This is a genomic window from Stappia sp. ABD4_338 (assembly GCF_056312175.1).
The window spans coordinates 2492611-2548834 of the sequence record NZ_CM149982.1 but is presented as its reverse complement, the minus strand read 5'-3'; the positions used below and the strand labels follow the sequence as shown (position 1 = coordinate 2548834).

The following is a 56224-nucleotide window of genomic DNA, read 5'->3' as shown; positions in this document are numbered from 1 at the left end:
GCGCCAAGTTCATCCAGGCCTTCTCGAAGATCGGTCTCGTTCCCGACAGCGGGGGAACCTGGACGTTGCCGCAGCTCGTGGGGCTTGCCCGCGCCAAGGCGCTTGCAATGCTCGCCACGCCCGTGCCGGCGAAACAGGCCGTCGAGTGGGGAATGATCTGGCAGGCTGTGCCGGATGCGGAGCTTATGGACAACGCGCTCGATCTTGCGCGCGGCCTTGCCGAGGCGCCGACCTACGGGCTCGGCCTCGTCAAGCAGGCGATGGAAGCGGCGACCGTCAACGATCTCGACACGCAGCTTGATCTGGAACGCGACCTGCAGGGCCGTGCCGGGCGCTCGCCTGACTATCGCGAGGGTGTCGCGGCATTTCTGGCCAAGCGGCCGGCGCAGTTTACCGGCCGTGTGCCGGACGGGGAGGGACGGGAATGAGCGAGGTCACCAAGGCCGCAGGACTGGACGCCGACGCGCTGGCGCGGGCCTGTGCCGACGTCATGTGGGCCAGCGACAAGGCGAGCCAGGGGCTCGGCATGGAGATCGTGGAGGTTGGCCAGGGCAGGGCGGTGGTGGCCATGTCCGTCAGCGAGGCCATGGTCAACGGTCACGGGATCTGTCACGGCGGTTTCGTTTTCACGTTGGCGGATTCCGCCTTCGCCTTCGCCTGCAACAGCCACAACCAGAATACGGTCGCAAGTCATTGCTCGGTGAGCTTCCTGCGTCCGGGCAAGCTGGGCGAGCGACTGGTCGCGACGGCGGTGGAGCGCTGGCGTGAAGGGCGCTCGGGCATCACCGATGTGACCGTAACCAACGCGGACGGCGAGACGGTCGCCGAGTTTCGCGGAAATTCCCGCACGATTCGCGGAACCCTGCTGCCGGAAGCCGAGGCTCCGGCGGGGGCGTGACAAGGCCGCCGGTAGGGAGAAACCGGCCGCCACCAGACGAGAATTCAGGACAATTCCGGGAGGAAAACCATGCTTGACCTGTCGCCCAGGCCTGGCGATCTCGAGCCTATCGAGACTGCCTCGCGTGACGAGATTTCCGCGCTCCAGCTCGACCGCCTCAAGTGGTCCCTGCGCCACGCCTACGAGAATGTCGCGCACTATCGCAAGAGCTTCGACGAGGCGGGTGTCCACCCGGACGACCTGAAGAGCCTTGCCGATCTGGCGAAGTTTCCCTTCACCCACAAGCAGACACTGCGCGACAACTACCCCTTCGGGCTGTTTGCCGTCCCGCGCGACCAGATTTCGCGCGTTCACGCCTCGTCCGGCACGACCGGAAAGCCGACGGTGGTCGGCTACACGCGCAATGACATCAGGACCTGGTCCCAGGTGGTGGCGCGCTCGCTGAGAGCGGCCGGTGCGCGGCCCGGCATGATCTGTCACGTGGCCTATGGCTACGGCCTTTTCACCGGAGGTCTCGGCATTCACTACGGTGCCGAGGAGCTTGGCATGACCGTGGTGCCGATCTCCGGCGGCATGACAGAACGCCAGGTGACCCTCATCGAGGACTTCAAGCCCGAAGTCATCATGGTGACACCGTCCTACATGCTTGCCATTCTTGACGAATATCGCTCCCGTGGTCTCGATCCGCGCAAGTCCTCGCTCAAGATCGGCGTCTTTGGCGCCGAGCCCTGGACGAATGCCATGCGCGAGGAGATCGAGGAGGCGTTCGACATGAACGCGGTCGATATCTACGGCTTGTCGGAGGTGATGGGGCCGGGCGTGGCCAACGAGTGCGTGGAGACCAAGGACGGGCTGCACATCTGGGAGGACCACTTCTATCCGGAGGTGATCAACCCGGAGACCGGCGAGGTCCTGCCCGACGGCGAGGTGGGCGAGCTTGTCTTCACCTCGCTGACCAAGGAGGCGATGCCGGTCATCCGCTACCGCACCCGAGACCTGACCCGTCTCATGCCGGGCACGGCGCGGTCCATGCGGCGCATGGAGAAGATCACGGGTCGTTCCGACGACATGATGATCGTGCGAGGTGTCAACGTCTTCCCGACCCAGATCGAGGAGCAGCTTTTCCGCGTGGAAGGTCTTGCTCCCCACTACCAGGTGGAATTGACTCGCACCGGTCGCATGGACGAAATGACCATCCATGTCGAAGCGCTGGCCTCCCACGCCGATGATGCGCATCGCGCCTCCGCCGCAGCGGAACTCAGGGCGCATCTGAAGAATGTGATTGGCGTCAGCGCGCGCATCCACGTGGCCGATCCGGACACGATGGAACGCTCCCAGGGCAAGGCACGACGGGTTATCGACAATCGTCCGAAAGAGGGCTGAGCCCCTTTTTTCGGATGCATGGAACATGCGCGGCGGTCTTCGGCCGCCGCGCGAGACGACGGAGAGCGGCATGGCGCGCCCGCGCGCGGACGATTACGACGAGAAGCGCAAGGTGATCCTGAAGGCGTCGGCGGAGCTTTTCGCCGAGCACGGCTTCGATCGGGCGTCGATGAACCAGATCGCGCTCGCGTGCGGTGTCTCGAAGGCGCTCGTCTATCACTATTACGCCAACAAGGACGCTCTGCTGTTCGACATCATCCGCGATCACCTCGATGACCTTATCGCGTCGGTCGAGGAGGCGGGAGAGACGCATGCGGATGGCGAGGAGCGGCTTCTGGCGTTTGTGAACGCGCTGCTGGACGCCTATCGCGACGCCAATGCCGAACACAAGATCCAGATCAACGAGATGAAGCGCCTGCCCGAGCCCCAGCAGGAAGAGCTGAAGGCGCGCGAGCGTGTGCTCGTGAAGCATTTCGCCGCAGCGCTTTGCCAGGCGGTTCCGGCGCTTTCGGGCGGATCACCGCTGCTGATGCCGGTGACCATGAGCCTCTTCGGCATGGTCAACTGGCATTATCTCTGGTTTCGCGAGGGGGGAGCGGTCTCGCGTGAGGACTATGCGAGAATCGCCACCAGGCTGATTCTGGATGGGGCCCGCAGCCTTGCCGGGTAAGGTGTGGCGGGAGATGGTTCCGATCACGCCTTGAGATCGTCGCTCCGGACCGCCATGATCGTGCTTCTCATGCCCACCGCTTTTCCGCGAAAGGACTCCCATGCTGCAACTCGATGAAGCCGCGACGCGCCAGGCACTTGACTGGTCGGCGCTGATCGAGGCGCTGCGCGCGATGTTTCGCGACGGTTGCGAGATGCCCGTGCGCCATCACCACGATTTCGCCATTCCGGGGGAGGACGACGGCACGCTCCTGCTGATGCCGGCCTGGGTGCCGGGACGCTACATCGGGGTCAAGCTTGCCACGGTCGTTCCCGGCAACGGCAGGCGTGGCCTGCCGGCCATCATGGCGTCCTACCTGCTGTCGGATGCCGTTACCGGCAAGATGGTTGCGATGATCGACGGAGGCGAACTGACCGCGCGGCGCACGGCGGCCGCCTCGGCACTTGCCGCCGACTATCTTGCCCGCCCCTCGGCGCGCCACCTTGTGATCGTCGGCACCGGACGTCTGGCGGCGAACCTCGCCGCCGCCCACGCCGCCGTCCGGCCGCTTTCGCGCATTTCCGTTTGGGGGCGTGACCCGGAAAAGGCGGCGGCGGTCGCCGAGGACGTCTCTGAGCACCTGGACATTCTGGCCCGCCCGGTCGACGACCTGGAAAAGGCCGTCGGCGAGGCTGACATCGTCAGTTGCGCGACCCTGTCCCAGACACCGATCATCCAGGGAGAATGGCTGCGCGAGGGCTGTCACGTCGATCTGGTCGGGGCTTTCAAGCCCTCCATGCGCGAGACAGATGACGAGGTCATGCGGCGGGGCCGGGTGTTCGTCGACACGCGCGCCGGTGCCACGAAGGAGGGCGGCGACATCGTCCAGGCACTTTCGTCCGGTGCCCTGAGCGAGGACCGCATCGAGGCCGATCTTTTCGAGCTTGCCGGTGGCAGGTTCGCCGCCATGCGCGACGACAAGGACATCACCGTGTTCAAGTCCGTGGGGGCCGCGCTGGAGGATCTGGCCGGAGCCATCCTCGCCTATGAAAGCGCTTCCGGGGCAGGTGGCGGCGAAGGCGAAACCGCGTCCCGGCTTCCGCCGATTTTCTGATCCTGGCCGGCGCGGAGCCGATACGCGCTGTCAGTATTCGATATCGGGAGTTCGGCCGGAGATGACGTCCGCGAGGTAGCGCGAGGTGCCGCAGGCCTGGGTCCAGCCATTGGAGCCATGGCCTGCGTTGAGGTACAGATTGTCGATCCTCGACCGCCCGACAATGGCGGGACCGTTCGCTGTCATGGGACGGAAGCCGCACCACGCGCTGGCGGTCGTGTAGTCCGCCGCCTCGGGAAAGAGGCTGCGCACTCTGTCGGTCAGTCCCGTCAGCGCACTTGGCCGGAGCGTTGGGTCGAAACCTGCGAGCTCTGCGACACCTGCGGCCCGCAGTCTTGATCCAAGCCGCGTGATCATCACTTTCGAGTGCTCGTCCATCACGGAGGAGACCGGTGCTCCGTCGCCGGAAGCGATGTCGCAGGTGATCGAGTAACCCTTCACCGGATAGACCGGCAGGGACAGGCCGGCGGTCTTGAGCAACTGCACGGCGAATGGGCCGCAGGCAACCACATAAGCGTCACCGGTAACGGGGCCGGCCTTCGTGACAACACCTTCGATCCGCCCGCCGGAAACGTCGAGGCCCGTTGCCGTCGTGTCGAACAGAAAACGGCAGCCGAGCGGTTGCAGAAGCTCCAGCAGGCGTTCGCAGAAAAGCTTGCTGTCGCCCGTCTCATCGCCGGGAAGATGCAGTCCGCCGGCAAGGGAGGCAGAGGTTCGCGCCAGCGCGGGCTCGATCGTTTCCACTCCGGCACGGTCAACGAGGCGGTGGTATATGCCAAGGTCCGCCAGAATGGCGGCCGATCGTTCTCCCCCCTTCAGCTCCTCTTCCGTTGCGAAGATCTGAAGCACGCCGCGCGCCATGTCGTCATAGGCAATGCCGGTCTGTTTGCGAAGGTCGACAAGGCTTTGCTTGCTGTAGTGGGCCATTGTCTGCATCCGCGCCTTGTTCGCGGCAAAACGGCTGGCGGTGCAATTGGAGAGGAAGCGGGCGAGCCAGCGCCACTGGGCGACGTCAAGGCTCGGCCTGATCTTGAGTGGCGCGGCATCGGCGAACATCCACTTCAGCGCCTTGAACGGCATTCCGGGGGCGGCCCACGGCCCTGCAAAGCCCGGACATACGCCGCCGGCATTTCCGAAACTCGTCTCAAGCGCCGGACCGGAGTTGCGCTCGACAACGACCACCTCGTGGCCGAGTGCCGTCAGGTACCAGGCGCTGGTCATGCCGACGACGCCGGCGCCGATCACGATCACCTTCATTAAGCGGAGTCCCTTCCTGCGCATCTTCGGGCATGAGTGCATCCCGCCCGAATTGCTTTTGTCGGGACAATGCCACGCGCGAGGGGGCTTGTCCGGCCCGATCCGGCAATCTCCCACAGAAGGCTTGCGGGACACGAAAAGGGCGGCGTGCGGCAACGCCCGCACACCGCCCCGAGTTCACGCCCGGCGTTTCCCGGGCAGGCAGGCTGTTTTACCAGGAACCCGTGTTGGCCATGGAGGCCCAGGGCTCGGCCGGCTCGAGGCGTTCGCCCGCCTGCAGGAGCTCGATGGAGATGCCGTCCGGCGTCTTGATAAAGGCCATGTGACCGTCGCGTGGCGGGCGATTGATGGTCACCCCTGCGTCCATCATGCGCTGGCATGTCTCGTAAATGTTGTCCACGTGATAGGCGAGATGGCCGAAGTTGCGCCCGCCCGTGTAGGTCTCGGGCGCGCTGCCGTCTTCCGGCGGCCAGTTGTAGGTGAGTTCGATCTCCGCGCGGGCACGCTGTCCCGGCTCGGAAATGTCCTCGGGGGTCGCAAGGAAGATGAGCGTGAAGCGTCCCGCCTCGCTGTCCATGCGACGGGTTTCCTTGAGGCCCAGAAGCTCGAAGAACTTGACGGTCGCGTCCGGGTCGGTGACGCGGATCATGGTGTGAAGGTAGCGGATCATCAGGCTGTTCCCTCTGTCATGTCAGTCTGAACGAATTTAGCCGCGGGCGCGGCGAAGGCGGGTCGTCTGGCGTTCGACGGGGGTACCATCGTACAGGCCGGCGGCTTGAAGCCCGGCGCGCCGGAGAGCCTGCTCCGGCATACGCCACAGGCGGCCGCCGGATCATCCGGCGGCCGCCTGTGCTACCATATGGAAAACAACCGCTTTTCGGCTAGCCCGTGTAGTCGGTGTCGGAAACCTTCTCCATCCACGTGACCGCGGAACCGTCGATGCTTTCCTGAATGGCGATGTGGCTCATGGCGGTATCGGGCGCCGCTCCGTGCCAGTGTTTCTCTCCGGCGGGGAACCACACGACGTCACCGGCGGAAATTTCCTCGACAGGACCGCCTTCGCGCTGAACGCGACCGCGCCCGAAGGTCACGATCAGGGTCTGGCCGGCGGGATGCGTGTGCCAGGCGGTGCGGGCACCGGGCTCGAAGGTCACATGGGCGCCACTCGTGCGACCGGGCTCCTCGGCCGCAAACAGCGGGTCGATGCGAACGGTGCCGGTGAACCAGTCCTGCGGACCGGGAGCGGAAGGGTTTGAACCGGAGCGAATGATCTTCATGACAGTCCTTTCCCTGCGCGGTCAGCGCAGTTTTTCGAAGCGGTAGGTAAGGGCGGGGCCGCCCGGCTGGTCGTAGGCAAGTTCCGCCGTGACCATTGCAAACGGCTCGATGAAGCGCGCCGTGCGCAGCGGGCCGGCCGCGAGAGGTTCGAAGCCGAGATCCGTGATGAGGCTTTCGGCAACGTCTTGGGCTTCTTTGTCATCCGAGCAGACGAGAACCTGCGGGCGTGGTGTCGTTTCGCGCCGGGCAAAGACCGGAGCAAAGGACTCGGAAGGGGTGGTGTTGAAGCAGGACACCCAGCGTGCGCCCGGGCGCATCCGCGCCAGGTTCTCCGCGCCTGACGTCGTCGGCCCCAGAACGAGGTTGGTGTCGGTCGGGTCGAGGGGGACGCAGCAGTTGAGCACCACTTTGCCCTCCAGGTCTCCTGCCTGCCTCAACACGTCCTCGACGCGGGGCCAATGCACGGCGAGAAGCAGGACGTCGGCCTCGACGACCGCATCGGCCACGGTGCCGCTCGCGCCGCCGCATTCGTGCGCCAGCCGCTCGAGCTTTTGCGGATCACGTGAATACGAAAACGTCACATCATGCCCGCAGCGGGCCCAGTGTCGCCCGATCGCACTTCCCATCAGGCCCGAGCCCAGGATTCCGATTTTCAATTTGCGGCTCTCCCTGTCTGTGCCGGCATGTGCCGACCGTGCCTACTTCTTGCGGCTTTCGAACACGTCTTTTGCCACCGGAAGCGCAGAGAAGACCTTGGGCCAGCCCGTATAGAAGGCAAGGTGTGAAAGCATCGCTCCGGCTTCTTCCTGCGTCAGGCCGTTGTCCATGGCCCTGCCGAGGTGGAAGGTCATCTGTTCCGGCTGACCGGCGGCGATGAGGGCGGCCACTGTAACCAGGCTGCGATCGCGGGGCGCGAGATCCGGGCGCAGCCAGAGGTCGCGGAACAGCAACTCACGAGTGTTGTCCACGACGCCCTTGCTGACATCGCCATAGGTGCTGCTTACGAATTCCTCGCGAGCGGCCTCGGCTGCCTCGTCCAGGGGAAGCAGCTCCGGCTCGGCGCCCGGCAGGTCCTGCACGGTGACGCCGCGGGCCTCGAAAACCGGAGCCACGGCTTCGCTCGCGGCCATCGCGTTGCCCCAACCGGTGTAGAAGGCAAGATGTGTGATCGTTTCGGAAATCTCGGCAGGCGTCACTCCTGCATCAAGCGCCAGGGCGGCATGTTCACCAAGGGCATCGCTTTCATGGCGCGTCATGAGCGCGGCGAAAGTCACGAGCGCACGGTCACGAACCGAAAGGGCTTCGTCGTCCCAGACCGACCCGAACAGGGCGTTCTTCGAATAGGCCTCGAGTGCCGGCGCGACCTTCCCGACGCTTTCGGGGAGTGTGCGCGTCACATCCTGTGCCCCGGCGGCGGTGCTGACGAGAAACAGGGCGGTTGCGGCGATGCGGGTCTTCATGGGGAGATGCCTCCTCGAACGTTATTGCTGCCCGTTCAATGTGGTACGTCTCCGCCTGCGCTTAATATCTTCTCTCCTCACGCCATTCATGATCTCGTTTCATGAGTTCAGGCCTTCTCGCGAAGGGCGTCCAGCACCACCTGGAACGCGGAGGACGGGCGCTGGCGGCTCGGGTAGAACAGATGAAAGCCCGGAAAGTAGGGAGAGTATTCCTCAAGGCAGGTTGTGAGGGTTCCAGTCTCGAGTGCCGGAATCGCGAGGCGTTCCGGAACAAGCGCCAGCCCGTGCCCGTCGATCGCGGCCCGGAGCACCGGGTTGATCGTGTTGAAACAGGTCTGCCCGCGTACCTTCACCCTGATTTCGTTGCCGTCGCTGTCTTCGAATTCCCACGCATAGAGCGCACCATGCGTGGACAGGCGCAGATTGATGCACTGGTGATCCGAGAGCTCCTGCGGGGTGAGCGGCACGCCGGCTTCGGCGAAATAATCCGGTGCGCCGATACAGACCATTCGCTCGTCCGGTCCGATGCGCATGGAGATCATCCCGTCGCTCACCTGCTCGCCGTATCGAACGCCCGCGTCGCATTGTGCGTCGGCAAGGTCGGTGAAGCCGTAGTCCATCAGAAACTCGACGTTGACCGACGGATGCTCCTTCAGGGCGGGGGAAAGCTTGGGCCAGAGAAGGCTTTCGATCGCATATTCGGTTGCCACGATGCGTACGGTGCCAGTCGGGTGATCGCGCGCGTCGTTGAGCGCCTGAAGCCTGGCCTCGATCTGCTCGAAGCAGGGGGTGAGCGTTGCCAGGAGATCCTCGCCCTCGATCGTGGGGGCGACCGATCGTGTCGTTCGGGTGAGGAGACGAAGGCCAAGCCGGGTCTCAAGCGCCTTGATGGTGTGGCTGAGGGCGGACTGGGAAATGTTCAGTCGCGCGGCGGCGCGCGTGAAGCTGCGCTCCTCGGCAATCGCGGCAAGCGCGATGAGATCGCTGATGTTTTCGCGAAGCATGGACGCTCCCGGGTCGCAGCTGCCATCCTGTCGACAGACAGGGGCGAGCATGATGCCAGTGGTTCACTCATGAGTATCCTTCATGAGTGCCAGTGTGCAACCGCAAGAAGCCGTTCTGCCGGCGGGATGTTCGCCGTCGTGGAGGCGTGTCGAGGTCCGCCGCCGCTACCTGGCCTCATTGAACCGGAACTGAGCCGCTGTCCGGGTCTCGGGGGCATCGACGCGCGGCCGGCCGTTGCATCGTCACCAGAGACAGGACGAGGGCGAGCGAGGCCACAAGGAACCAGACCTCGGCCGCACCCGTCTGCAGGGCCGGGATCGTGCAGGTGCGTGAGGTCAATGCCGAATGTATTCACGAGGCACGGATGTCTCCGGATGTTCCTTTTCATCCTGCCGGTTGGAAAAAGGTCCCAAGGTTATGACCCGAGGCCCCCTCCATCGGTTTCTTGGGAAGTGCCGACCGCGTCAGAAATAGCCTTGGGTGGCCGGACGCTAAAATTTCACATTTCTGATATTGGAGTAAAATCATATATATATTTATTATTTCAATGAATTGAATATAATTATTTTGTCGTTACGTTTGAAAATGATCAAAAAATAGGCGACGCTGACGCAGATGAGAAAATCGGATCATCGCTTCTATGTCCAGCTCGCAGCCAGACAAGCTTCGCCCGACCAGGCGCTCTGAACTCATTGCTTTCCTCGTTCTCGCTTTCGGGGTCTGGCCGTTTATTGCGGTCGGTGTGGTTGGCGGCTTCGGTTTTCTTGTCTGGATGAGCCAGATTTTTCTCGGGCCGCCGGGTCCGCCGGCCGGGCTGCATTGAGGCCGCCATGGAAAAGGCCACAGATCTCTCCAGACGCAGCTTTCTGACTGGTCGCAGGCGTCAGACTGCCGCACCGATTGCCCCGTTCCGGCCGCCCTGGCTCCGTGAAGATGTGGCAAGCGCCTGTACCGGCTGCGGGTCCTGTGCCGATGCTTGCCCCACCGGGGTTATCCGTATCGTCGGTGAAACAGCGACGCTGGATTTCACGCAAGGCGAGTGTACCTTCTGCGGTGCTTGCGCCGAGATCTGCCCGGAAGACCTGTTCGACCTGGCCGTGAAGCCGTTCGATCACGTGGTGGAAATCGCAGGCACGTGCCTGACCTATGCTGGCGTGACCTGTCGGTCCTGTGGCGATGCCTGTCCGGAACTGGCAATCCGCTTTGCCCCTCGCATCGGCGGTCCCTTTCTTCCAGAGGTCGATTCCTCCGCCTGTACGGGCTGTGGAGCCTGCATAGCGCCCTGTCCGGTCGGTGCGACCGGCCTTTCCCCCATGCGTGAGGCCGCCAATGCCTGACAGCCCGACATTCGTGATCTCCAGTGCGGTCGTGACCGCGATGCCGGATCGCGTGGAAGCCGTGCGGGACCGGCTCTCCGAGATGCCCGATATCGAGGTCACCGCAGCCGAGGGAATCAAGCTCGTGATCGTTCTGGAGGGGCGAACGCGGAACACGGTTGGAGGGCGGCTGTCGGAGATCGCGACCCTGGACGGCGTTATCTCCGCAAACATGGTTTTCGAACACGTCGAGGAGGGCACCTCATGAACCTCGAATTGACAAGACGCGACATGATCAGAGCCCAGGCGGCGGGTATCGCTGCTGTCGCGGCCGGCATAAGCCTGCCTGCCGAGGGGCAGCCCGTTCCCGGAGGCGTTGCGGCTCTCGATATCAAGTGGTCGAAGGCGCCTTGCCGGTTCTGCGGAACCGGGTGTGGCGTGATGGTCGGCGTGAAGGAAGGGCAGGTGGTGGCTACGCACGGGGACACCCAGGCCGAGGTCAACCGGGGCCTTAACTGCATCAAGGGCTACTTCCTGTCGAAAATCATGTACGGCGCGGACCGGCTGACGACACCGCTTCTGCGCAAGAAGAACGGTGCTTATGCCAAGGACGGCGAGTTCGAGCCGGTGTCGTGGGATGAAGCCTTCGACGTGATGGCCGAGAAGGCGAAAGCGGTCCTGAAGGAAAAGGGCCCGGAGGCCGTTGGCATGTTCGGGTCCGGCCAGTGGACGATTTTCGAAGGCTACGCCGCGCAGAAATTCATGAAGGCTGGCCTGCGTTCGAACAACCTGGATCCCAACGCGCGCCACTGCATGGCATCAGCGGCCGTCGCCTTCATGCGTACCTTCGGAATTGACGAACCGATGGGCTGCTATGACGACTTCGAGCACGCCGACGCCTTCGTGCTGTGGGGCTCGAACATGGCCGAAATGCATCCGATCCTGTGGACGCGACTGGCCGACCGAAGGCTTGGCCACGAACATGTCCGCTGTGCGGTCCTGTCAACCTTCACCAACCGCTCGATGGATCTGGCCGACATTCCGATCGTGTTCAAGCCCGGAACGGATCTCGCGATCCTGAATTTCATCGCCAACCACATCATCCAGACGGGGCGGGTCAACGAGGAGTTCGTCGGCAGGCATACAACCTTCATGAAGGGACAGACCGATATCGGCTATGGCCTTCGTCCCGAGCATGAGTTGCAGCAGCGGGCGACCGGCGCCGCATCGGCGGGAAAGATGGAGCCCATCGACTTCGAGGCATTCAAGGCGCATGTCGCCGAGTACACGCTGGAGCGTGTGTCGGAGCTCTCCGGTGTCGAGCCTGACTTCCTGCTTGAACTGGCCGAACTCTACGCCGATCCCGACACGAAGGTGATGTCCCTGTGGACCATGGGCTTCAACCAGCATGTTCGCGGCGTCTGGGCGAACCAGATGGCCTACAATCTCCATCTGCTGACCGGAAAGATTTCGGAACCGGGCAACAGCCCGTTTTCGCTGACAGGGCAACCGTCCGCCTGCGGCACGGCGCGTGAGGTCGGCACCTTTGCGCACAGGCTGCCCGCGGACATGGTGGTCACGAACCCTGAGCACCGGAAGCTTGCAGAGAAAACCTGGAAACTGCCGGACGGTGTGATCCCCGAGAAACCCGGTTTCCACGCGGTTCTCCAGGACCGGATGCTCCATGACGGAAAGCTCAACTGGTACTGGATACAGGTCAACAACAACCTCCAGGCCGCACCGAACAGCTCCGGCGAGACTTACCCGGGATACCGCAATCCGGACAATTTCATCATTGTTTCCGACGCCTATCCGACGGTGACGGCGATGGCGGCCGATCTCATCCTGCCTGCGGCCATGTGGGTCGAGAAGGAAGGCGCCTACGGCAATGCCGAACGGCGCACGCATGTATGGCATCAGCTTGTCAATCCGCCGGGAGAGGCGAGGTCCGACGTCTGGCAGGTGATGGAGTTCTCGAAACGTCTGACGACCGACGATGCCTGGCCGACGGAGATCCTGGACGCGAATCCCTCCTACAAGGGCAAGACGCTCTACGAGGTCCTGTTCGAGAACGGCAACGTAGATGCGTTCCCGCTGTCCGAGACCAGTCCCGACTACGAGAACCAGGAGTCCCGGCATTTCGGGTTCTACGTGCAGAAGGGCCTGTTCGAGGAATATGCCTCCTTTGGGCGGGGGCATGGACACGATCTCGCACCCTACGACCGTTATCATCAGGAACGCGGCCTGCGCTGGCCGGTGGTTGACGGCAATGAGACGCGCTGGCGGTTCCGCGAGGGATACGATCCCTATGTCGGCAAGGGGCGAGAGGTTGAGTTCTATGGCAAGCCCGACGGGCGGGCGGTCATTCTTGCGGTTCCCTACGAACCACCAGCCGAAAGCCCGGACAAGGAGTTCGATCTCTGGCTTGTGACGGGACGCGTGCTCGAGCACTGGCATTCAGGCTCGATGACGATGCGTGTCCCCGAACTTTACAAGGCGTTCCCCGGAGCGCGGGTCTTCATGCATCCGCAGGATGCGCGGGAACGTGGCGTGAACCAGGGGGCGGAAGTGGTGGTTCGCTCGCGGCGTGGCGAGATTCGCACCCGGGTCGAGACCCGGGGGCGGAACCGCATGCCCCGTGGCGTCGTGTTCGTTCCCTGGTTCGATGCGAGCGAACTCATCAACAAGGTCACGCTCGACGCGACCGACCCCATCTCCAAACAGACGGACTTCAAGAAATGCGCTGTTCAGATAGCCGCCGTCTGAAGTCAGAGACGGCTGGAAAGGCGTGGCCCTTCGCCGCGCTGATCCTCACATGCCTCGTGGTGTTTGCCATCCCGGCACTGTCCCAGGACGCTCCGCGACTGACGGGCGAAACGCCGCCGATGGAAAACGTTGCGGCCCCGCCGGTTCCCAAGCAGGTGACGGACGACGTCCGCAAGACGCGGGCATATCCCGAGCAGCCACCGGTCATCCCGCATTCCATTGAGGGCTATCAACTCACGGTCAATGCCAATCGTTGCCTGTCCTGTCATCGGCGTGAGTTTGCGGAGGCCGCCGGAGCCCCGATGGTGAGCATCACCCATTTCATGAACCGGGAAGGGCAGATGCTCGCCGATGTGTCGCCGCGTCGGTACTTCTGCACCATGTGTCACGTGCCGCAGCGGGATGTGCCGCCACTGGTCGAAAACACGTTTGTCGACATGAACGATCTGGGGCCGAAACCGGCCGGGGGGCGGTAAGCCATGTGGAGGCGGATCAAGGCTGCCTGTCACTGGGCCTGGCGGATTTTCGCTCGTCCCAGCGTTCACTTCGGGCTGGGCTTCCTCACGCTGGGCGGATTTGTGGGGGGCGTTGTCTTCTGGGGTGCGTTCAATACCGCGCTGGAAGTCACCAATACGGAAGCGTTTTGCATCAGCTGTCACGAGATGGAGGCCAATCCCTATGAGGAACTGACCCGTACGGTGCATTTCTCGAATCGCTCGGGCGTGCGTGCCTCCTGCCCGGACTGTCATGTTCCCCACAATTGGACGGACAAGATCGCCCGCAAGATGCAGGCGTCCAAGGAGGTGTGGGGGCACATTTTCGGTACCATCGATACGCGCAGGAAGTTCCTCGACCATCGTCTTGAGCTCGCCAAGCACGAATGGGCCCGGCTCAAGGCAAACGACAGTCTCGAATGCCGCAATTGCCATTCCGAGGCGGCCATGGATTTCGGCAAGCAGACCGACCGGGCGGCGGACATCCACCGACGCTTCCTGATCTCGGGCGAGGCGACCTGTATCGACTGCCACAAGGGAATCGCTCACCAGCTTCCCAACATGGAAAACGTCGAACCTGGCTGGATTGCTCCTGCCGAAATGCGGAGTTCCAAAGCTCATGGAAGCGACTCGGACGCGGAAAGCGTTCTCCGCTACCTGGCCTCATTGAACCGGAACTGAGCCTCCGTCCGGGCGGATGTCGTCCGCTTCGTTGCGGGCCCGGGCGTCGGCGCGGTGCATGAGTTTTGCCAGATGGAGGGCGAAGGCCCACGTCGCAGGCAAGCCGAGCAGAAGTCCGCCGCCGACAGCCTGGTACGGGCTGAGAACCGGCCAGCCGACCCAGCTTGCGATAAGCGACGCGAAGAAGAGGTTCACCGCCGCAGCGCCCGCGCCAAAGGGATAGAGCGCGGCGACAAGCCGCCAGCCGGGTCTCGGGGTCATCGACGCGCGACCAGCCATTGCACCGCCACCAGAGACAGGACGAGGGCGAGCGAGGCCACAAGGAACCAGACCTCGGCCTGGTCGGTCTGCGGCGCCGGGATCGGTCGCTCGAAGCTCTTGGCGACGGCTGGCGAAAGTCCCCCCACCAGGCTTGCAACAAGCGCGGCGGGAGTACGAAGACGGAAAAGTGCTCGCATGTCAGGTCTCCTCGATCAGGGAACGGTAGATTGCGGGAAGGGCGCGCGTCAGCCGCGCGGGGTCTGGCAGGAGTGTGAAGCCTGACCGGTTGAAGATGCGGGCGAACCAGTCCTGCCCATCCGCGTCCACTACGATCGAGTGGACCGCCTGGCCCGCGTTCCTGGCCTCGCGCACCGCCATGCGGCTGTCCTCGATGCCGTGAATGCCTTCGTAGTGGTCAAGGTCGTTCGGCTTTCCGTCGGTCAGAACGAGCAGCAGTTTCCGGGTCGCACGCTCCTCGCCGAGCCTTGCCGAGACATGGCGGATGGCAGCGCCCAGCCGTGTGTAGTGACCTGGTCGCAGGCCTGCGATGCGGGCCTGAACCTGCTCCGACAGGGGGGCGGCGAAGTCCTTGCAGCGGGTCAGGAACACGCGATCCCTCCGCAATGACGAAAAGCCCCAGACGGCGACCCTGTCGCCCGCCGCGTCGATGCCGGCCGTGAGCGCGGCAAGGGCCTCGCGGGCCGTGTCGATGATGGCCCGTTCGCCGATCACCGCTTCCGTGGAGCGCGAGCAGTCCATCAAGACCGCGACGGCGAGGTCGCGTTCGGTTACCCGCAGGTCGCGGTAGAACCGGTCGCTGCTTTCGCCTGTCGCACGAAGCGCGACACGGTTGGCCACGACCGCCTCAAGGTCGAGTTCCGTCCCGTCTGTCTGGCGGGCCCGCATGATGCGGCGTGGATGCAGTCCCTCGAACTGTCGGCGTACACCTTCGACAAGACGAGGATCTGGAAGGGCTTCTTGATGAGAGGAGGTTGGCGCGTCGCTCTCCAGAACCCGGCAATGGCCGGGAAGATAGGCGCGTGCCCGATGGTTCCACTCGGGGTAGACGTGCGTGTCGGCCAGCGCCTCGTGATCCGCGTCCTGCGGGGCGAGGTCGAGATGAAGCCGCAGGCGTGTCGCCGCGCGCCGGTCGTGCCTGGACAGGGTGATGTGTTCCTGGTCCTCGGCGGCCTTCTGTGCGTTCTCGTCGTCGTCGTCATCGACCGAGCGATTGAGGTTGAGGCTTTCGACCCAGCTCATGATCGCTTCGAAACGATGGATGATGAAGCTGTCGCGGCGGTTTGCCTCGTCCCGGTTCTCGCGTTTGCCGACCTTGCGCGTGGTCGTGGCCAGGCCGGGGGGCGCAATGCCGGGCGTTTCCTCCGCTGCCGCGTTGCCCGGCCTGCGCGCAACGAGTTTCGGCCAGATCGCGACCGGGCGCGGCGGGCGATACCCGCGTGGCGCGGTGATGTCGTTGCAGGAGCGTGCCGCAAGCTCCCTTGCGCGCCATGACAGGGCGCGCGTGGAGCCGAGGCTCGCACGGATGAGCTCCTCGACACTCTGCTCCGCGTCCCCGTGCGGTTGCGCGACCCGGGTCGCGAGCACCTGGCGACGCAGGATGCGGTGGCTCAGGGCGAGCCCCGGGCAGTTGCGGAGTGTCCTGGACGTTGCCTCCCGCAGGCGGGCAATGCGAACGAGATCCGCGGCCAACGGATCCTCCGGCAGGGTTTCGACATTCGCTGTGTGCGCGCAAAGCGCGGCGAGCCAGAGGTAGGCGGCCTTGTTCAAACGTGGATCGGGAAACTGATCCATGATCCCCGGAAGCCGAAGGTGCTCTCCGTCGAAGGTGGCAGAGCTTTCCATCGGGCGTGCGTCGGCAAGTGTCTCGGCGGCGCTACGCCGGTGCAAGGCACTTGTGGCCGGCGCTTCGGCGATCTCGACGCCGCTTGCACCGCCGAGCGCGCGAAAGAGCACGGCGATGCTGGGGCGTGTTTCCTCCAGCGTCACCGCACTGCCTTCATGATGCTCCCGCGCGCCCAGGCGGCTCGCCCAGTCGTGCCAGAGATTTCCGACGGCTTCTTCCGGCTCCAGCAACTCGAGGGGATTGAACATGGCCGCGCCGCTCCTATCCGTAGACCGTCGCGACGAGGTCACGCAGCGCCCGCTGCACGTCCGGTTCGTCGCTCATGGGCTCGATCACCGCCGCATCGAGCGCCCGTTCGAGCGTCATGCCGCCGGCAATCAGCGTTGCGGCATAGATCAGGAGCCGGGTCGAGACGCCTTCCTCCAGATCCATGCCCGAAAGCGCCCGGATATGTCCGGCGAGGCGCACGAGCGATGCGGCGCGTTCCTCCGGAAGTCCGCTCTCGCGCGCGACGACGGCTGTCTCCGTCGCCGCGTCCGGGAAGGTGAAGCTGATCGACAGGAACCGCTGGCGCGTCGACGGCTTCAGGCGCTTTAGGATGTTCTGGTAGCCGGGATTGTAGCTTGCCACGAGCATGAACTCCCGTGGCGCCTTGAGCTCCTCGCCGGTCCGGTCGATGGGCAGCGTTCTGCGGTTGTCGGTGAGGGGGTGCAGCACCACCGTCACGTCCTTGCGTGCCTCGACCACCTCGTCGAGATAGCAGATCGCTCCTTCCCGTACCGCCCGGGTGAGAGGGCCGTCGACCCACTCGGTCTCGCCGCCCCGCAGGAGATAGCGACCGATCAGATCGGCCGCCGAGAGGTCGTCGTGGCAGGCGACCGTGTAGAGCGGCCGGTTGAGACAGGCGGCCATATGCTCCACGAAGCGGGTCTTGCCGCAGCCGGTCGGCCCCTTCAGAAGAAGGGGCAAACCGTTTTCGTAGGCGGTTTCGAAGAGCGTGCACTCGTTGCCGACCGCCTGGTAGAAGGGCACCTCGCGCAGGGGGCGGGCGTCTTGCCGGGGGCTCATGCCAGACCTCCTTCAGGTGCGGGCACCTTGGTTCCCGGCGTGACGACCTCGCGGCGCGGGAACAACATGGCATAGATGAACAGCAGGGCTCCGAGCACGACCGCAATGCCTGCGCCGAAGCGCATCATGTAGAACAGGTCGAGCTGGTCCTGGACGTCCATGTAGTAGTCGCCCACGACCCGCTGCATGTGGGTCTGGATCGTGCCGGCAAAGGTCAGCACGAAGGTCATGAAGGCCATTCCGCCGGTCATCAGCCAGAAGCTTGCCATGTTGAGCACCTGGTTGTAGGGCGCGCGGCCCCGCAGGATCGGCATGGCATAGGTGAAGACCGCCAGGTTCAGCGCGACATACGCCCCGTAGAAGGACAGGTGACCGTGTGCCGCCGTCACCTGGGTGCCGTGGGTGTAGTAGTTCACCCCGTGCAGCGTGTGCAGGAAGCCCCACACGCCGGCGCCGAAGAAGGCGACGGTCGCGGACCCGAGCGACCACAGAAGCGCGGCCTTGTTCGGATGGTTGCGGCGCCCCTTCCAGACCATCAGGAAGGCGAAGCTCATCATGGCGAAGAATGGCACGACCTCGAAGGTCGAGAACACCGATCCGACCCATTGCCAGTAGGCGGGAAGCCCGATCCAGTAGAAGTGGTGGCCGGTGCCCAGGACGCCGGAGATCAGCGCGGTGGCGACGATCACATACAGCCATTTCTCGATGACCTCGCGGTCGACACCGGTGAGCTTCAGCAGCAGGAAGGCGAGGATAGAGGCCATCACCAGTTCCCAGGTGGCTTCCACCCAAAGGTGCACGACGAACCACCAGTACATCTTGTCGAGGCTGAGGTTGTCCGGGTTGATGAAGGCGAAGATCCACAGAAGTGACAGCAGCCAGAGCCCCATCAGAAGCACATTCGTGATCGCCGTCTTGCGTCCCGCCAGGGCGGTCAGCGAGATGTTGACCAGGAAGATCACCGCCGCAACGAGAATGCCGAACTTGACCCAGAGCGGCTGCTCCAGGAACTCGCGCCCGCCGTGGATGCCGACAAGATAGCTGCCGACCGCGCCAAGGGTGCCGACGACGAGAATGATGAGCTGCAGCCACGCGAGCTTGACGGAAAACAGCTCACGCTCGCTTTCCTCCGGCACCAGATAATAGGCCGCGCCGAAAAAGCCGAGCAGGAGCCAAACGATCAGCGCGTTGGTGTGGATCATGCGGATGATGTTGAAGGGCAGGATCTCGGACAGCGTGTTCGGCGACACGTAGATCCAGCCGGCAAGCAGCCCGCCGAGAACCTGGATGGCAAACAGGCCCATGGCCGCCAGGAAGTAGGCGAGGGCAACTTTCTGCGATGCGTATCTCATGAGTGGTCTCCCTCAGCCAGCGTCGTTCGGCGGCCAGTTCTGCGTGTCGGTCTGGTCGGCCCAGCGAAGGAACTCGGCCAGCCCGCGCATCTCCTCCTCGGTGATCTCGAAGTGCGGCATCTGCCTGCGCCCCTCGATCCCGGAGGGCTGCGCCTTCATCCAGGCGTCGAGCATTTCGTAGGCGGCCTGTTTGTCGTCGAGCACGCCCCAGCGGGTCATCACGTTGCCGACCTCGGGGGCGAAATAGGCGCCCTCGCCATGCAGCGTGTGGCAGTTGATGCAGCTGTTGCGTTCCCAGACGTGCTTGCCGAGACGCACCTCGTCTGAGAGCGGCATTCCGGCGGTGGACGTGGAAACCACGTAGCGGTGGCTCTGGATCGTGAGGGCGATGAAGACCGCTATGAAGAAGAGTGACCCTCCATAGAAGATGTTCCGCGCCCGCGATTTTGTAAGGATTTCAGACATCGTGACCGACCTGTTCCCTGTTGCGGATCGCTAGAGGCCTATCGCGATCCGCGTCCGGGAATGTTGTCGGAGCGCAAAGAACGAAGCGGTTTGTCGTGGCTAGGGTGGGGAAGAGAGGATCAACCTGTGGCGGCCGTTCCGGCCGTGACGCGACCTGAAGAGGACGGTGCCATGCGTGCACCCCGCATCGACGATCCGGACCTGTCCCTTGCCCGCCTGTTCGAACTCTGGCCCGGGACGCCTGCCGTTTTCCTGCGGCACGCCATGCTGTGTTACGGCTGTCCGATCGCGCCGTTCCACACTGTTATTGACGCCTGTGCGGAGTATGGGCTCGACGAGCGCGCCTTCCGACTGGAATTGCGTGAGGCAGCGGGCGTGCGGGGCGGGCGCCGTGCCTGAGATGGTCTTCGCAAAACCCTACTGGGCAGAACTCGTGCTGAGCAGCATGAGGTCGTGAGGGCGCGTGACGACGATGTGCCGGCGCGTGCTTTCAACGATGCCCTGTTTTTGCCAAGCGCTGAGCAGGCGGCTTACCGTATGCAGCGTGGTTCCCGTCATGTCGGAGATGTTCTGCCGCGTGACGGGAAAGGCGATCTCTATTCCGTTCTCCACCTTTCTTCCCGACTGGTTTGCCATGCGCAGCAACGCTGAGGCCAGCCGCTGTTCCACGGCCTGGGTCGCGAGCTCCAACACCTGCTCATGCAGGTTCTGCATCCTCTGGCCGACGATCTTGTAGGTCTCGGAGGCGAAGCCCTCATAGTTGGCGACGAAATCGTGCCAGAGCCGAACCGGCCATGAGAGCGCGATGGTTTCCATGGCGGCCGTTGCCGTCGCGGGATAGGTGTCCCGCCCGATGGCGGGGGCAATTCCGAAAAGCTGGCCTGCCGCAATATGCATCGCGATGATGTGCTCGCCACTCGGGCTTGTCCGGATGACGCGGATATAGCCGTCGAGCAGCAGATAGAATCGGTCCGCCTCCATCCCTTCGGTAAAGACCGCGGTGCCCTCGTCGTAGCGGCGCACGGACGAGAGATCGAGGATCTCCCTGATCTGCGCACGCTCAAGGTGACGGAACGGCGGCAGGTTCGTCAGAAGGCTTTCGTCGATCTTGCTCATCATCCATTCCAGAGTTTGTGCTGGCGCAACATGCGACTCCCGTCACTGGAGCATAACGGTTCCCGAGGAGAAACAACGCGAAACAGGAAAGGGAACTCAGATGTTCGCGCGTGTTATTGTTGCCGCCGCCGCCCTTGGACTTCTGGCCGGAACCGCCATGGCCGATACCATCGAGGTCAAGATGCTCAACAAGGGCGAGGCCGGTTCGATGGTCTTCGAGCCCGACTATGTCGAGGCCAAGCCGGGCGACACGATTCACTTCCTCGCCACCGACAAGGGGCACAATGTCGAGGATATCGACGGGATGCTCCCCGAGGGAGCGGCCGAGTTCAAGAGCAAGATGAGCAAGGACTTCGAACTCACCGTCGATGTCCCCGGATTCTATGGCGTGAAGTGCACGCCGCACTACGGAATGGGCATGGTTGCGCTCATCAAGGTGGGAGAGGCCGACAATCTGGATGCGGTCAAGGCGGTCAAGCAGCGTGGCAAGGCGAAACAGCGGTTTGCCGACATCTTCGCCAAGGTCGACTGAACGCACACAACAGGGATGCGACAGGAAAGGGCGGCGCCGGCTTCGGTGCCGCCCTTGGCTTTTGTGGTGCCGTTTCCACCCGAAGGGCCCGGCAGGCTTGATATCACCCGCAAGGCAGCGGTGCCGTGCGACATGGTCATTCCTTCATCTGGACCAGTTGTATGAGGTTGCCGCAGGTGTCGTTCAGGACCGCCATCCGCACGGGACCTGCATCCGTCGGTTCCTGCACGAAAACGACCTCCAGTGCCTTCAGCCGCTGATATTGCGCGTCGATGTCATCGACCTGGAACGACATTGCCGGAATGCCGTCCTCGACCAGGGCGTTCCTGAACGGCGGAACGGCCGGGTGTTCCGATGGCTCGAGCAGCAATTCGGTGCCGTCGAGCGCGTTCGGCGAAACGACCGTCAGCCAGCGGAATGCGCCCACCGGAACATCATTCTTGAGCCTGAAGCCAAGAACCCGCGTGTAGAATTCGAGCGCCTTTGCCTGGTCGTCGACGAAGACGCTGGCGATATGGATCCTCATGACTTTCCTCCTTCCTCCCGCAGTTGCCTGAGCAGCCAGTTCTCGGCCGCCTCGCGCAGTGGCGCCAGCTCCAGCGCATGGAGCTTCGTGCGCCCGGACCAGGACACGCGAAGCAGCCCGGCTCTGCCCAGCATCTCCAGATGCTGGCTGATCGCCTGGCGAGAGATCGGTGGTGTCTGGTTGGCGGAAACCGTTGCGCATATCTGAAACAGGGACTGGGCAGGCCCTTCGCGCAACTGCTCCACGATCCGGCGGCGCGTCGGATCGGCAAGTGCCTTGAAAATCCTGTCGAGCTGCTCACTGTCCATGCCGATAAAATGCAATGATTTTATTGCATGTCAATGGCGATGGACTCGAAACGTTCCGGCGCTGTCGTCAAGTGGGAGACGAAGCGTCTCAGCGTTCACGCACGAGACGGAACCCGACGTAGTCGGGAGGGATGCCCACGGCGCAGCCCCCGACCTTGGGATTGCGCACCAGGTCGACCACGACGGCGCGATGCCTTCCTTCCGCGACATGAGCGCCGCAATAGGTATCCTGATCGGCTGCAACGGTGCTCCCCGGATCGAGGGTCACGTTGGAAACACAGGTCGCGGTCCACTCCCAGACATTGCCTGAAAGGTCCGAGACGCCGTGCGAGTTTCTGCCGTAGGTGCCGCGTGGCTGCGGCTCGGCATGAACGCTCCCGCGTGTCGCGACGTTTCGCTCGTAGGCGGCAAGCCAGCGCTGGGCGGGATCGTCGTCCGACTGCTCGACCTCGACAGCGTCGTCCACGAAGCGCTCGGCCGCCGCACGCTGCCACTCCACGTCGTCGGGAAGGCGCCAGGTCTGTCGGGTCTTGGCCGAGTACCATTTCGCGAAAGTCGTCGCATCGTACCAGTTGACACCGGTCTGGGGCAGCTGGGAAGGGGGGGTATCCTTTGCGCCGGCGGGCAGGGGAGCCAGCAGGGGCGCATCGCAGACACCGTCGGCGACACAGGCCGCGTAGTCGGCACGGCTGACCTGAAACCGCATGATCTCGAGAGGTTTCGTCGCGGATCCGGTTTCAAGGGGGGGATCGACAAGCTTGCCGTAGACGCGATAGCGCCCGGCGGGGCGATATGTGAAATCGCCGGGAGGGATCGTTACGGTCTCCGCGACAACGGTGATTTCGGGCCTGGTGAAATGCGTGTAGATCGGCAGGGAAGCGATCGCTGCGGCGACGGCTACGGTCCCGAGCAGAAGAGCTTTCATCGGATATCCCCTCCTTCAATCGGCAGGGATCGACACCGCCGGATGGGCGGTTCGTAAGGCCGTCCGGACATGGTCCGGTCATGGAGTGGAGGCGGCCGCACGGGCAGCCGCCTCCGGTCGTGTCGATGGGGTGCTGATCGGCTCCGGTCAGGGCAGCGCGGTCTTGCCTTCGTGGGCCGCGTTGTAGGCCGTGGGAGCCTGGACCTGTTCCATCAGGTCGTTGTTCCACTTCCCTTCGACCAGCACGTGGGCCGTGGCGCCGAGGTTCACCGCCTCAATCAGATTGTGGTTCACATAGGCATAGACGCCCGGCTGCAGGAACTCGTAGAGGGCTGCTCCCGCGGAACCGCCGCGGATGAACCAGGTCTCCATGTCGCGAACCGGCGGGTTGTGGAACTTGCCGTGCTCCCAGACCAGGTCGCCATGGCCGCCGATCAGATGCGGGCGGGAGTCGCGGTTCGCCTGGCTGTGGACGAAGAGGATATGCTCGCCCTGGTTCGCCTTGAGGGCGTTGTCGCCGGTCAGCGCGCCGACCTTGCCGTTGAACACCACATGGCTCGGGATCAGGCCGTTCATCACGTCCAGCGTGTCGGCATAGCTGTCGCCCACATCCTCGAAACGCTTGTACTCGCCGTTTTCGTCCTTCGGCACATAGAAGTCGTTCTCACCGATGTAGTACACGCGGTCGTATTTGACGGGCTTGCCCTTTTGGTCCGTGAGGCCTTCACGCGGCAGGACCATGATGCAGCCCGACATGCCGGACACGACGTGCCACGGGATCATCGGGCCACCGGGTGCGCAGTGGTAGACGAAGACGCCGGCACGGGTCGCCTTGAAGCGCAGCACCGTCTTCTCGCCGGGATTGATCAACGTCAGCGAGCCACCGCCCAGAGCGCCGGTCGAGGCGTGGAAGTCGATGTTGTGCTGCATCATGTTCTCGGGGCTGTTGTAGAGCGTCAGCTCCACATAGTCGCCCTCGTGAACGACCATCATCGGACCGGGGATCGAGCCGTTGAAGGTCATGGCCTGGAGATAGGCATCATCGGCGATCTGGACTTCCTTCTCGACGATTCGCATCTCGAACTCGACGATCCGCGGTCCGGTCGACGCAACCTGTTCGTGCTCATGCACGAAGGGCGGCTTGACCAGCTTGTGCTTGATGCGCTGCAGCGTGGAAAGATCCGCCGGAGGTGCCATGGAGGTGTCCATGATCTCCTCGCCACTGGCAGCCTTCACAATCAGGGGGGAAGCGGCGATTCCGGCGGCTCCCATCAAGGCGGCTCTGCGGGTCAACATCTCTTTGCTCCTTTCGGGTGTGAGCACTTCGAAAACTGTCGAGGCAAGAAGTAGCAAGCGTGTCCGCGTCGAACTTTGCGCTGGAGCAATATTGAGACGCGTCGTTTGACCGGTCGCGGTCCGCCTGGCGCGCTTCGATATCCCGACCGCTTCGGGTATCCGCGGGCCGGAAGCGTCAGAACGGCGGAATTCGGCGCTTCCTGAAAAAGGGAGGCCCCGGTCTTCGTCCTCGTGGCCCGTCGTTTCCCCCGGAAAAATGATGATCGGGTCATTCCCCTTGGTGCGAACACGATCCGTGACCGCACCAAGGAGATTTTCAGGTCCGGCGCTCCTTGTGTGCACGCATGAAGTGCCTGCGGGCGGGAAAGCCCGTGGACCTTGTTCCCGAACAAACTCGGTCCCGAAGCCGGGGGCTAGTGTGGCTCTGACCACCGGATGAAACCGTCGTCACCATTCCCCGCAATCAGGCAGGAGCGGGCATCTTTCCGGGTGACGGCGCTGGAGACCTGAATGACCCTGCACCCGAATGACTTCCTGAAGAGCGAGGCAGTGGCGGCCGCCGCGCCGGCGGTTGCGCGCAGGCGCAAGATGCGCCCGGCTGCACAGACCGGTGAACCGGTCGTACCTCAGTCCGTGCGCGGGCGGTATCGCCGTCTGAAGTGGGCGATGGTCGCGCTGTGCCTGGGTGTGTACTACGTCGTGCCGTTTCTTCGCTGGTCGCGCGGCGCGGGACAGCCGGACCAGGCGATTCTGTTCGATCTTGCCGGCTTGCGCTTCTATATCTTCGGCCTCGAGTTTCAGCCGCAGGAACTCTACTACCTTACGGCACTCATGATCGCGGCGACCATCGCCCTGGTGCTGACCAATACGCTGTCAGGCCGGATCTGGTGTGGCTACTTCTGCCCGCAGACGGTGTGGAGTGACCTGTTTCAGCTCGTCGAGCGCCGGCTCGAAGGCGACCGCAACGAACGGATGCGCCAGCGCCACATGCCGATGACCCTTGCGCGGCGCGCGCGCAAGCTTCTCAAGCATGTGATCTGGCTTGCCATCGCGTTTGGAACGGGCGGCGCGTTCGTGCTGTATTTTGCCGATGCTCCGACGCTTCTAGGCGATGTCTTCACCGGACAGGCGTCAGTTGCGGCCTATGGCGCCATCCTGACACTGACCACGACGACCTGGCTGCTTGCCGGCTTCGCACGCGAGAAGATGTGCACCTACATGTGCCCCTGGCCAAGGCTTCAGGGCGCGGTATGGGATCCGGAAGCTCTCGTCGTCACCTATCGCGACTACCGGGGCGAGGAGCGCATGTCGGCCAAAAAGGCGGCGGCGGCACGTGCTGCCGGCCGTCCGGCGGGTGACTGCGTCGACTGCATGGCCTGCGTTCACGTATGCCCGATGGGCATCGACATCCGCAACGGACCCAGCATCGCCTGCATCAACTGCGGCCTGTGCGTGGATGCCTGCGACACGACAATGAGCAAGCTTGGCCGCGAGCGTGGCCTCATCGACTACGAGAGCTGGACCAACATCGAGCGAGGCCGCGCGGGCCAGTCGCGCAAGCCGGTGCGTCTGCTTCGTCCCAAGGTGGTGGCGCTTTCCGTGGCCCTTCTCGCCATTGTCGCGGGTGTTGCCCTTTCCGTCTCCGCGCGTGGGACGCTGCACCTGGGTGTTTCCCACGACCGCAACCCGATCGCCGTCATGTTGTCCGACGGGAGTGTCCGCAACGCCTATGAAGTACGTGTGGAGACACTTGCCGGCGCGGGGGACGATCTCACCCTGGAGGTAGCGGGCAACGCGCCGCTGCATGTTGCCGTGATCGGAGGCGAGGCCTCTGACAGCGGGAGCGTTCCGATTTCGCTGGGGACCGGCCTGTCGCGCCAGTTTCGTGTCACGGTCGCGGGTGAAGCCGCGCTGGAAGGCGATCTCGTCTTCACGCTCACCCAGACGGCGAGCGGCGAGAGCGTCTCGGTCACCAATTTCTTCAAGCTGCCCTGATCACGTCGCCCTCCGGCCTCGCCGGAGGGCCTCTGTCGTCCATGGAGGACATGATGAACCACCCGCACCAGCCCCCTTACTGGCTTTCGATCGGACTGCGTCCCTTCTTTTTCCTGGGTGCGCTTGCCATGGCGGCCTCGGTTCTCGTGTGGATTCCGATCCTCATGGGGGCGGTCGAGCTTCCGACCTCATTTACCCCGCGTGACTGGCATGTCCACACGCTTTTCTTTGGAGGGGTCGCGGCCATCATCGCGGGGTTCGCCCTGACCGCCGTAAGCAACTGGACGGGCCGCCCACCGGTGGCGGGCAGGCTTCTGCTGGCTCTGGTGCTGTTGTGGGGGGCGGGCCGCATGGCTGTGTCCACCTCCGCGATCATCGGCCCGCTCACGGCGGCGATCATCGACATGACCTTTCCGGTGATGCTTGTGACCGTATTTGCCCGGGAGGTGATCGTCAGCCGTAACTACCGCAACCTGCGCATCGTCGCTCTCGTGGGAGCCTTCGGACTTGCCAATCTGTGCTTTCACCTCGAGAGCTTCCTGACCGGAACGGCCGATCATGCCATGCGGGCGGCTGTTTCCATCGTCCTCCTGATGATCATGCTTGTCGGAGGCCGCATCATTCCGGCCTTCACGCGCAACTGGCTGAAAATGCGCGGCGCCGTGAAACTGCCGGCGGAATTCTCGCGGCTCGATGGCGCGACCATGCTGATCGCGGCGGTTTCGCTGGCGTGCTGGATCGTCGTTCCGGCGGCCACAGCAACGGGATGGCTGTTCGCCCTGACTGGCCTTGCCGCCGCCCTTCGACTCTCGCGCTGGTGCGGGCTGCAGACAAGGCGGGAGCCGTTGCTGTTCGTGCTGCATGTCGCCTATGCGACCATTCCTGCAGGCTTCGCGTTGATGTCGCTCGCCGTGTTCGACAGCGCGCTGGTCGATCCCGTGTCGGCCGTGCATGTCTGGACCGCCGGGACGGTGGGGCTGATGACACTCGCCGTGATGACGCGTGCCAGCCGCGGGCACTCAGGCCGCACGCTCGTTGCGGGTCCGCTTGAGGTGACGATCTACGCCCTTGCAATTGTCGGCGCGGGATGCCGTCTGGCGGCCGGCTTTGCCTCGGGGCACTACATGGCGATCCTCGAGATGGCCGCCCTTGCATGGGCACTGGCGTTCCTGGTGTTCGCGCTGGGCTACTTCCCGAAACTCTTCCGCCCGGCCGGTGTGCCGTGACACGCGGTGCGACCGCCGGAACCTCTGGCTATGTGGGTCTTCTTCTGGTCGCGTATCTTGTTTCCGGAAGCTTGCGTGCGACGGTCTTCGATCAGCTGATTGGTGCTCCGTCCGCCGCAGCGCTGGAAGGGCTCTGGCTGGTATCCGCCGGACTTTCCGGCGCTGCATTGATCCCTCTGTCAGCCCCGGGAGCGGGTCTGCGACGGGCCGTGCTTGCCGGCGCCGTTGCCGCGAGTGCGTTCCTTTGCATGGACGCGCTCGTTGCGGTGATGCTTTGCGGAATTTCCCTGGAACGGCACCTGTCCCGCTTTACTGAGCCGGCGGGATGGATTCAGGCGCTCTCGCTGGCGGTTGCCTGCATGGCACCGCTTCTCATGCTTATCCTGCCGGAAGAGGCCCGCCCAATCGATGACAACGCCAGATGAAGGCTGTCGGGCTCGTCTGCGAAAGCCGCGATCCGTTGGTTCGGAGAGGTGTCGAAGAATTGGAAGGTTGGCTGGGGAACCTGGATTCGAACCAGGACTAACGGAGTCAGAGTCCGCGGGTCTACCGTTAACCTATTCCCCAAGACCGTGACGCGGCTTTTCAGGAGTTTCAACCAAGGAAATCCCGAGATGGTCACCGTCCACAACGGCTCGCCACGTCCATGAGCGGGGTTTTAGGAATCTCGTTGCGTCGTGTCAAGGGCCTCGATGCCGATCGGTCATCCTGCGCAGGCGGGCCTGTGGATGGACGCTATGCCGCGGCAATTCGCGCAACCTGCCTCGGGCCGGGGCGCACGGGACGCGTTGCGGGATGCGCATATGATGCTAGACTGTTGTTAACGTAAAGACAGGCTGGTCGGAGTGCGCGGTTTCGCAGCCATCCGCCCCTGTCGAGGAGGAGAGCGACGTCGCGCCGTGGACCGGCCCTGCTGGGGCCATCGTGGAAAATCGGCGCTCCGCTCCCCATATCGACAGGAAATGGATCCGGACAATCCGGATTCGGGATGGCTGCGACCGGTTCCCAGGGGGGCAGGGAACCTGGACGCCGGTCCGTGCAGCCAGGCGCGCGCCTTTCGAGGGTGAGCGCGTCGGCGAGGGCAAGACTGTGAGTGAAACGGGACCTACGGGGCCGGGCGAAACCTGGCCGGGTGCCGGAGCGGGAGCGGGTGGCGGCGAGCGCGGCAAGGCGTCGCGTCGACGGTCTCGCAGACGGCGCAAGAACCGGACGAGTCAGCAGGCCCAGGCGGCAGGCTCCGAAACCCTTCCTTCCGATGCCGGGTCGCCCCGCGCCGGGGAAGCGAGTGGGACGAGCGAAGCGGTTGGGGCTCGCCGGCCGGATGCGGCCGCGCGGAACCGGTCGGGCGACAAGAGCCACAAGTCGGGATCTTCGGGGCAGCCGGTCGTTGGTGGCGTGGTGCTTTCCGACGGTACCGCTTCCGGCCGGGGCGTCGACGTGCGCGCTGAAGAGCGTGCGGGGGCGGGCGGCAAGCGCAAGCGCCGCAAGCGGCAGCGGCCGAACCGGGCTGAACGAAGGGCGGGAACGTCACCGCATGTCCCGTCGTCCGGCGAGATGGCTGGCGATGTCCGCACGACCGTTCCGCGGGTCGAATCATCGCTCCCCGCTCCTGACCCGGGTGAGGTGCGCAACCGCGAACGTCATGGCGGGCGCGAGCGTCGTCGTCACGATTGCGGTCCGGCGCAGGCTTCTCCGGCTCCTACCGCTGGCGAGCGGCGGTCTGGCAGGCCTGACGGGGTCTGCACGCGTGAGGGGCGGGCAGCCGACCACGGCTCGCGCAGGCTCTATGGAGCACTGGACCTTGGCACCAACAATTGCCGCCTGCTCGTGGCGCGACCGGAATCCCGCGGGTTCCGGGTTGTGGATGCTTTCTCGAGGATCGTGCGGCTCGGCGAAGGGCTCGGACACACCAACCGGCTCTGCGATGCGGCCATGGACAGGGCGCTCGAGGCGCTCGGTTGCTGTCGCGACAAGCTTGAAGACCGGGGCGTCGAACGCTTCCGCCTGATTGCGACGGAGGCCTGTCGCGCGGCGGAAAACGGTCCGCTTTTCATCGAGCGGGTCCGTGAGGAGACGGGCCTGTCGCTCGAGATCGCGACGCGCGAGACGGAAGCGCGGCTTGCGGTCGCCGGCTGCGCCTCCCTCGTGGATCCGGATGCCAACGGAGTGGTTCTCTTCGACATCGGCGGCGGGTCGTCGGAGATCGTCTGGCTGGACCTGCGCAACCGCTGCGGAGCGCGGGGCGTCGCGCTGACGCGCTTCATTCGCGCCTGGATTTCGCTGCCCGTGGGGGTGGTGAACCTTGCCGAACGTCACGGCGGGCGCCATGTGTGCTCGAACATTTTCGAGGCGATGGTCGCGGATGCGCTGACGCATCTCGACGATTTCGCGCTTGGGGAGGAACTGTCCGCCGCGATCTGCGATGGCAAGGTTCACATGCTCGGCACTTCGGGCACGGTGACGACGCTCGCGGGCGTGCATTTCGGCCTGAAGCGCTACGACCGGCGGCGGGTCGATGGAGCGTGGATGGAATCCGACGACGTCACCGCCATGATTGAGCGGCTGCGCGCGATGCCCTATGAGGAGCGCGTGGACAATCCCTGCATCGGCGCCGACCGGGCGGATCTCGTGCTTGCCGGTTGCGCGATTCTCGAGGCGATCCGTCGACGCTGGCCGTGCCAGCGCCTGCGCGTTGCCGATCGCGGCCTGCGCGAGGGGATGCTGATGGAACTCATGGCGGCCGACAATGTGTGGCGCAGGGGCGGAGGCTCCCGCCCCAACCGGTCGCGCGGAAGGAACGAGAGATGAGCAGCTCAGGCCGCGGCCGCGGTGATCGCGGCATGTTCGAGCGGGTGAAGACGGCCCGCCGGCGCACGACCTCGTCCACCCGCTGGCTTCAGCGTCAGTTGAACGATCCCTATGTGCGTCGCTCGAAGATCGACGGCTATCGCTCGCGCGCGGCCTACAAGCTTCTGGAGATCGACGAGAAGCACAAGCTCCTGAAGCCTGGTCAGCGCGTGGTGGACCTCGGCGCGGCGCCTGGTGGCTGGTGTCAGGTGGCGGCCAACGTCACGGGATCGACCGACGACGCGCCGCTGGTCGTCGGTATCGACTATCTGGAGGTCGAGCCGCTCCCCGGCGTGGTGCTTCTGCTCAAGGACTTCCTCGATGACGATGCGCCGGATGCGCTCCTCGCTGCTCTTGGCGGGCACGCCCCCGATTTCGTGATGTCTGACATGGCGGCCCCCACGACAGGCCACCGCCAGACCGACCATTTGCGCACGACTCACCTCTTCGAGGTCGCGGCCGAGTTCGCCCGTGACACGCTCGCTCCCGGTGGAGCCTTCCTGTCGAAGGTGTTTCGCGGCGGCACCGAGAACGAACTCCTCTCGCAGCTCAAGCGGGAATACCAGTCCGTTCACCACATCAAGCCGCCGGCCAGCCGCAAGGAAAGCCCGGAGCTTTACGTGCTTGCGAAGGGGTTTCGCGGACGCTCCGGCTGAGGCGGACGGAGGGGCGGCGGGAACGTTCCCTCGAAAAAGCCGTCTCGCACCTGCGAAGCGGCTTTCCTTCCTGCCATACGCGTGTTAATGACCCGCGCCAACTTCTCTCATCCGAGACTGTCCTGCGGGAGCCTAAAGGCGATCCCGTTGGCCCCTCGTTCCTGAAAGGGGATTGGCAATGCCCGCATTTTACGAGTCCATTCACGGCACTGAAGCACTCACCTTCGACGATGTGCTGCTGATGCCCGGTCATTCCGAGGTCTTGCCCTCGGAAACAGATCTGCGCACGCGGGTGACGCGCAATCTGGAACTCAACTTCCCCATCCTGTCGAGTGCCATGGACACGGTCACGGAAGGCCGTCTCGCCATCGCGATGGCGCAGGCCGGCGGCATTGGCGTGGTGCACCGCAATCTCACCGTCGAGCAGCAGGCCGAGCAGGTCCACCAGGTGAAGAAGTTCGAGTCCGGCATGGTGGTCAATCCGCTGGTGATCGGGCCGGATGCGACCCTGCAGAACGCGCTCGACCTCATGCAGCGGTTCGGCATTTCCGGCGTGCCGGTGGTCGAGAACGGCGGAGCCGGCGGCCAGCATGTGGGGCGCCTCGTCGGCATCCTGACCAACCGCGACGTACGCTTCGCCTCCGATCCGGACCAGAAGGTCAGCGAGTTGATGACGCACGAGCGGCTCATCACCGTGCGTGAGACCGTGTCCCAGGCCGAGGCGAAGAAGCTCCTGCATTCGCACCGCATCGAGAAGCTTCTCGTGGTGGACGCGGATCAGAACTGCATCGGCCTCGTCACCGTGAAGGACATCGAAAAGGCCCAGCTCAACCCGAACGCCTCCAAGGATGATCAGGGACGTCTGCGGGTCGCGGCCGCCACCAGCGTCGGGCCGGAGGGGTTCGAGCGTGCCGAGCGCCTGATCGACGCGGGCGTCGATCTTCTCGTCGTGGACACTGCGCACGGGCATTCGGAGCGCGTGCTGGAGATGGTGCGCCGGGTGAAGGCGCTCTCGAGCGGCGTCCAGGTGCTTGCCGGCAACGTCGCGACCGGTGACGGGACCCGTGCCCTGATCGATGCGGGCGCCGATGCGGTGAAGGTCGGCATCGGTCCCGGATCCATCTGCACGACGCGCATCGTCGCCGGCGTCGGCGTTCCTCAGCTTACCGCGATCATGGAAGCGTGCTCGGTTGCCGAGAAGGATGGTGTTCCGATCGTCGCCGACGGCGGCATCAAGTTCTCCGGCGATCTGGCCAAGGCGCTTGCCGGCGGAGCGTCCGCCGCCATGATCGGATCGCTGCTCGCCGGCACCGATGAAAGCCCGGGCGAGGTCTATCTGCACCAGGGACGGTCCTACAAGGCCTATCGCGGCATGGGGTCGGTGGGTGCGATGGCGCGGGGCTCCGCCGACCGCTACTTCCAGGCGGAAGTGCGCGATGCGCTCAAGCTTGTTCCCGAGGGTATCGAGGGGCAGGTGCCCTACAAGGGGCCGCTGGCGAGCGTGCTGCACCAGCTTGGCGGCGGTCTTCGGGCGGCCATGGGCTATGTGGGCGCCAAGACGATTGTCGAGTTGCAGGACAAGGCGCGCTTCATTCGCATTTCCGGGGCGGCGCTGCGCGAAAGCCATGCTCACGATGTGACGATCACCCGTGAGAGCCCCAACTATCCGTCCGGCGTCTGATCCGGAGCGCGCCGTCCGGTTTGCGTGCGGCGCGCGAAACGGGGCCGGAACCGCTCTCACGGCGGTCGGTGAAGGATCCCGGTCCGGCAGGCGGACCGGGGTGCCGGCTGGACAGGAGCGAGGTCAGTCTTCCGGGGAAGGGGCGGTGCGGCGTCGTCCGCGACCCGACTTCTTTTCTTCCTGCGCCATTTCCAGAAGCCGATGGGCGCAAGCAACGAGAAGCTCGGAAGATTCCGTTTCAAGGTCCTGCGCGGCGTAGGCGAAATACGCCTTCCATGCCTGCAGTTCCTTGGCCGGGTCGATCGTGTTTTCGCTGTCGTCAGTCATTGTCCGCACCTCCGCTTTCCATTGAGGAAACGGGAAGTAACGTTATGTAGACGTTATAAATTTTGACGAAAAATACACGTGATGGTTGATTGAAAGTTGTGTCTTGTAACTAATGACGAGGCCATCTTACGCGAAACTGTTCTGTCTGTCTGCGGGCCATGTGTCGCATCGGTTGCCGGAGGTTGATCGGGCAGGGCACCGGGCGCGCAAAGATTGGCAAGCAGGGTTCGATCGGATAAAGCAGCGGTCACCCGGCCCCGGAGCCCGCATGAGGTTGCCTTGACAGGGAGCGGTGTGTGTTCGACGACACGACGATCCGGCGTGCGTTCGGGATCGGCACACGGATCGCGCAAGTGACGTGCGAGAGCCGCAGGCGGGATGCCATGAGCGAGAAAGCTGAGGGAACGGAATGAAGGACGGGGGCCGTCTGGCCGCGGCAATCGAGATTCTGGGTGCCGTGGAGACCATGCGCCGACCGGTGCAGGATGCCCTGCGCGAGTGGGGGCACGGCCATCGCTTCGCGGGCTCCGGTGACCGGCTGGTTATCGCCAATCTCGTGTTCGACGCCTTGCGTCATCGCTTGTCTCTTGCGGCCCGAATGGGCACGTCCGATCCGCGTGCGCTCGTCTTTGCCACCTATGCTGTGACCTGGGACATCGGGCTTGAAGGTCTGGAGCAGGTGCTCGATGGAGACCGCTTCGCGCCATCGCCCCTGGACGAGGCGGAGCGCGCGGCGCTGGCGGCGGACAGAGATGTTTCGGCGAACGAACAGGTTCTTGCCGATGTTCCTGAGTGGTTGTGGCCCGATTTCGAGCAGGCATTCGGCGATGATGCGGTTGCCGAGGGCATCGCCCTTGCGGCGCGCGCGCCCATAGACCTGCGGGTCAACCGCCTCAAGAGCGACCGGGAACGGTTGCTGAAAAAGCTCTCGCACACGAATGCGGTGGCGACCGCGACATCACCCGTGGGCCTGCGCATCGCGCCCCCGCGTGGCAAGGAGCGCGCGCCCCACGTCCAGGCCGAGGAGGGTTTCCAGAAGGGGTGGTTCGAGCTTCAGGACGAGGCAAGCCAGATAGCGGCCCTTGTGGCTGCGTCCGTCGCTCCCTCGCAGGTGCTCGACTATTGCGCGGGCGGTGGCGGGAAAACTCTCGCGCTTGCCGGCGAGATGGAGAACCGCGGCCAGATCTACGCGCATGATGCGAGCAAGATCCGGCTGGCGCCGATCTACGACCGCCTTCGCCGCTCCGGCGCGAGAAACGTGCAGGTTTGTGCTCCCGATCCCGGCGGCATCGACGGTCTCGTGGGGCGCATGGATCTCGTTTTCGTGGATGCGCCTTGTTCCGGCTCGGGCGTGTGGCGACGTCGTCCTGATTCCAAGTGGCGGATCACGCCGAACGCGCTGTCCGCCCGTCGCGCCGAGCAGGACCAGGTACTGGGCGCCGCCCGTGATTTCGTGCGCGACGGCGGGCACATGCTTTACGCAACGTGCTCGGTGTTCCCTTGCGAGAATGAGGAGCGCGTGCGGGCTTTCCTTTCGGAAAATCCGGACTTCGCGCCGGTCGACCTTTCCTTGCGCTGGGAGGGGATCTTCGGTGCGGCTGCCGCGAGGCCGCGCTTTACCGAAGAGGGATTTGCGACCCTCAGCCCGGCCCGCACGGATACCGACGGGTTCTTCATTGCGCTCCTGAGCCGGAACGCATGACGGCGCGCGCACGGTACATTACCAATTCTTAATTCCACCGACAGGCTGCTGTAAGGCGACACGCTCCATAAGGAACGGGACATCCGGCGCCATCGCTTCCCCGCGAGGTTCGCCGGAAGGAGTTCCGATCCGACACGTGGAGATGCTAAATGTCGATCAAGCGCTTTCCCGCTCCCTTCAGCCACCTGCCGCGCGGCAGCCGCCGGGGTCTCGTCGCCGGTGCGCTGGCGCTTGGCATTGCCGGCGCACTGACGGCCCAGACGGTCGTCCCCGGCCAGTTCGCCCTTGCCGATCCGGTGCGCGTGGACGCCGCCGCACCGCATGACTTTTCCCCCGTGGTTGCTGCCGTGAAGCCCGCCGTCGTCAGCGTGCGTGTGAAGACGGAAGAGCAGCCGAAGATGATGTCCTCGCGTGGGTCCGAGGGCATGCAGGGCTTCGACAGCCTGCCGGACGACCATCCGCTCAAGCGTTTCTTCCGCCGCTTCGGTGGTGACTCCTTCGGCGGTGCGCCGAACGGGGCCCGGCCGCACCGGCAGCCGCATCGCTATGGCATGTCCCAGGGCTCCGGCTTCTTCATCACCGGTGACGGCTACCTTGTCACCAACGAGCACGTGGTCAACGGCGGCACCGAGTTCACGGTCGTCACCGATGATGGCGAGGAGTACGAGGCCAAGCTCATCGGCGCCGACGAGCGCACGGACCTTGCGCTCCTGAAGGTCGAGGCCAAGACCGACTTCCCGTATGTGGAGTTCGCGGACGGTCCCCCGATGGTCGGCGAGTGGGTCGTCGCGGTGGGCAATCCCTTCGGCCTTGGCGGTTCGGTGACGGCCGGTATCGTCTCCGCACGTGGTCGTGACATCGGAGCGGGGCCGTACGACGACTTCATCCAGATCGACGCGCCGGTCAATCGCGGCAACTCGGGCGGTCCCGCCTTCAACGTCAAGGGGCAGGTCATCGGCGTCAACGCCGCGATCTACTCGCCGTCCGGCGGGAACGTGGGCATCGCCTTCGCCATTCCGGCCTCGACCGCAAGCACCGTCATCGCTGACCTGAAGGACGACGGAACCGTCGTGCGCGGCTGGCTCGGCGTGCAGATCCAGCCTGTGTCCAAGGATATCGCCGAGAGCGTCGGCCTCGATCAGGCGAAGGGCGCCATCGTTGCCGAGGCACAGAGCGACAGTCCGGCGCTTGCCGCCGGAATTCGCTCCGGTGACACGATCCTCAGCGTCGATGGCGAGGCGGTCGATGGTCCGCGTGACCTGGCCCGCATGATCGCCGGCTATCCGCCGGAGACAAAGGTCACGCTTGGCGTGTGGCGCAACGGCGAGAAGCAGGACATCGAGGTCAAGCTCGGCCAGCTGCAGGACAAGAAGACGGTGGCCTCGCTCGAGCAGACGGGCAAGGACACGGCCTTCGTCGACAGCCTCGGTGTGGAGCTTGCCAGCGCGGCAAAGGTCGGCGCGGCCGAGAGTGGTGTCGTGGTCACGGATTTGGCCGACGACAGCCCGGCGATCGCCAAGGGCCTGAAGCGTGGCGATGTGATCCTTGAGGTCGCGGGCAAGGCCGTCTCCGAGCCAGGTGATGTGGCCGGTGCGGTGATGTCCGCCAGCGAAAGCGGCCGCAAGGCGGTGCTGATGCGCGTGGAAAGCAACGGCACCACCCGCTTCGTCGCGGTGCCCGTCGCCAAGGGCTGACGGCGCCGGAAAACGGCCCGGCACCGGCTCCCGTGCCATCCGCGCCCCCCGTGCGGTGGCCGGACCGGGCCGGATCCGGCAGGCAGGCAGGGCCTTGCAAGGTTGCAACCTGCCGGACCCAAGGGGGTCCCGGAGCGCCGCCGCCTCCGGGACCCCGTTGCATTTGCGGCGGAATTGCCCCCGGTTTCCCCAAGATGCTATGAGAACGCGCGCGCCGGGTGGGTGCGCGCAGATGGGACGAAGCGATGCGAATCCTGATTGTCGAGGACGATGTCGAGGCGGCCGGCTATCTGGCCAAGGCCCTGCGCGAGGCGGGACATGTGGTGGACCATGCCGCCGATGGCGAGGCGGGCTACGATCTCGCCGCCTCCGCGCCCTATGACATTCTGGTGGTGGACCGGATGCTGCCGAAGCGCGACGGGCTCTCGATGATCTCGACGCTGCGTGCGGAAAGCAATCACACGCCGGTTCTGGTGCTCTCCGCGCTTGGCCAGGTGGATGATCGCGTGACGGGCCTGCGCGCCGGCGGCGACGACTATCTGCCCAAGCCCTATGCCTTTTCCGAGCTTCTGGCGCGTGTCGAGGCGCTTGGCCGCCGCCCGCGTCAGCAGGACGTCGAGACCACCTACAGCGTCGCCGACCTCACCCTGGACCGGCTGCGCCACACGGTGACCCGGGCAGGTCGGGAGATCCCCTTGCAGCCGCGCGAGTTCAAGCTGCTCGAGTATCTGATGCAGAACGCGGGACAGGTGGTCACCCGCACCATGCTTCTCGAGCACGTCTGGGAGTATCACTTCGACCCCCAGACGAACGTGATCGACGTGCATATCTCCCGCCTGAGAGCGAAGATCGACAAGGATTTCGACCGTCCGTTGCTGCATACGATCCGGGGGGCGGGCTACTCGATCCGCGACACCGGCCCGCAGACAGCCTGAGCCGATGGCGGGGCCACGGCCATGAGAACCCATTCGGCGACCGGGCGCATGTTCCGCACCACGGCGGTGAAGCTTGCGCTGCTCTATCTTGCGGCGCTGACGCTCGCCTCCGGCGGCGTGCTCGTCTATCTGTCCCAAAACACGGCCACCGTGCTGCGCCAGCAGACGGTCGAGACCATCGACGCCGAGATTTCCAGTCTTGCCGACCGCTATCGCATCGCCGGCATTCGCGGACTTGTCGCGACGGTCGATGCACGTTCGCGCAGGCCTGGGGCCAGCCTCTATCTGGTGGTGGACTTCTCCGCCAATCAGCTTGCCGGCAATGTCGAGGGCCTCGACGATCGGGTTCTGGCAAGCGGCACCGGGCAGCTTCAGCGCGTGAGCTACGTTCCCATCGGCGGGGGCGCGCGGCGCGAGGCGATGGTGCGGGTGTTCGAGTTGCCGGGCGGCTTTCGCCTGCTTGTCGGGCGTGATCTGCAGGAACAGCTTCACTTCCGGTCACTGCTTTCGGAGGCGATGCGCTTCTGGCTCGTCGTTGTGGCGATCCTCGGCGTGGTGACGCTGGTCTTCGTGCGCCGGCGGGTGCTGAAGCGTATCGACGCGATGTCGGCGACGGGGAGGCGGATCATGTCCGGCGACCTGTCCGAACGTCTTCCTGTCGACGGGTCCGGGGACGAGTTCGATCGTCTTGCGGTGGGCTTCAACCTGATGCTCGATCGCATCGAGGCATTGCTTCACGGGTTGAAGGATGTCTCTGACAATATTGCCCATGATCTCAAGACCCCGCTCACGCGAATGCGCAATCGTGTCGAGGAGGCACTGCGTGCAGCTCCCGACGATCCGGTGGCGACGGAGGCTCTTTCGCGAACCCTGGAGGATTGCGACGGGCTCATCCGCACGTTCGATGCGCTGTTGCGCATTGCCCGGCTGGAGGCCGGAGCCTCGGACGCGAGTCTGGAGGAGGTCGACCTGACGATGCTCGTCGGGGAAGTCGCGGAGCTCTATGAGCCGGTGGTTGAGGACGCCGGGGGAACGCTCACAAGCTCCTGCGAGCCCGGACTGATGGCTCGCGTCAATCGCGAACTGGTCGTTCAGGCGCTGATCAATCTGGTGGAGAACGCGCTCAAGTACGGCGTGGAGGATGCCGGTGGTCCGGAGGGCGGGCCTGGCGCGGCGAGGCTCGAACTCGAGGCGCGGGCGGAGGGCGACACGGTTGTTCTGTGCGTGCGCGATCATGGCCCGGGCATCCCGGACGCCGACAAGGACCGCGCCACCCGCCGCTTCGTGCGCCTTGAGGAAAGCCGCAATGCGCCGGGCTCGGGTCTCGGTCTCAGTCTCGTGCAGGCCGTTGCCCGCCTGCATGACGGCAGACTGGCGCTTAGCGATGCCGAGCCGGGTCTTCGCGCCGAACTGCGGCTTCCCGTTGCGGGGAGGGGGCGTTCCGTGGCAGGTGATGATCCGGCCGTGGCGCGCGCGCCCGGCTGATGCGGTTCGCGCCTGCGGATCGTTGTTGCAGGCGTGAGGAGGGTACCGCGTGAGCGAGGCTGAGACGACGGCAATCGAGGAATCTGCGGCAGATGGCGAAGGGGCGACAAGCCGCCCGCTTGCTGCCCGTATTTCCTGCCTCCCGGAGGTCGCGGACAAAACGGCCGCGGACGCCATCCTTGCCGATCTCGAACCCGCTCTCGTGCTGCTCGGCGAGCGCCTGCCGGCGGAGCAGGCGGATGCGGCGCGCGCGCTTTTGGCCGGGGCTCTCTCCAACGCATCCTATCTGCGGGACCTTGCCACCCGGGATCCCGAGCGGGTCGCGGACATCCTGACGAGTGCTCCGGGCGAGCGCATCGATCATCTGGTGGCTTCCGCGTGCGAATGCGTGGCCGAGGACGAGGCCACACTGATGAGCGCGCTTCGCGGCTACAAGAAGGACCTTGCGTTGACGCTGGCCGTTGGTGACATCGCGGGGGCCGTCAATCTCGACGCGGTGACGGGGGGATTGAGCCGCTTCGCCGATGCGGCTTTGACCGCCGCGATCCGTTTTTGCCTTCGAGATCTCGAACGCCGTGGACGCTTCACGCCGAGGGACGAGGCAGCCCCCGAGCGCGGTTGCGGCTATACCGTTCTGGCGATGGGAAAATACGGCGCGCTGGAGCTCAACTACTCCTCCGACATCGACCTGATCGTGCTTTACGACCCGGATACAGCCCCCATCACGGGCGATGGCGAGGCGCCGGTTGAGTTCGTGCGCATGACCAAGCGCATCGTGAAGATCATGAGCGATCGCACCGCGGACGGATACGTTTTCCGTACCGATCTCCGGCTCAGGCCGGATCCGGGCGCGACACCGCTTGCCATGTCGATCCCGGCGGCGCTTGTCTACTACGAGAGCCTTGGCCAGAACTGGGAACGCGCGGCACTCATCAAGGCGCGTGCCTGTGCCGGCGACATTTCCTGCGGCGAGGCGTTCCTGCGCGAGATCGAGCCTTTCATCTGGCGCAAGTATCTCGATTATGCCTCGATCGCCGATGTTCACTCGATCAAGCGGCAGATCCATATCCACAAGGGACACGGCGAGATCGCGGTTGCCGGGCACAACGTCAAGCTCGGGCGCGGTGGCATTCGCGAGGTGGAGTTCTTCGCCCAGACCCAGCAGCTCATCGCCGGTGGCCGCAACAAGGCCCTTCGCGGGCGGCGTACGCTGGATACGCTGGAAACGCTCGCCGGCCTGGGCTGGATTGCGCCGGAAGCCTGCGCCGAGCTGTCCTCGGCCTATGTCTATCTTCGGGGCGTCGAGCACCGCATTCAGATGCTCAACGACGAGCAGACCCACATCCTTCCGGCCGAGGACGAGCCGCGCGCCCGGGTGGCGCGCCTCATGGGTCATGCGGATCTCAAGGCCTTCGAGGACGACCTGCGTGCACGTTTCCGCACCGTGCAGCGGCACTATTCGGCTCTCTTCGAGAACGAGCCGGAACTGGCCTCGGATCTGGGGAACCTGGTCTTCACCGGCGATGACGACGACCCTGAAACGCTGGAGACCCTGGCGGGGCTGGGATACCGGCGACCGCGCGAGGCGTGCAAGATCGTCCGCGCCTGGCACTTCGGACGCTACCCGGCCGTGCGCTCGAGCCGGGCCCGCGAACGGCTGACGGAACTGCATCCCGCGCTCATTGCCTCGCTTGCCTCGACCGACAATGCCGACAACGCGCTTCTGGCCTTCGACAACTTCTTGTCGAAGCTCCCGGCGGGCGTGCAGCTTTTCTCCCTGCTTCGCTCCAATCCGGAGCTTTTGCGCCTTCTGGCGACCGTCATGGGGGCCGCGCCGCGCCTTTCCGAGCTTGTGTCGAAGCGCGTGCATGTTCTGGATGCGGTGCTCGATCCGGCCTTTTTCGGCGCCATGCCGACGGCTGACGAGTTCCGCGCCGGGCTCAAGCGCACGCTCGATCTCGCCCGTTTCTATGAAGATGCACTCGATCGCGCCCGGATCTTTGCCCAGGAGCAGCAGTTCCTGATCGGGCTGCGCCTGCTCACGGACACGCTCAATGCCCATCAGGTCGGAGAGGCGCTGGCCCGGCTCGCGGAAACCGTGATCGAAGGGCTGATGCCGCGCGTGATCGCGAATGTCGCGGAGAACCACGGCACGCTTCCCGGCGCCGACTGGGCGGTGATCGCCATGGGTAAGCTGGGCGGCCGCGAAATGACGGCGGCCTCCGATCTCGACCTCATCCTGCTGTACGAGCACGATGACGACGAGACCCAGAGCGATGGAAAGCGTCCGCTCGCGGCCAGCCAGTATTTCATTCGCCTGACCCAGCGGCTTGTCGCGGCGCTTTCCGCTCCGACCGCCGAGGGCTTTCTCTACGAGGTGGATTTCCGCTTGCGTCCGTCCGGGAATGCGGGGCCGCTTGCCACGCGGCTTGCGTCCTTCGAGGCCTATCAGGCGAGCGAGGCCTGGACGTGGGAGCACATGGCGCTCACCCGCGCCCGCGTGATCGCCTCGTCCTCTCGGGAATTCCGCGAGCGTATCGACGCCCTCATCGACAGGACGCTGGCGCGCAAGCGCGATGCGGCGGCGCTCGCCGCCGAGGTCGCGGCCATGCGTGCCCGCATCGAGGCGGAAAAGGGAACGTCCGACATCTGGGACATCAAGCAGGTCGCCGGCGGTCTGGTGGATGTGGAGTTCATCGCCCAGTACCTCCAGCTCGCCAACGCGCATGACGCGCCGAACATCCTGAGCCAGACGACCGAGACCGCGCTTGCACGGGCTCAGGCGGCAGGTTGCCTCTCCGACACGGATGCGGAAACCCTGCTGCCCGCCATTCGCCTGTATCAGGCGCTGACCCAGGTGCAACGGCTTGCGCTGGAGGGAAAGTTCGACCCTGAAGGCGTGCCCAAGGGTGTGAAGGACCTGCTCGCCCATGCGGGAGAAGCGCCGGACTTCTCCCATCTGGAGCATCTGCTCGCGGATCGCCAGCGCGGTGTGCGCGAGGTCTTCGAACGGCTGGTCGGAAAAGTGGAAAAGCCCGGCAGGGAGTGAGCGTTGGCGGAGGGAAGGCGCCGGCGGTCAGCCGGTGCGCTTGTCCGCCACCACCTCGGCAAGTGCGGCCGCACGCTGCGCGGCCTCGGCAATTTCCGGAGCAACGGCAGCAAGCCCCGGCTGGCGTGGCAGGCGCACGGTAACCGTGGTGCCTTCGCCGACGCGCGACCGGATCGTCATGGTGCCACCGTGCAGGCGGACCAGGGACTGGGCGATGGCAAGGCCGAGGCCCGACCCCTTGTGTGTCTTGGTGAACTGGTTCTCCACCTGAACGAAGGGCTTGGCCAGGCGGGCGATGTCCGCTTCCTTGATGCCGATGCCCGTGTCCCTGATCGTGATCTCGAGCGTGTCGTCGCTGTCGGTCGCCTGTTTCGCGGAGAGGTCGACCTTGCCGCCGTCCGGGGTGAACTTCACGGCATTGGACAGGAGGTTCAGCAGCACCTGCTTGATCGCGCGGCGGTCGCCGGTGAGGTCGAGACCCTCGGCCGTCTCGCTTGCAACGGTGATGCTCTTCTCGGCCGCCGTGGCGGAGATGATGCGGGTGACGTCGCCGACCATGGCGGCGAGGTCGATCTCCTCGCGCTTGAGATCCATGCGACCCGCCTCGATCTTCGACATGTCGAGAATGTCGTTGATCACGTTGAGCAGGTAACGGCCGCTGTCGTGAATGTCCGAGCAGTATTCGCGGTACTTGTCGGAGCCGAGCGGCCCGAACATGCCGGTGTCCATGATCTCGGAGAAGCCGATGATGGCGTTCAGCGGAGTGCGCAGCTCGTGGGAGATATTGGCCAGGAACTCCGACTTGGCCTGGTTCGCTTCCTCGGCCTTGGTTTTTTCCTGCGAGTATTTCTCGGCAAGCTCGACGAGCTGCTGTGCCTGGACCTCGAGCTTCTGGCGCGACTGGCGGAGATCCGCGACGGTGGCCATCAGCCGCCGTTCGCTGTCCATCAGCTTTTCCTCGTGGCGCTTCAGCGCGGTGATGTCCGTGCCCACCGACACGAAGCCGCCGTCCTTGGTGCGCCTTTCGGAAATTTGCAGCCAGCGACCGTCGGCAAGCTGCGCCTCGTAGCTGGATGAGGGATCGGAGGCGTCGCTGCCGATGGTCGGGCTTGCCTGCACCACGGTCTGGCGGGCCGCCGACATGACGTCCGCATAGGGCGTCCCGGAGCGGATCGCCGTGCCGGGCAGGTTGTGAAGCTCCTGATAGTTGGAGTTGCACATCACCAGCCGGTTTTCGGTGTCCCACAGGACGAAGGCTTCCGAGATCGTCTCGATGGCGTCGCGCAGGCGGAGGTCCGCCGTGCGGCTCTGCTCGGCGAGCTGGCGCTGCTCGGTCACGTCGATGCAGATGCCGATCAGGTGCGGCTCCGACAGGCCCGGCTCGCTTTGCACCTCGGCACGCGCGCGAAGCCATACCCAGTCGCCGTTCGCGTGGCGCATGCGGAACATGCGGTCGACGGTGGTCTCGCCGGTCTCGAGCAGGCTTTCGGCGAGCTCGTAGAGGTCGATGTCGTCCGGATGGGCGAGGGCGGAGATCTCGGAGAAGCCGAGAATGTCGTCACGCGGCTTCATGCCGAGCATGTCATACAGGGAGGCGGACCAGAAGATGCGTCCGCGCGACAGGTCCCAGTCGAAAAGGCCGCAACGGCCGCGGTCGAGAGCGAGGTCTATGCGCGCCCGGGTGGCGGCATAGATCTGGTCGGCCTGTTCGGCCCGCGTTGCCTGCGCGAAGAAGGCGTAGATCAGCACCAGCATGACCGACGCGGTGCCCACGAACAGCGTCACGTTCGCCGAAACGCTGGTGCGCCACTCGGCAAAGACCATGTCCTTCGACTGGATCATGCCGACCATGCCGAGCCGGCCGTCCAGATGGTGCACGGTCGCATAGGCCTCGCTGTCGAGGCCCGGATCGATGGTCAGCACGCCGGCACGCGCTCCAAAGACGGTGAGCGGCTGGCCTGCACCGAGAAGGTCGCCCAGGGGCGTGCCGATGAGGTCGGAGCGCAGCGGCGCCGTTGCGGCGATCATGCCGTCGGCGTCGGCGACGAAGATGCGGCGACCGTCACCGGTCGCACGTGGCGGCAGGCTGTCCGACAGCGCTGCCTGGAGCGCGCTTTCGAAGCCGAGCTCCGGGAGCTCTTCCTCGGCGGCGTTGAGCCTGGAAGTCAGCGTCGTCGCGATCATCGTCAGGTCGTCGCGGGCGCGCTGATCGGTTTCCTCGTGATCGTAGGAGAGCGTGATGGCGCGATAGGTCGCAAGCGTTGCGATGAAGACGATGCAGAGGATGGGGATGGCGCGACGGAAAATCGGTTCCGCCGTGAGCAGGCGCTGATAGGCGGGCTGGGCAAGCAGGCGGATGTGCCCCGTGAGCGACTGGGTCTCTCGGTGCTTCCGCAGTAGGTCCGCGAATCGACGCGCGGACGCTGAACCCGTAAAGGCGCGCGCCATCGTATTGGCCCCCGATGTGTCGATTATCCCGCAAAACTGCACGCGAGCGGTGCTCGAATCAACTTCATTTGAATCGCATTCGTGTGATTTGTCCAGTCACGCGGAAGAAAAATATGATTAACGAAACCCTAACAAGACTTGCATCATGCACAACTATCCCGAGTCTGCGGGTGTGCGGGTCTTGTTGCTCAAATGGTGGCGGGTTTCCGTTCTTTCGCGGTCCAGTCTAACGGCAATTACGCATGGCCGGCTGGCGGGCTTTTCTGTCGGCAGATTATTCCAGGTTGCAAATTAGAGGTGAGATCGCGCGTGCGCGGCATTTGGCGGGCGCTTCGCGCTCCGGTGCGGCGGTCGCAAGATCCGATTGTCAGGGAGAGGGCGTGAAAGCGGCCGTGGGCCGAAAGATCTCCGGGCCGGCGAGGTGCCGGCCCGGACTGTCAGGTTACTGGAGGCAGCGTGTCACGATGTCCGCAAGGTCCACCGAGAGGTCCTTGCGCGAGGCCATGGTGCGCAGTCGCGCCTCGGCAAGACCGCGACGGCGTCCCTCCAGGGCTCGCCACGAGCGGAAGGCCGACATGAGACGCGCGGCGGCCTGCGGGTTGCGGGTGTCGAGTTCCTCGACGAAGTCGGCCACGAAGATGTAGCCCGCGCCGTCGATCCGGTTGAACTGGCTCTGGTTGCCGGTGGCGAACGCACCGATCAGCGCCCTTACCCGGTTGGGGTTTCCGGCTGAAAACCCTGGGTGAGCGGTCAGGGCCCGGACCCGGTCGAGCGTGCCCTCATGCGGCGCGGTGGCCTGCACCATGAACCACTTGTCCATGGCAAGCGGTGTCGAGCCGTGCCGTGCCTTGAAGGCCGCCAGGGCCTCCTCGCTGCCGTGAAGGCCGGCATGGACGAGAACGGTCAGCGCCGCCAGCCGGTCGGTCATGTTGTCCGCAGCCTGGAACTGGGCGGTGACCAGGTCTCCCGCTTCCGGCACGCTGCCATGGCCCAGGTATTCAAGCACCACATTGCGCAGCGCCCGGCGTCCGGCGGCATCCGCCTCAGGCGAAAAGGGTCCGGCCGGCGCCATGTCCGTGTAGAGGCCGAGCAGCACCGGAGACAGGGCGTCGGAAAGACTCCGCCGCAGCCAGGCGCGTGCGGCATGGATGGCGTCCGGATCCACGTCGTGCCCGATCTCGCGGGCGATGTCGGCCTCGCCCGGAAGCTGGAGGCAGAGAGCACGGAACGCGGGCTCCAAGCTCGCATCGGAAGCGCTGGCTCCCAGGGCGTCCGCCAGTCCGTTCGACAGGCGAGGCAACTCGCCGCGCGCGACCGAGGCACTTGCCGCGATCAAAGTGTTCATGACCACGCGCTGGAGGGCGTCCCACCGGTTGAACGGGTCGCTGTCGTTGGCGGCCAGGAACAGGTAGTCCGCGTCGGCAAGGTCGCTCGACAGTGTGACGGGGGCGGAGAAACCACGCAGGAGCGAGGGCACCGGCTGTTCGGCTAGGCCGGAGAAAACCACCTGGTGCCGGCCGTCGCGCAGGTGGAGCACGTCGTCGCCATGCTCCATGCCGGAAACGTCGGCCGGGGTCATGTCGCTTCCATCCGGGCCGACAAGTCCGACACGCAGGGGAATGTGCATAGCCTGCTTGCGCGTTTCGCCCGGTGTCGCCGGCGTGCGCTGGCTGATGTCGAGCGTGAGGGTGCCGGCGGCCTGATCGTAACGGCTCTCGACCGAAAGCGCGGGCGTGCCGGCCTGCTCGTACCAGAGTGCGAACTGTGCGAGATCGCGTCCGCTGGCTTCCGCGAAACAGGCGAGGAATGCCTCGATGGTCGTGGCTTCGCCGTCGTGGCGTTCAAAGAACAGGTCCATGCCGGCGCGGAAGTCCTCGGGCCCGACGAGGGTCTTCAGCATCCGCACCACTTCCGCGCCCTTTTCGTAAACGGTGGCGGTGTAGAAGTTGTTGATCTCGTGATACTGGCGCGGGCGCACGGGGTGGGCGAGCGGGCCGGCGTCCTCGGGAAACTGGTGCGACTTCAGCAGCCTGACGTCGGAGATGCGCTTCACCGGACGCGAACGCATGTCGGAGGAGAACTCCTGATCGCGGAAGACCGTCAGGCCCTCCTTCAGGCAGAGCTGGAACCAGTCACGACAGGTAATGCGGTTTCCGGTCCAGTTGTGGAAGTATTCGTGCGCGATCACGGCCTCGATGCCGGCATAGTCCTGGTCGGTTGCCGTGTCCGGGCGGGCGAGAACGTATTTGTCGTTGAAGATGTTGAGGCCCTTGTTCTCCATCGCGCCCATGTTGAAATCGGACACGGCGACGATGTTGAACACGTCGAGGTCATAGACGCGCCCGAAGGCCTCCTCGTCCCAGCGCATGGATCGCTTGAGGCTGTCCATGGCCCAGTCGCATGCGGCCTCGTTTCCATGCTCGACGAAGATGTTGAGTGCAACCTCGCGCCCGTCGGTGGTGGTGAAGCTGTCGGAAACGCGGGCAAGGTCGCCGGCGACCATGGCGAAAAGGTAGCTCGGCTTGGGATGCGGATCGTGCCAGACGGCGAAATGGCGGTCCGTTCCCTCGACCGGCCCCGAGGCGACCGGGTTTCCGTTGGCCAGCAGCACGGGGGCTTCGCTGGCGCGGGCCTCGAGCCGGGTCGTGTAGACCGAAAGGCAGTCGGGGCGGTCCTGGAAATAGGTGATGCGGCGGAAACCCTCAGCCTCGCACTGGGTGCAATAGGTGCCGTTGGAGCGGTAGAGGCCCATGAGCTTGGTGTTGGCATCAGGGTCGAGCCGCGTCTCGATATCGAGCACGAAGGGGCCGTCGGGAACCTTGAAGATCTCGAGACGCTGGGGTGTCGCGGAAAAGTCGTCGGCCGCAAGGGCCCGCCCGTCGAGCGTGAGGCCGGCCAGCTCCAGTTCGTCGCCGTCGAGCACCAGCGGAGCATCCGCCGGTGCATCGGGCGCGCGGCGGATCGTCAGTCGCGCGCTGACACGGGTCGCCTGCGGGGACAGGCGGATATCCAGTTCGACCGTGTCGATGATGAAGGCGGGCGGGCGATAGTCCTCGAGACGGACGGGAACGGACGTGTCCGTGCGCATGATCTGTACCTTGGTGCTTGCGCCGCCGGGGCGCGTTCACGAAACGGGCGGGTTCAGCCGACCTTGCGGGCCATGGCGACGAGTTTCGCCGTCAGGTCGCTGCCGGCATCGGCGAGCGGGGCGATCACCGTGAAATGGTTGTCCCGCCCCCGGATGTCGAGTTCGGTGTCGACGCCACCGCGCCGCCAAAGGTCGGCGATGACCCGGGACTGGCGGATGAACTCGTTCGACTCGCCCCCGCCGACAGAGGCGGTGAGGTGGGTTCCCACCGGAGCGGGCAGGGTGACGGGCGAGGCATCGATCGCTTCCTTGCGGTCGAGGCCGAGTTTCTCGTTGATCGACGTTCCGATGAGCGGCTGCAGGTCGAAAAGGCCCGAAATGGCCAGTCCTGCCGGCACGAGACGCTGGGGCAGGTCCCGCCCGCGCCAGTCGGTGGCGAGCAGCGCGGCCGTCAGGTGCCCGCCGGCGGAATGCCCGTATGCGACCACGGGCTTGCGGAAGCGGTCCCAGAGATGGGCGACCAGACGGCGCATCTCCTCGACGATGTCTCCGACGCGTGCCTCGGGGCAAAGCGTGTAGTTGGTCACGACCACGGGCAGTCCGTGGGCGTTTGCGCCGCGTGCCATATGGGAGAAGTAGCTCTTGTCGAGGGCCTGCCAGTAGCCGCCATGGATGAAGAGCGCGATCGCGCCCCGGTCGGGCATGCCGCCCTCGGGCAGGAACAGGTCGTAGGTGGTTCGCGGGCTGAGTTCGTAGGAGACGTCGAACTCGCCATCGGCCTGCTCGCGGTAGTCTCGGGCATCGCGTGCCCAGCCCTCGATGAGGGCGGGGTGCTCCGGCACCAGCGCGCGATTGTTGTATTCGGCCTCGTAATCTGTCACGGCGATAAGGACTCCCTTGCAGTGTCTCCCTCTTAGCGGTTGCGGTTGCGGGAGTACAGACACGGAGGCGGGGATGCCTGCCGGGCGCAGGGGCACGGCATCTTGACAAGGGGTCGCAATGGCGGGCTTTTCCGGAATAAGCTGCGCGAAATGAAACGGGGGCGGGCCACGCAGCGTCGCCCTTGAGGAAAGACCAGACGGGACGATGCTGAAGGCAATCAGGCGATACGGACGGGGGCGGCTGCGCGGCGTGTCGTTGACGGTGCTGGTCGGCGCGTCCTTCGGCCTCCTTCTGTTCGTCTCCATGAGCCTGGTGCTTGCGCTTGCCGTCTTTGCCAATGCGCAGAACACGTTCTCGCTACTCAACGACAAGGCGGTGCTCATCACCGATTCCCTCGAGCGGCAGGTGCGCAATCACCTGGACCTGGCCTCGAGTGCGGTGGTTCATCTGAAGACCATGCTGGACGACGGACCGGTCGGGATCGGCGCGTCGGAGACCCTGCGTCCGATCCTGCTTGCGGCAATGAACGCCAATCCGGCCATCGATGTGCTTGTCGTGACCGATCTTCAAAAGGAGGAATACGGCGTCTACCGGGCAGCCTCGGGCAAGCTCTGGCCTTACCAGCGCAACCGGGTTCCGAAGGTCGCGGAACGCTATGTCCTGCCGGAGCTTTCCGCCAACTCTCCGGCCACCTGGGGGCCTTTGCTGGACTCCGACGGTGTCTCCTACGCGAATGTCACCGTTCCGATCGTCAGGGAGGGGCAGCTTTCGGGGTATCTCACCGCCGCCGTGTCGCTGGAGGAACTGGGGCGCACGGCGGCCGCGCTCGATGACGGCGCCGACACCACGGTCTTCATCATCGCCGATGGCGACGAGATCATCGCCCATTCCGATCTCGACGCACTGCCGCGTCGCGACAACTCGATGCCGCGACTGCCGCAGAAACTCACCGAGCTCGGCGACCCGGTGCTGGCGCGCTTCGATTCCAGCCGGCGCATCGACAACTTCAAGCGGGCCGAGAAGGCGGGGGTGCAGGTAAGCGATGTGGAACTGGAGGACTGGGACGCCCCCGACTACGTCGCCATCACCAAGGTCATCGCCGGCTATGGTCCGGGCGTGTGGACGGTCGGCCAGTATTCCGTCGCCTCCTCGCTCTCGCGCGAGATTGAGCGGTTGTTCGGCTCTGCCATGGTCGGCTTTGCCTCGATCCTCGTGACGCTGGTTCTTGCCGTGCTCCTGGCCCGCCGGACCTCGCGTCCGCTCGCGGAAATCGCCCGTCGCGCCCGTCACATCGGAGCGCTCGACTTCGACAGTGTGGATCCTCTCCCGCACAGCCGCATTCTTGAGCTCGACCGGGTGTACTCGGCGTTCAACGCGATGGTGGTCGGCCTCAAGGCCATGAACAGCTATGTGCCGCGCTCCCTGTTCAACAAGCTCATGCGGCTTGGCGTCGACCAGGCCAGCGCCAGTGAGCGTGACCTCACGCTCGTCTTTACCGACATCGTCGGGTTCACGACCCTGTCGGAGAGCCTGAGCGCGGCGGAGACGGCGGAGCTTCTCAATGGCCACTTCTCGCTGCTTGTTGCCGCCGTCGAGGCGGAGGGGGGCACCGTTGACAAGTTTATCGGTGACGGGATGCTGGCGTTCTGGGGCGCGCCGGACGAACGACCGGACCACGCACCGGCGGCGCTTCGGGCCTGCCTGCGGATGGCCGAGGCGGTGCACGAGGCCAACCGCGAAGCAGAAGCAAGCGGGCGCCCCGTGTTGCGCATGCGCTTCGGCATTCATACCGGGCGTGTCGTGGTCGGCAATGTCGGCGCGCTCGACCGCTGGAACTACACCGTCGTCGGCGATCCGGTGAACCTGTGTGAGCGGCTGCAATCGCTCGGGCGCGAGGTCGCGCCACAGGACGAGGTGGTGATCCTGGCCAGCGAGGATGCGCTTGCGCGTATTTCGCTGGACGGCACCGAGGCTGTTTCCGCTCCGCTGACGATGGTTCAGCGTCTCGGTGAGCACGTCTTGCGTGGCCGCAGCGTGCAGGTGACCGTATGGCGCGTGTCGGCCGGGGTCGATCCGCTCGGGGTGGGTATGCCGCGTACGTCGGTGGAGAAAGCCGGATGAGAGCCGGAGGCGTCGTCGGGCTGACATTGAGCTGTGATGTGGATCACATGCGTGAGCGGTCGCGCGTTCTACCTGTTGAAGCGGGTGGGAGTGCGCGCCGATTGACCTTTCGTCAGCGCGGCCTGTTCCTATAATGGCGCGGATTGTCTGCCACAGGGTCGCAGGGCCTGAAATACGGGCGCGGGGAAGCTTCGCGCCACCTTGCGGTCCGGCGAAGACGTTCCCGACGAAGGCGCATATGTGGACCGGAAGGCCGCGCGTCAAGGGACGTAGATCTGAAGTGACCGGCCTTGCCGCATCAGGGCCGGGCGGGAAAGCGAAAGCGGGGCGGTCCGGGTGTCGGGCCGGTTCGCAAGGGGAGGGACGGATCTCGTGAACGTGCTGTCGATCGATGGCCTCAGCGTGGACTTCACGACCGGCGAGGGGACGGTGCGTGCGGTGAAGGATGTGTCCTTCGACGTGCCGCACAACCGCACCGTGGCGCTTGTCGGGGAGTCAGGGTCCGGCAAGACCGTGATCTCCCAGACGATCATGGGACTTCTGCCCGAAAAGGCGAAGGTGACCGGCGGGCGCGTCCTTTTCCGGAACAGTCCCGACGCCGAGGTGATCGACATCGCCGCCCTCGACCGCAAGGGCCCGGCCATGCGCGCCATTCGCGGTGACCGTATCGCCATCATCTTCCAGGAGCCGATGACGTCGCTCTCGCCGCTGCACACCATTGGCGATCAGATCGGCGAGGCGGCCCAACTGCACCGCAACGTCGGAGCCGGCGAGGCGCGCGAGCTGACCCGCGAGATGCTGCGTCTGGTGCGCTTCCCGGATCCGGACCGTGGCGTCGCGTCCTATCCCTTCGAGCTGTCGGGCGGCCTGCGCCAGCGCGCCATGATCGCCATGGCCATGATCTGTCACCCCGCGTTGCTGATCGCCGACGAACCCACCACCGCGCTCGACGTGACCATCCAGGCCGAGATCCTGAAGCTCATCAAGGACGTTCAGTCCGAGCTGTCCATGTCGGTGCTGCTCATCACCCATGATTTCGGCGTCGTCGCCAACATGGCGGATGATGTGGTGGTGATCTATCACGGCCGCATCATGGAGCGGGGCAGCGCGCGCGACCTTTTCGCTGACCCGCGCCACCCCTACCTCAAGGCGCTGCTGAATGCCGTTCCGCGCTTCGCCATGGAGGAGGGCGAGCGACTGGTTCCCATCCGCCCGATCGCGCCGCATGCCGCGTCGAAGCGCGAGGCGCCCGCCGGGCCCGTGCCCTCGATCGGCGCGCCGATGGTCACGCTGGACCGCGTGACCAAACGCTTCCATACCCGCAAGGGAGGGTTGTTCGGCTCGGGCGGGCACGATGTGCTCGCGCTGGACAATGTCAGCTTCACCGTTCGGCGCGGCGAGTGCCTGGGTCTCGTCGGTGAATCCGGTTCGGGCAAGACCACGACCGCGAAGGCGGTGCTGCGGGCGCTGGAACCGGATGAAGGCACCGTGTGCTATGACAGCGGCTCCGGGCTTCGGGATGTGAGCGGACTGTCGGGCGAGGCTCTGCTGGAGTATCGCCGCCGGGTGCAGTTGATCTTCCAGGACCCGTTTTCCTCGCTCAATCCGCGCATGACGGTGAATGAGCTGCTGCTTGAGCCGCTGGTGATTCACAAGGTGGGCACGCCGGCCGAGCGGGCGGAACGGGTGCGCGAACTGATGGGGCTCGTCGGGCTCGATCCGCGCTTCCTGCGTCGCTACCCGCACTCGTTCTCCGGTGGCCAGCGCCAGCGCATCGGGATCGCGCGCGCGCTCGCGCTCAGCCCCGAGTTCCTGCTCTGCGATGAACCGACCTCGGCGCTCGATGTCTCTGTGCAGGCCCAGATTCTCAACCTGCTCAAGGATCTCAAGGATGAACTGGGCCTGACCTATCTCTTCGTCAGCCACAATCTGGCGGTGGTCGACTACATCGCCGACCGTATCGCGGTGATGTGCCGCGGCCGCGTGGTGGAGATCGGACCCACGCGCGAGATCGTCGACAATCCGCGCCATCCATATACCCGTGCGCTGCTCGATTCCGTGCCCGAGCCGGACCTGAACGCGCCGCTGGATTTCGCCGGACTTGACGCGCGCCGGGCGTCCGAGCCCGACCAGTGGCCCGAGCCGTTCCGCCTGGTCGAGGGCGTGGTGCCGGAACTGGTGGAGATGTCGCCGGGTCACTATGTCTGTGCGCCGGGCCTTGCCGCGCGCGGAAAAACGCCAATGGAGGCCGCACAATGAGCCTCGTTTCCGCTGGCGCCGGTTTCGTCAGGCGCACGGCTCATCTTGCCGCCGCGCTGGTTCTGGCCGGCCTTGCCGCGCTGCCGGCACGCGCGCTCGAGTATCGGGAAACGCCGGGTCTTGCCGATCGCGTCGGTGTCGACCTGCCACCGGTTGCCATGCGTCTTCCCGAGGAGCCGCTTGTGGTCGACCTGCCTGCCAAGGGGCGCGAGACGGGGCATCCGGGTGGCGAGATCAACACGCTGATCGGACGGTCAAAAGACGTCCGCCTCATCAACGTTTGGGGCTATGCCCGCCTTGTCGGCTACGACAAGGACCTGAACCTGAAGCCCGACCTTCTCAAGGCGTTCGAGAGCGAGAACGATCGCGTTTTCACGCTGCGCCTGCGCAAGGGGCACAAGTGGTCGGACGGCGCGCCCTTCACCTCGGAGGATATTCGCTTCTGGTACGAGGATGTGGCCTCCAACCCGAGCCTTCAGCCCTCCGGCCTGCCGCAATTCATGCTGGCCGGCGGCAAGCCGCCGCGCTTCGAGGTGGTGGACGAGACCACCGTGCGCTTTTCGTGGGACGAGCCGAATCCGCTGTTCAAGCCGGAACTGGCCAAGTCCCGGCCGCCGTTCATCTATCGCCCGGCCCACTACCTCAAGCAGTATCATGAGCGCTACGGCGACATGGACAAGATCATGAGGCTCGCCGAGGCGAAGAAGCTGCGCAACTGGGCCGCGCTGTTCAACAAGATGGACGACATGTACGACGCCCGGAACCCGGACCTGCCGACGCTGCAGCCCTGGGTTCGCCTGGTCGACGACAGCGAGCGCCGCTTCGTGCTGAAGCGCAATCCCTTCTACCACCGGGTGGACAGCACGGGGCAGCAGCTTCCCTATATCGACCGCGTGATCATGACGGTTGCCGACGGCAAGATCATTCCGGCGAAGACCCAGGCCGGCGAGGTCGATCTCCAGGCTCGCAACATCGGTTTTTCCGACATCACCATTCTCAAGCAGGGCGAGAAGGCGGGGCGTTTCAAGACGTATCTCTGGCCGATCTCCAAGGGCTCGCAGATCTCGCTCCTGCCGAACCTGACGGTGAAGGATCCCGTCTGGCGGTCGATGATGCGCGACGTGCGTTTCCGCCATGCCCTGTCGCTCGGCATCGACCGGGAGATGATCAACAAGGTTCTCTATCTCGGCTTCGGCACGCCGGCCAACGACACCGTGCTTCCCATGAGCCCGCTGTTCCGCCCCGAGTATCGCGACCTCAACGCCGGTTACGATCCTGACCGGGCCAACGAGCTTCTGGATGCGATGGGGCTGACAGAGCGGCGTGGCGACGGCGTGCGCCTGTTGCCCGACGGGCGGCCGCTGGAGATCATCGTGGAAGCGTCCGGCGAGAGCCAGGAGGAGCTCGACGCACTCGAACTCGTCGCGGAGACATGGCGCGAGATCGGCGTGAAGCTTTTTCCCAAGCCGAGCCAGCGCGACATCATCCGCGAGCGTGCCCTCGCGGGCACCCTTGTGATGGCGGTGTGGTCCGGCTTCGAGAACGGCATTCCGACCTCGGAGATGCCGCCGGAGGACTTTGCTCCCGTGCGAAGCGATTTCCTGTCCTGGTCGGCCTGGGGCAACTGGTACGAGACGGGCGGGCAGACCGGCGAGAAGCCCGACTGGGAGCCCGCCGAGCGGTTGACCGAACTCTATGACGCCTGGCTCGTTTCCGGGTCCGATGAAGAGCGCACGGAGATCTGGCACGAGATGCTGCAGATCCATGCCGAGGAGACGATCCACATCGGTCTGGTTTCCGAGGTGCGGCAGCCGGTCGTCGTTCAGGATCTCGGCAATGTTCCGGAAGTGGGGATCTACGGCTGGGATCCGGGTGCCCAGTTCGGCATCCACCGCATGGACGAATTCTACGTGAAGTGAGTGTTGCGCGGCAGTCGCCGCGTCTGGGGGATCGCTTGATGCTTTGGTACATCCTGCGCCGGGTTCTGACGATGATCCCGACGCTGCTCGTCATAAGCTTTCTGACGTTCATCATCATCGAGTTGCCGGCGGGCGACTACATCTCCAACCAGATCGCGGCCTTGCGCGCGGCTGGCGAGAGCGCGTCCATCGCCAAGCTCGAGTTCCTGCGCGCGGAATACGCCCTCGACCGGCCGTTTCTGGAGCGGTACCTGATCTGGGTCGGCCTGTGGCCGGGGCCGCATGGTTTCGACGGGCTGGTGCAGGGCAACTGGGGATGGTCGTTCGAATATGAAAAGCCCGTCGCGGATGTGGTCGGGCCTACCCTGCCGCTGACCATCGTGCTCAACGTCGCGACGATCCTCTTCGTCTACATTGTCTCGTTTCCCATCGGTATCTACTCGGCGACCCGCCAGTATTCCTGGGGCGACTACGGCTTCACCTTTCTCGGCTATATCGGCCTCGCCACGCCGAACTTCCTGCTGGGGCTCATCCTGCTCTATTTCGCCAACCTGTGGTTCGGCCTCTCCATTGGCGGGCTGATGGACCCGCGATACATCGGAGAGCCCTGGAGTTCGGGCAAGGCGCTGTCGATCCTGGCGCACCTGATCGTGCCCACGATCGTCATCGGCACGGCCGGAACGGCCGCCATGATCCGCCGATTGCGGGCCAACCTGCTCGACGAGTTGCACAAGCAGTATGTCACCACGGCGCGTGCCAAGGGGATGCGGGAATCCAGCCTGCTGGTGAAGTATCCGCTGCGGATGGCGCTCAACCCATTCATCGCCGACATCGGCAACCTGATCCCGGGTCTCGTGTCGGGGTCCGTCATCGTGTCGGTGGTGCTGAACCTGCCGACGGTGGGGCCGGTGCTGCTCAACGCGCTGCAGAGCCAGGACCAGTTCCTGGCCGGCTTCATCCTCCTGTTCGTGGCGGTGCTGACGCTGGTCGGGATGCTGGTGTCCGACCTGCTGCTGGCCGTTCTGGATCCGCGCATCCGGCTCGGCGGGAGGGCCGCCACATGAGCGTGAAGGAGACGACCCGCACCGGCAACGACCATTTCGTCGACACCGAGCCGTTCAACCCGGCCGGCGCCGGGACCCTGACGCCCGAGCAGGAGCGCTACTTCCAGGCCTCCCAGTGGCAGATCATGTGGTGGAAGTTCCGCCGCCACCGTCTGGCCGTCTGGTCGGCGGTGATCCTGTTCCTGTTCTATCTCTGCGTTCCCTTCGCCGAGATCATCGCGCCCTATGCGCCCAACGAGCGCTCGAACGACCACCTCTATGCGCCGCCCCAGTCCATCCACCTGTTCCATGACGGGACCTTCGTCGGGCCTTTCGTCTACGGGATGAAGGCGGACATCGATCTGGAAACCGTGCGCTGGGTCTACACCGAGGATCGGAACGACGTACAGCCGCTGCGCTTCTTCTGTTCCGGCTCCGACTACGAGTTCTGGGGGCTCGTGGAAGGCAGCTTCCACCTCGTCTGTCCGGCCGAGGGGGGCTCGTTCTATCCGCTCGGCACGGACCGGCTGGGCCGGGACGTCCTGTCGGGACTGGTCTACGGCGCGCGCCTGTCGCTCACCGTCGGTCTCATCGGTGTCACGATCTCCATCGTTCTCGGCCTTTTCCTGGGCGGCATCGCCGGATATTTCGGCGGTTTCATCGACAGCCTGATCCAGCGCGTCATCGAGATCCTGCGTTCGCTTCCCGAGCTTCCGCTCTGGATGGCTCTGTCCGCCGCGCTGCCCGTCACCTGGGCACCGGTGTGGATCTATCTCGGCATCACCGTGATCCTGGGCCTGCTCGACTGGCCGGGTCTTGCCCGTGCGGTGCGCTCCAAGTTCATGGCGCTGCG

General features: G+C 64.9%; 50 protein-coding genes and 1 tRNA gene (2 of these 51 running past the window's edge). 29 read left to right on the top strand and 22 right to left on the bottom strand.

Translation table 11 applies throughout. From position 1 onward, the window contains the following. From paaG to lhpI, 5 genes are all read left to right on the top strand, one after another. Positions 1-428, top strand: partial view of a 2-(1,2-epoxy-1,2-dihydrophenyl)acetyl-CoA isomerase PaaG gene (gene paaG, locus ACYX4S_RS11490; protein WP_476360266.1) — the 3' portion only. The gene continues 400 nt to the left of window position 1, outside the view; the window shows 428 of its 828 coding nt (coding positions 401-828); its start codon lies beyond the left edge, outside the window; it ends in the stop codon at positions 426-428. Beyond that, positions 425-898 carry a hydroxyphenylacetyl-CoA thioesterase PaaI gene (paaI, locus tag ACYX4S_RS11485; RefSeq protein WP_293724207.1) on the top strand — a complete coding sequence of 158 codons (474 nt, stop codon included), beginning with the start codon at positions 425-427 and terminating at the stop codon, positions 896-898. The genes paaG and paaI overlap by 4 nt, the downstream gene beginning before the upstream one ends. Before the next feature lie 69 nt (positions 899-967). Then, on the top strand, positions 968-2281 hold the full coding sequence (gene paaK / locus ACYX4S_RS11480; protein WP_293724205.1) for a phenylacetate--CoA ligase PaaK: 1314 nt from the start codon (positions 968-970) through the stop codon (positions 2279-2281). Between the two features lie 25 nt (positions 2282-2306). Next, positions 2307-2951 (top strand): TetR/AcrR family transcriptional regulator, encoded by a 645-nt coding sequence (locus ACYX4S_RS11475; protein ID WP_476360265.1) that lies wholly within the window; start codon positions 2307-2309, stop codon positions 2949-2951. 100 nt (positions 2952-3051) lie between these two features. Continuing rightward, positions 3052-4044, top strand: coding sequence for a bifunctional Delta(1)-pyrroline-2-carboxylate/Delta(1)-piperideine-2-carboxylate reductase (gene lhpI, locus ACYX4S_RS11470; RefSeq protein ID WP_476360264.1), 993 nt, complete (start codon positions 3052-3054; stop codon positions 4042-4044). Positions 4045-4074: 30 nt separating this feature from the next. Here the strand turns inward: lhpI and ACYX4S_RS11465 are convergent, their stop codons facing one another. The 6 genes from ACYX4S_RS11465 to ACYX4S_RS11440 all read right to left on the bottom strand — a co-directional run bounded on the left by ACYX4S_RS11465 (position 4075) and on the right by ACYX4S_RS11440 (position 9043). Then, positions 4075-5343, bottom strand: coding sequence for a D-amino acid dehydrogenase (locus ACYX4S_RS11465; RefSeq protein ID WP_476362858.1), 1269 nt, complete (start codon positions 5341-5343; stop codon positions 4075-4077). Between the two features lie 169 nt (positions 5344-5512). Beyond that, positions 5513-5968, bottom strand: coding sequence for a VOC family protein (locus ACYX4S_RS11460; RefSeq protein ID WP_422070312.1), 456 nt, complete (start codon positions 5966-5968; stop codon positions 5513-5515). Positions 5969-6182: 214 nt separating this feature from the next. After that, complete coding sequence (locus ACYX4S_RS11455) at positions 6183-6578, bottom strand: (R)-mandelonitrile lyase (RefSeq protein WP_476360263.1); 396 nt, start codon at positions 6576-6578, stop codon at positions 6183-6185. Positions 6579-6599: 21 nt separating this feature from the next. Beyond that, the gene (locus ACYX4S_RS11450) at positions 6600-7235 is read right to left on the bottom strand and encodes an NADPH-dependent F420 reductase (RefSeq protein WP_476360262.1); all 636 of its coding nucleotides are present in this window, start codon (positions 7233-7235) and stop codon (positions 6600-6602) included. A gap of 42 nt (positions 7236-7277) precedes the next feature. Then, on the bottom strand, positions 7278-8039 hold the full coding sequence (locus ACYX4S_RS11445; protein WP_476360261.1) for a carboxymuconolactone decarboxylase family protein: 762 nt from the start codon (positions 8037-8039) through the stop codon (positions 7278-7280). A 107-nt stretch (positions 8040-8146) separates the two neighbouring features. Further along, positions 8147-9043: a LysR family transcriptional regulator gene (locus ACYX4S_RS11440; protein WP_476360260.1), complete on the bottom strand. Its 897-nt coding sequence runs from the start codon at positions 9041-9043 to the stop codon at positions 8147-8149. 641 nt (positions 9044-9684) lie between these two features. Between ACYX4S_RS11440 and napE the strand changes: the two genes are divergently transcribed. From napE to ACYX4S_RS11410, 6 genes are read left to right on the top strand one after another with little or no spacing between them, the layout of a single operon-like run. After that, positions 9685-9867, top strand: coding sequence for a periplasmic nitrate reductase, NapE protein (gene napE, locus ACYX4S_RS11435; protein WP_476360259.1), 183 nt, complete (start codon positions 9685-9687; stop codon positions 9865-9867). A gap of 7 nt (positions 9868-9874) precedes the next feature. Beyond that, entirely contained in the window at positions 9875-10381 is a 507-nt protein-coding gene (gene napF, locus ACYX4S_RS11430; RefSeq protein ID WP_476360258.1) for a ferredoxin-type protein NapF, read from the top strand. Continuing rightward, positions 10374-10628, top strand: coding sequence for a chaperone NapD (locus ACYX4S_RS11425; RefSeq protein ID WP_293720885.1), 255 nt, complete (start codon positions 10374-10376; stop codon positions 10626-10628). Before napF ends, ACYX4S_RS11425 begins: the two co-directional genes overlap by 8 nt. Beyond that, positions 10625-13126 (top strand): periplasmic nitrate reductase subunit alpha, encoded by a 2502-nt coding sequence (napA, locus tag ACYX4S_RS11420; RefSeq protein WP_476360257.1) that lies wholly within the window; start codon positions 10625-10627, stop codon positions 13124-13126. The genes ACYX4S_RS11425 and napA overlap by 4 nt, the downstream gene beginning before the upstream one ends. Next, positions 13099-13602: a nitrate reductase cytochrome c-type subunit gene (locus tag ACYX4S_RS11415; RefSeq protein WP_476360256.1), complete on the top strand. Its 504-nt coding sequence runs from the start codon at positions 13099-13101 to the stop codon at positions 13600-13602. Before napA ends, ACYX4S_RS11415 begins: the two co-directional genes overlap by 28 nt. A gap of 3 nt (positions 13603-13605) precedes the next feature. After that, the gene (locus tag ACYX4S_RS11410; protein WP_476360255.1) at positions 13606-14301 is read left to right on the top strand and encodes a NapC/NirT family cytochrome c; all 696 of its coding nucleotides are present in this window, start codon (positions 13606-13608) and stop codon (positions 14299-14301) included. On the opposite strand, the gene ACYX4S_RS11405 is transcribed toward ACYX4S_RS11410, so the two are convergent. From ACYX4S_RS11405 to ACYX4S_RS11380, 6 genes are read right to left on the bottom strand one after another with little or no spacing between them, the layout of a single operon-like run. Then, positions 14284-14562, bottom strand: a complete 279-nt coding sequence (locus ACYX4S_RS11405; RefSeq protein WP_476360254.1) for an NnrT protein — start codon at positions 14560-14562, stop codon at positions 14284-14286. The genes ACYX4S_RS11410 and ACYX4S_RS11405 overlap by 18 nt on opposite strands. Continuing rightward, positions 14559-14759 (bottom strand): hypothetical protein, encoded by a 201-nt coding sequence (locus ACYX4S_RS11400; RefSeq protein ID WP_293720891.1) that lies wholly within the window; start codon positions 14757-14759, stop codon positions 14559-14561. The genes ACYX4S_RS11405 and ACYX4S_RS11400 overlap by 4 nt, the downstream gene beginning before the upstream one ends. A gap of 1 nt (position 14760) precedes the next feature. Beyond that, positions 14761-16674, bottom strand: a complete 1914-nt coding sequence (locus ACYX4S_RS11395) for a nitric oxide reductase activation protein NorD (RefSeq protein ID WP_476360253.1) — start codon at positions 16672-16674, stop codon at positions 14761-14763. Positions 16675-16687: 13 nt separating this feature from the next. After that, on the bottom strand, positions 16688-17494 hold the full coding sequence (locus ACYX4S_RS11390) for a CbbQ/NirQ/NorQ/GpvN family protein (protein WP_293720893.1): 807 nt from the start codon (positions 17492-17494) through the stop codon (positions 16688-16690). Continuing rightward, on the bottom strand, positions 17491-18846 hold the full coding sequence (locus ACYX4S_RS11385; RefSeq protein WP_422068349.1) for a cbb3-type cytochrome c oxidase subunit I: 1356 nt from the start codon (positions 18844-18846) through the stop codon (positions 17491-17493). The genes ACYX4S_RS11390 and ACYX4S_RS11385 overlap by 4 nt, the downstream gene beginning before the upstream one ends. Before the next feature lie 12 nt (positions 18847-18858). Beyond that, the gene (locus ACYX4S_RS11380; protein ID WP_293720895.1) at positions 18859-19311 is read right to left on the bottom strand and encodes a c-type cytochrome; all 453 of its coding nucleotides are present in this window, start codon (positions 19309-19311) and stop codon (positions 18859-18861) included. A gap of 171 nt (positions 19312-19482) precedes the next feature. Here ACYX4S_RS11380 and ACYX4S_RS11375 point away from each other — a divergent pair, with 171 nt between their 5' ends. After that, entirely contained in the window at positions 19483-19710 is a 228-nt protein-coding gene (locus ACYX4S_RS11375; protein ID WP_293720896.1) for a DUF1858 domain-containing protein, read from the top strand. A gap of 18 nt (positions 19711-19728) precedes the next feature. Here ACYX4S_RS11375 and ACYX4S_RS11370 read toward each other — a convergent pair whose 3' ends face one another. Beyond that, the gene (locus ACYX4S_RS11370) at positions 19729-20427 is read right to left on the bottom strand and encodes a Crp/Fnr family transcriptional regulator (RefSeq protein WP_293720897.1); all 699 of its coding nucleotides are present in this window, start codon (positions 20425-20427) and stop codon (positions 19729-19731) included. 100 nt (positions 20428-20527) lie between these two features. On the opposite strand from ACYX4S_RS11370, the gene ACYX4S_RS11365 reads away from it, so the two are divergent. Continuing rightward, a complete protein-coding gene (locus ACYX4S_RS11365) occupies positions 20528-20959 on the top strand; it encodes a pseudoazurin (protein ID WP_293720898.1) in 432 nt (143 codons plus the stop codon). Positions 20960-21095: 136 nt separating this feature from the next. Here ACYX4S_RS11365 and ACYX4S_RS11360 read toward each other — a convergent pair whose 3' ends face one another. From ACYX4S_RS11360 to nirK, 4 genes are all read right to left on the bottom strand, one after another. Continuing rightward, positions 21096-21485 (bottom strand): VOC family protein, encoded by a 390-nt coding sequence (locus ACYX4S_RS11360; RefSeq protein WP_476360252.1) that lies wholly within the window; start codon positions 21483-21485, stop codon positions 21096-21098. After that, positions 21482-21793, bottom strand: coding sequence for an ArsR/SmtB family transcription factor (locus ACYX4S_RS11355; RefSeq protein WP_476360251.1), 312 nt, complete (start codon positions 21791-21793; stop codon positions 21482-21484). The genes ACYX4S_RS11360 and ACYX4S_RS11355 overlap by 4 nt, the downstream gene beginning before the upstream one ends. A gap of 88 nt (positions 21794-21881) precedes the next feature. After that, complete coding sequence (locus ACYX4S_RS11350) at positions 21882-22718, bottom strand: SUMF1/EgtB/PvdO family nonheme iron enzyme (protein WP_476360250.1); 837 nt, start codon at positions 22716-22718, stop codon at positions 21882-21884. Positions 22719-22865: 147 nt separating this feature from the next. Next, positions 22866-24014 carry a copper-containing nitrite reductase gene (nirK, locus tag ACYX4S_RS11345; protein WP_476360249.1) on the bottom strand — a complete coding sequence of 383 codons (1149 nt, stop codon included), beginning with the start codon at positions 24012-24014 and terminating at the stop codon, positions 22866-22868. Between the two features lie 510 nt (positions 24015-24524). Here nirK and ccoG point away from each other — a divergent pair. From ccoG to ACYX4S_RS11330, 3 genes are read left to right on the top strand one after another with little or no spacing between them, the layout of a single operon-like run. Further along, positions 24525-26009: a cytochrome c oxidase accessory protein CcoG gene (ccoG, locus tag ACYX4S_RS11340; protein ID WP_476360248.1), complete on the top strand. Its 1485-nt coding sequence runs from the start codon at positions 24525-24527 to the stop codon at positions 26007-26009. Positions 26010-26050: 41 nt separating this feature from the next. Continuing rightward, a complete protein-coding gene (locus ACYX4S_RS11335) occupies positions 26051-27235 on the top strand; it encodes an NnrS family protein (protein ID WP_476360247.1) in 1185 nt (394 codons plus the stop codon). Continuing rightward, positions 27232-27660 carry a hypothetical protein gene (locus ACYX4S_RS11330; protein WP_476360246.1) on the top strand — a complete coding sequence of 143 codons (429 nt, stop codon included), beginning with the start codon at positions 27232-27234 and terminating at the stop codon, positions 27658-27660. Before ACYX4S_RS11335 ends, ACYX4S_RS11330 begins: the two co-directional genes overlap by 4 nt. 68 nt (positions 27661-27728) lie before the next feature. Here ACYX4S_RS11330 and ACYX4S_RS11325 read toward each other — a convergent pair. Continuing rightward, positions 27729-27802, bottom strand: a tRNA-Gln gene (locus tag ACYX4S_RS11325). Between the two features lie 831 nt (positions 27803-28633). On the opposite strand from ACYX4S_RS11325, the gene ACYX4S_RS11320 reads away from it, so the two are divergent. The 3 genes from ACYX4S_RS11320 to guaB all read left to right on the top strand — a co-directional run bounded on the left by ACYX4S_RS11320 (position 28634) and on the right by guaB (position 32419). After that, positions 28634-30043 carry a Ppx/GppA phosphatase family protein gene (locus ACYX4S_RS11320; protein WP_476362857.1) on the top strand — a complete coding sequence of 470 codons (1410 nt, stop codon included), beginning with the start codon at positions 28634-28636 and terminating at the stop codon, positions 30041-30043. Continuing rightward, the gene (locus ACYX4S_RS11315) at positions 30040-30738 is read left to right on the top strand and encodes an RlmE family RNA methyltransferase (protein WP_476360245.1); all 699 of its coding nucleotides are present in this window, start codon (positions 30040-30042) and stop codon (positions 30736-30738) included. The genes ACYX4S_RS11320 and ACYX4S_RS11315 overlap by 4 nt, the downstream gene beginning before the upstream one ends. 178 nt (positions 30739-30916) lie before the next feature. Beyond that, entirely contained in the window at positions 30917-32419 is a 1503-nt protein-coding gene (gene guaB, locus ACYX4S_RS11310) for an IMP dehydrogenase (RefSeq protein WP_476360244.1), read from the top strand. A gap of 123 nt (positions 32420-32542) precedes the next feature. Here the strand turns inward: guaB and ACYX4S_RS11305 are convergent, their stop codons facing one another. After that, the gene (locus ACYX4S_RS11305) at positions 32543-32746 is read right to left on the bottom strand and encodes a hypothetical protein (protein WP_293720934.1); all 204 of its coding nucleotides are present in this window, start codon (positions 32744-32746) and stop codon (positions 32543-32545) included. 409 nt (positions 32747-33155) lie between these two features. On the opposite strand from ACYX4S_RS11305, the gene ACYX4S_RS11300 reads away from it, so the two are divergent. From ACYX4S_RS11300 to ACYX4S_RS11280, 5 genes are all read left to right on the top strand, one after another. After that, entirely contained in the window at positions 33156-34448 is a 1293-nt protein-coding gene (locus ACYX4S_RS11300) for an RsmB/NOP family class I SAM-dependent RNA methyltransferase (RefSeq protein WP_476360243.1), read from the top strand. Positions 34449-34597: 149 nt separating this feature from the next. Beyond that, positions 34598-36142, top strand: a complete 1545-nt coding sequence (locus ACYX4S_RS11295; protein WP_476360242.1) for a Do family serine endopeptidase — start codon at positions 34598-34600, stop codon at positions 36140-36142. Positions 36143-36387: 245 nt separating this feature from the next. Beyond that, positions 36388-37077 (top strand): response regulator transcription factor, encoded by a 690-nt coding sequence (locus tag ACYX4S_RS11290; RefSeq protein ID WP_476360241.1) that lies wholly within the window; start codon positions 36388-36390, stop codon positions 37075-37077. Positions 37078-37098: 21 nt separating this feature from the next. Beyond that, the gene (locus ACYX4S_RS11285) at positions 37099-38562 is read left to right on the top strand and encodes a sensor histidine kinase (protein ID WP_476360240.1); all 1464 of its coding nucleotides are present in this window, start codon (positions 37099-37101) and stop codon (positions 38560-38562) included. Positions 38563-38611: 49 nt separating this feature from the next. Next, positions 38612-41611, top strand: a complete 3000-nt coding sequence (locus ACYX4S_RS11280) for a bifunctional [glutamine synthetase] adenylyltransferase/[glutamine synthetase]-adenylyl-L-tyrosine phosphorylase (RefSeq protein WP_476360239.1) — start codon at positions 38612-38614, stop codon at positions 41609-41611. Positions 41612-41638: 27 nt separating this feature from the next. On the opposite strand, the gene ACYX4S_RS11275 is transcribed toward ACYX4S_RS11280, so the two are convergent. The 3 genes from ACYX4S_RS11275 to ACYX4S_RS11265 all read right to left on the bottom strand — a co-directional run bounded on the left by ACYX4S_RS11275 (position 41639) and on the right by ACYX4S_RS11265 (position 48028). Then, positions 41639-44059 (bottom strand): PAS domain-containing sensor histidine kinase, encoded by a 2421-nt coding sequence (locus ACYX4S_RS11275; protein ID WP_476360238.1) that lies wholly within the window; start codon positions 44057-44059, stop codon positions 41639-41641. Between the two features lie 442 nt (positions 44060-44501). Next, entirely contained in the window at positions 44502-47147 is a 2646-nt protein-coding gene (gene pepN, locus ACYX4S_RS11270; protein WP_476360237.1) for an aminopeptidase N, read from the bottom strand. A 53-nt stretch (positions 47148-47200) separates the two neighbouring features. After that, positions 47201-48028, bottom strand: a complete 828-nt coding sequence (locus tag ACYX4S_RS11265; protein ID WP_476360236.1) for an alpha/beta hydrolase — start codon at positions 48026-48028, stop codon at positions 47201-47203. Between the two features lie 205 nt (positions 48029-48233). Between ACYX4S_RS11265 and ACYX4S_RS11260 the strand changes: the two genes are divergently transcribed. From ACYX4S_RS11260 to ACYX4S_RS11240, 5 genes are all read left to right on the top strand, one after another. Beyond that, a complete protein-coding gene (locus ACYX4S_RS11260; RefSeq protein ID WP_476360235.1) occupies positions 48234-50150 on the top strand; it encodes an adenylate/guanylate cyclase domain-containing protein in 1917 nt (638 codons plus the stop codon). 372 nt (positions 50151-50522) lie between these two features. Then, positions 50523-52409 carry an ABC transporter ATP-binding protein gene (locus tag ACYX4S_RS11255; RefSeq protein ID WP_476360234.1) on the top strand — a complete coding sequence of 629 codons (1887 nt, stop codon included), beginning with the start codon at positions 50523-50525 and terminating at the stop codon, positions 52407-52409. Beyond that, the gene (locus tag ACYX4S_RS11250; protein ID WP_476360233.1) at positions 52406-54328 is read left to right on the top strand and encodes an ABC transporter substrate-binding protein; all 1923 of its coding nucleotides are present in this window, start codon (positions 52406-52408) and stop codon (positions 54326-54328) included. The genes ACYX4S_RS11255 and ACYX4S_RS11250 overlap by 4 nt, the downstream gene beginning before the upstream one ends. A 38-nt stretch (positions 54329-54366) precedes the next feature. After that, on the top strand, positions 54367-55392 hold the full coding sequence (locus ACYX4S_RS11245; RefSeq protein ID WP_293720946.1) for an ABC transporter permease: 1026 nt from the start codon (positions 54367-54369) through the stop codon (positions 55390-55392). Beyond that, positions 55389-56224, top strand: the 5' portion of a protein-coding gene (locus tag ACYX4S_RS11240) for an ABC transporter permease (RefSeq protein WP_476360232.1). 337 nt of this gene lie beyond the right edge of the window; only the first 836 of its 1173 coding nucleotides appear in the window; it begins with the start codon at positions 55389-55391; the stop codon falls past the right edge of the window. The genes ACYX4S_RS11245 and ACYX4S_RS11240 overlap by 4 nt, the downstream gene beginning before the upstream one ends.

Excerpts from the sequence above, each read along its gene's own strand:
- paaI (WP_293724207.1), top strand. The coding sequence starts at position 425 with ATGAGCGAGGTCACCAAGGCCGCAGGACTGGACGCCGACGCGCTGGCG.
- paaK (WP_293724205.1), top strand. The coding sequence starts at position 968 with ATGCTTGACCTGTCGCCCAGGCCTGGCGATCTCGAGCCTATCGAGACT.
- ACYX4S_RS11475 (WP_476360265.1), top strand. The coding sequence starts at position 2,307 with ATGCGCGGCGGTCTTCGGCCGCCGCGCGAGACGACGGAGAGCGGCATG.
- lhpI (WP_476360264.1), top strand. The coding sequence starts at position 3,052 with ATGCTGCAACTCGATGAAGCCGCGACGCGCCAGGCACTTGACTGGTCG.
- ACYX4S_RS11465 (WP_476362858.1), bottom strand. The coding sequence starts at position 5,343 with ATGCACTCATGCCCGAAGATGCGCAGGAAGGGACTCCGCTTAATGAAG.
- ACYX4S_RS11455 (WP_476360263.1), bottom strand. The coding sequence starts at position 6,578 with ATGAAGATCATTCGCTCCGGTTCAAACCCTTCCGCTCCCGGTCCGCAG.
- ACYX4S_RS11445 (WP_476360261.1), bottom strand. The coding sequence starts at position 8,039 with ATGAAGACCCGCATCGCCGCAACCGCCCTGTTTCTCGTCAGCACCGCC.
- ACYX4S_RS11440 (WP_476360260.1), bottom strand. The coding sequence starts at position 9,043 with ATGCTTCGCGAAAACATCAGCGATCTCATCGCGCTTGCCGCGATTGCC.
- napE (WP_476360259.1), top strand. The coding sequence starts at position 9,685 with ATGTCCAGCTCGCAGCCAGACAAGCTTCGCCCGACCAGGCGCTCTGAA.
- napF (WP_476360258.1), top strand. The coding sequence starts at position 9,875 with ATGGAAAAGGCCACAGATCTCTCCAGACGCAGCTTTCTGACTGGTCGC.
- ACYX4S_RS11425 (WP_293720885.1), top strand. The coding sequence starts at position 10,374 with ATGCCTGACAGCCCGACATTCGTGATCTCCAGTGCGGTCGTGACCGCG.
- napA (WP_476360257.1), top strand. The coding sequence starts at position 10,625 with ATGAACCTCGAATTGACAAGACGCGACATGATCAGAGCCCAGGCGGCG.
- ACYX4S_RS11415 (WP_476360256.1), top strand. The coding sequence starts at position 13,099 with ATGCGCTGTTCAGATAGCCGCCGTCTGAAGTCAGAGACGGCTGGAAAG.
- ACYX4S_RS11410 (WP_476360255.1), top strand. The coding sequence starts at position 13,606 with ATGTGGAGGCGGATCAAGGCTGCCTGTCACTGGGCCTGGCGGATTTTC.
- ACYX4S_RS11405 (WP_476360254.1), bottom strand. The coding sequence starts at position 14,562 with ATGACCCCGAGACCCGGCTGGCGGCTTGTCGCCGCGCTCTATCCCTTT.
- ACYX4S_RS11400 (WP_293720891.1), bottom strand. The coding sequence starts at position 14,759 with ATGCGAGCACTTTTCCGTCTTCGTACTCCCGCCGCGCTTGTTGCAAGC.
- ACYX4S_RS11395 (WP_476360253.1), bottom strand. The coding sequence starts at position 16,674 with ATGTTCAATCCCCTCGAGTTGCTGGAGCCGGAAGAAGCCGTCGGAAAT.
- ACYX4S_RS11390 (WP_293720893.1), bottom strand. The coding sequence starts at position 17,494 with ATGAGCCCCCGGCAAGACGCCCGCCCCCTGCGCGAGGTGCCCTTCTAC.
- ACYX4S_RS11385 (WP_422068349.1), bottom strand. The coding sequence starts at position 18,846 with ATGAGATACGCATCGCAGAAAGTTGCCCTCGCCTACTTCCTGGCGGCC.
- ACYX4S_RS11380 (WP_293720895.1), bottom strand. The coding sequence starts at position 19,311 with ATGTCTGAAATCCTTACAAAATCGCGGGCGCGGAACATCTTCTATGGA.
- ACYX4S_RS11375 (WP_293720896.1), top strand. The coding sequence starts at position 19,483 with ATGCGTGCACCCCGCATCGACGATCCGGACCTGTCCCTTGCCCGCCTG.
- ACYX4S_RS11370 (WP_293720897.1), bottom strand. The coding sequence starts at position 20,427 with ATGAGCAAGATCGACGAAAGCCTTCTGACGAACCTGCCGCCGTTCCGT.
- ACYX4S_RS11365 (WP_293720898.1), top strand. The coding sequence starts at position 20,528 with ATGTTCGCGCGTGTTATTGTTGCCGCCGCCGCCCTTGGACTTCTGGCC.
- ACYX4S_RS11360 (WP_476360252.1), bottom strand. The coding sequence starts at position 21,485 with ATGAGGATCCATATCGCCAGCGTCTTCGTCGACGACCAGGCAAAGGCG.
- ACYX4S_RS11355 (WP_476360251.1), bottom strand. The coding sequence starts at position 21,793 with ATGGACAGTGAGCAGCTCGACAGGATTTTCAAGGCACTTGCCGATCCG.
- ACYX4S_RS11350 (WP_476360250.1), bottom strand. The coding sequence starts at position 22,718 with ATGAAAGCTCTTCTGCTCGGGACCGTAGCCGTCGCCGCAGCGATCGCT.
- nirK (WP_476360249.1), bottom strand. The coding sequence starts at position 24,014 with ATGTTGACCCGCAGAGCCGCCTTGATGGGAGCCGCCGGAATCGCCGCT.
- ccoG (WP_476360248.1), top strand. The coding sequence starts at position 24,525 with ATGACCCTGCACCCGAATGACTTCCTGAAGAGCGAGGCAGTGGCGGCC.
- ACYX4S_RS11335 (WP_476360247.1), top strand. The coding sequence starts at position 26,051 with ATGGAGGACATGATGAACCACCCGCACCAGCCCCCTTACTGGCTTTCG.
- ACYX4S_RS11315 (WP_476360245.1), top strand. The coding sequence starts at position 30,040 with ATGAGCAGCTCAGGCCGCGGCCGCGGTGATCGCGGCATGTTCGAGCGG.
- guaB (WP_476360244.1), top strand. The coding sequence starts at position 30,917 with ATGCCCGCATTTTACGAGTCCATTCACGGCACTGAAGCACTCACCTTC.
- ACYX4S_RS11305 (WP_293720934.1), bottom strand. The coding sequence starts at position 32,746 with ATGACTGACGACAGCGAAAACACGATCGACCCGGCCAAGGAACTGCAG.
- ACYX4S_RS11300 (WP_476360243.1), top strand. The coding sequence starts at position 33,156 with ATGAAGGACGGGGGCCGTCTGGCCGCGGCAATCGAGATTCTGGGTGCC.
- ACYX4S_RS11295 (WP_476360242.1), top strand. The coding sequence starts at position 34,598 with ATGTCGATCAAGCGCTTTCCCGCTCCCTTCAGCCACCTGCCGCGCGGC.
- ACYX4S_RS11290 (WP_476360241.1), top strand. The coding sequence starts at position 36,388 with ATGCGAATCCTGATTGTCGAGGACGATGTCGAGGCGGCCGGCTATCTG.
- ACYX4S_RS11285 (WP_476360240.1), top strand. The coding sequence starts at position 37,099 with ATGAGAACCCATTCGGCGACCGGGCGCATGTTCCGCACCACGGCGGTG.
- ACYX4S_RS11275 (WP_476360238.1), bottom strand. The coding sequence starts at position 44,059 with ATGGCGCGCGCCTTTACGGGTTCAGCGTCCGCGCGTCGATTCGCGGAC.
- pepN (WP_476360237.1), bottom strand. The coding sequence starts at position 47,147 with ATGCGCACGGACACGTCCGTTCCCGTCCGTCTCGAGGACTATCGCCCG.
- ACYX4S_RS11260 (WP_476360235.1), top strand. The coding sequence starts at position 48,234 with ATGCTGAAGGCAATCAGGCGATACGGACGGGGGCGGCTGCGCGGCGTG.
- ACYX4S_RS11250 (WP_476360233.1), top strand. The coding sequence starts at position 52,406 with ATGAGCCTCGTTTCCGCTGGCGCCGGTTTCGTCAGGCGCACGGCTCAT.
- ACYX4S_RS11245 (WP_293720946.1), top strand. The coding sequence starts at position 54,367 with ATGCTTTGGTACATCCTGCGCCGGGTTCTGACGATGATCCCGACGCTG.